The sequence below is a fragment of the Stenotrophomonas sp. NY11291 genome (genome assembly GCF_023277365.1).
GTDB lineage: Bacteria > Pseudomonadota > Gammaproteobacteria > Xanthomonadales > Xanthomonadaceae > Stenotrophomonas > Stenotrophomonas geniculata.
Genome location: NZ_CP096975.1, coordinates 4,795,850 through 4,851,775 on the forward strand (window position 1 = coordinate 4,795,850; position 55,926 = coordinate 4,851,775).

At 66.7% G+C, this 55,926-nt stretch carries 56 protein-coding genes (2 of these 56 only partly in view); 15 read left to right on the top strand and 41 right to left on the bottom strand.

Going from position 1 to position 55,926, the window contains the following annotated elements:
- The 16 genes from M1L61_RS22395 to M1L61_RS22470 all read right to left on the bottom strand — a co-directional run.
- Nucleotides 1-653, bottom strand: the 5' portion of a protein-coding gene (locus M1L61_RS22395; protein WP_248854144.1) for an AMP-binding protein. The gene continues 1,033 nt to the left of window position 1, outside the view; 653 of the gene's 1,686 nt are visible here — the first part of the coding sequence; it begins with the start codon at nt 651-653; its stop codon lies beyond the left edge, outside the window.
- The gene (locus M1L61_RS22400; protein WP_248854145.1) at nt 646-1,197 is read right to left on the bottom strand and encodes a hypothetical protein; all 552 of its coding nucleotides are present in this window, start codon (nt 1,195-1,197) and stop codon (nt 646-648) included. Before M1L61_RS22400 ends, M1L61_RS22395 begins: the two co-directional genes overlap by 8 nt.
- 22 nt (nt 1,198-1,219) lie before the next feature.
- Nucleotides 1,220-1,477, bottom strand: coding sequence for an acyl carrier protein (locus M1L61_RS22405; RefSeq protein ID WP_006402206.1), 258 nt, complete (start codon nt 1,475-1,477; stop codon nt 1,220-1,222).
- A 17-nt stretch (nt 1,478-1,494) separates the two neighbouring features.
- A complete protein-coding gene (locus tag M1L61_RS22410) occupies nt 1,495-1,752 on the bottom strand; it encodes a phosphopantetheine-binding protein (RefSeq protein ID WP_005411610.1) in 258 nt (85 codons plus the stop codon).
- Nucleotides 1,739-2,536, bottom strand: coding sequence for a lysophospholipid acyltransferase family protein (locus M1L61_RS22415; protein WP_010482327.1), 798 nt, complete (start codon nt 2,534-2,536; stop codon nt 1,739-1,741). The genes M1L61_RS22410 and M1L61_RS22415 overlap by 14 nt, the downstream gene beginning before the upstream one ends.
- Nucleotides 2,529-3,272, bottom strand: a complete 744-nt coding sequence (locus tag M1L61_RS22420; protein ID WP_197654423.1) for a beta-ketoacyl synthase chain length factor — start codon at nt 3,270-3,272, stop codon at nt 2,529-2,531. Before M1L61_RS22420 ends, M1L61_RS22415 begins: the two co-directional genes overlap by 8 nt.
- A gap of 217 nt (nt 3,273-3,489) precedes the next feature.
- Nucleotides 3,490-4,503, bottom strand: coding sequence for a cytochrome d ubiquinol oxidase subunit II (cydB, locus tag M1L61_RS22425; protein WP_010482330.1), 1,014 nt, complete (start codon nt 4,501-4,503; stop codon nt 3,490-3,492).
- Between the two features lies 1 nt (nt 4,504).
- Nucleotides 4,505-5,902: a cytochrome ubiquinol oxidase subunit I gene (locus M1L61_RS22430; protein ID WP_049413148.1), complete on the bottom strand. Its 1,398-nt coding sequence runs from the start codon at nt 5,900-5,902 to the stop codon at nt 4,505-4,507.
- Nucleotides 5,903-6,031: 129 nt separating this feature from the next.
- Entirely contained in the window at nt 6,032-7,231 is a 1,200-nt protein-coding gene (locus M1L61_RS22435; protein ID WP_126560443.1) for an ABC transporter permease, read from the bottom strand.
- Between the two features lies 1 nt (nt 7,232).
- Complete coding sequence (locus M1L61_RS22440) at nt 7,233-8,531, bottom strand: FtsX-like permease family protein (protein ID WP_053443723.1); 1,299 nt, start codon at nt 8,529-8,531, stop codon at nt 7,233-7,235.
- Nucleotides 8,532-8,558: 27 nt separating this feature from the next.
- Complete coding sequence (locus M1L61_RS22445; RefSeq protein ID WP_053443724.1) at nt 8,559-9,383, bottom strand: hypothetical protein; 825 nt, start codon at nt 9,381-9,383, stop codon at nt 8,559-8,561.
- Complete coding sequence (locus tag M1L61_RS22450) at nt 9,380-10,597, bottom strand: hypothetical protein (RefSeq protein ID WP_053443725.1); 1,218 nt, start codon at nt 10,595-10,597, stop codon at nt 9,380-9,382. Before M1L61_RS22450 ends, M1L61_RS22445 begins: the two co-directional genes overlap by 4 nt.
- A gap of 51 nt (nt 10,598-10,648) precedes the next feature.
- Nucleotides 10,649-10,957, bottom strand: a complete 309-nt coding sequence (locus tag M1L61_RS22455; protein WP_053443726.1) for a hypothetical protein — start codon at nt 10,955-10,957, stop codon at nt 10,649-10,651.
- A 325-nt stretch (nt 10,958-11,282) separates the two neighbouring features.
- On the bottom strand, nt 11,283-11,498 hold the full coding sequence (locus M1L61_RS22460; RefSeq protein ID WP_019337910.1) for a hypothetical protein: 216 nt from the start codon (nt 11,496-11,498) through the stop codon (nt 11,283-11,285).
- Complete coding sequence (locus tag M1L61_RS22465; RefSeq protein WP_248854146.1) at nt 11,495-12,148, bottom strand: sigma-70 family RNA polymerase sigma factor; 654 nt, start codon at nt 12,146-12,148, stop codon at nt 11,495-11,497. The genes M1L61_RS22460 and M1L61_RS22465 overlap by 4 nt, the downstream gene beginning before the upstream one ends.
- Nucleotides 12,149-12,185: 37 nt before the next feature.
- Complete coding sequence (locus tag M1L61_RS22470) at nt 12,186-12,515, bottom strand: hypothetical protein (RefSeq protein WP_010482336.1); 330 nt, start codon at nt 12,513-12,515, stop codon at nt 12,186-12,188.
- Between the two features lie 167 nt (nt 12,516-12,682).
- On the opposite strand from M1L61_RS22470, the gene M1L61_RS22475 reads away from it, so the two are divergent.
- From M1L61_RS22475 to M1L61_RS22505, 7 genes are all read left to right on the top strand, one after another.
- The gene (locus M1L61_RS22475) at nt 12,683-15,052 is read left to right on the top strand and encodes a S9 family peptidase (protein ID WP_053443729.1); all 2,370 of its coding nucleotides are present in this window, start codon (nt 12,683-12,685) and stop codon (nt 15,050-15,052) included.
- Nucleotides 15,049-15,468: an NUDIX domain-containing protein gene (locus M1L61_RS22480; RefSeq protein ID WP_053443730.1), complete on the top strand. Its 420-nt coding sequence runs from the start codon at nt 15,049-15,051 to the stop codon at nt 15,466-15,468. The genes M1L61_RS22475 and M1L61_RS22480 overlap by 4 nt, the downstream gene beginning before the upstream one ends.
- 204 nt (nt 15,469-15,672) lie before the next feature.
- Entirely contained in the window at nt 15,673-16,056 is a 384-nt protein-coding gene (locus M1L61_RS22485; protein ID WP_148563107.1) for a hypothetical protein, read from the top strand.
- A gap of 32 nt (nt 16,057-16,088) precedes the next feature.
- The gene (locus M1L61_RS22490) at nt 16,089-17,207 is read left to right on the top strand and encodes a hypothetical protein (RefSeq protein WP_053443731.1); all 1,119 of its coding nucleotides are present in this window, start codon (nt 16,089-16,091) and stop codon (nt 17,205-17,207) included.
- Between the two features lie 37 nt (nt 17,208-17,244).
- Entirely contained in the window at nt 17,245-18,861 is a 1,617-nt protein-coding gene (locus tag M1L61_RS22495; protein ID WP_053443732.1) for a hypothetical protein, read from the top strand.
- Between the two features lie 54 nt (nt 18,862-18,915).
- Nucleotides 18,916-19,812 carry an oxygen-dependent coproporphyrinogen oxidase gene (gene hemF / locus M1L61_RS22500; protein ID WP_010482345.1) on the top strand — a complete coding sequence of 299 codons (897 nt, stop codon included), beginning with the start codon at nt 18,916-18,918 and terminating at the stop codon, nt 19,810-19,812.
- A 95-nt stretch (nt 19,813-19,907) separates the two neighbouring features.
- Nucleotides 19,908-21,428, top strand: a complete 1,521-nt coding sequence (locus tag M1L61_RS22505) for a hypothetical protein (protein WP_159360744.1) — start codon at nt 19,908-19,910, stop codon at nt 21,426-21,428.
- A gap of 78 nt (nt 21,429-21,506) precedes the next feature.
- Here M1L61_RS22505 and M1L61_RS22510 read toward each other — a convergent pair whose 3' ends face one another.
- Nucleotides 21,507-21,986, bottom strand: coding sequence for a YetF domain-containing protein (locus M1L61_RS22510; RefSeq protein WP_248854147.1), 480 nt, complete (start codon nt 21,984-21,986; stop codon nt 21,507-21,509).
- A 328-nt stretch (nt 21,987-22,314) separates the two neighbouring features.
- Nucleotides 22,315-25,089 carry a DNA polymerase I gene (gene polA, locus M1L61_RS22515; RefSeq protein WP_248854148.1) on the bottom strand — a complete coding sequence of 925 codons (2,775 nt, stop codon included), beginning with the start codon at nt 25,087-25,089 and terminating at the stop codon, nt 22,315-22,317.
- Nucleotides 25,090-25,187: 98 nt separating this feature from the next.
- Between polA and M1L61_RS22520 the strand changes: the two genes are divergently transcribed.
- The gene (locus tag M1L61_RS22520; RefSeq protein WP_005411628.1) at nt 25,188-25,472 is read left to right on the top strand and encodes a DUF2782 domain-containing protein; all 285 of its coding nucleotides are present in this window, start codon (nt 25,188-25,190) and stop codon (nt 25,470-25,472) included.
- A 131-nt stretch (nt 25,473-25,603) separates the two neighbouring features.
- Here the strand turns inward: M1L61_RS22520 and M1L61_RS22525 are convergent, their stop codons facing one another.
- A complete protein-coding gene (locus tag M1L61_RS22525) occupies nt 25,604-26,050 on the bottom strand; it encodes a universal stress protein (protein WP_005411629.1) in 447 nt (148 codons plus the stop codon).
- A 183-nt stretch (nt 26,051-26,233) separates the two neighbouring features.
- Here M1L61_RS22525 and M1L61_RS22530 point away from each other — a divergent pair, with 183 nt between their 5' ends.
- Nucleotides 26,234-26,380, top strand: coding sequence for a hypothetical protein (locus M1L61_RS22530; protein ID WP_019337920.1), 147 nt, complete (start codon nt 26,234-26,236; stop codon nt 26,378-26,380).
- An 88-nt stretch (nt 26,381-26,468) separates the two neighbouring features.
- Here M1L61_RS22530 and M1L61_RS22535 read toward each other — a convergent pair whose 3' ends face one another.
- From M1L61_RS22535 to M1L61_RS22575, 9 genes are all read right to left on the bottom strand, one after another.
- Nucleotides 26,469-27,023 carry a hypothetical protein gene (locus tag M1L61_RS22535; protein ID WP_053443736.1) on the bottom strand — a complete coding sequence of 185 codons (555 nt, stop codon included), beginning with the start codon at nt 27,021-27,023 and terminating at the stop codon, nt 26,469-26,471.
- 105 nt (nt 27,024-27,128) lie between these two features.
- On the bottom strand, nt 27,129-27,455 hold the full coding sequence (locus M1L61_RS22540; protein WP_248854149.1) for a low molecular weight protein tyrosine phosphatase family protein: 327 nt from the start codon (nt 27,453-27,455) through the stop codon (nt 27,129-27,131).
- 104 nt (nt 27,456-27,559) lie between these two features.
- Complete coding sequence (gene uvrD, locus M1L61_RS22545; RefSeq protein ID WP_043399604.1) at nt 27,560-29,752, bottom strand: DNA helicase II; 2,193 nt, start codon at nt 29,750-29,752, stop codon at nt 27,560-27,562.
- Between the two features lie 9 nt (nt 29,753-29,761).
- Complete coding sequence (locus tag M1L61_RS22550) at nt 29,762-31,183, bottom strand: FAD/NAD(P)-binding protein (RefSeq protein ID WP_197654430.1); 1,422 nt, start codon at nt 31,181-31,183, stop codon at nt 29,762-29,764.
- Between the two features lie 45 nt (nt 31,184-31,228).
- Nucleotides 31,229-32,647 carry a cardiolipin synthase gene (cls, locus tag M1L61_RS22555; protein WP_010482360.1) on the bottom strand — a complete coding sequence of 473 codons (1,419 nt, stop codon included), beginning with the start codon at nt 32,645-32,647 and terminating at the stop codon, nt 31,229-31,231.
- Nucleotides 32,648-32,921: 274 nt separating this feature from the next.
- On the bottom strand, nt 32,922-33,089 hold the full coding sequence (rpmG, locus tag M1L61_RS22560; RefSeq protein WP_169411268.1) for a 50S ribosomal protein L33: 168 nt from the start codon (nt 33,087-33,089) through the stop codon (nt 32,922-32,924).
- A gap of 10 nt (nt 33,090-33,099) precedes the next feature.
- Entirely contained in the window at nt 33,100-33,336 is a 237-nt protein-coding gene (rpmB, locus tag M1L61_RS22565; RefSeq protein ID WP_005411638.1) for a 50S ribosomal protein L28, read from the bottom strand.
- Nucleotides 33,337-33,585: 249 nt separating this feature from the next.
- Nucleotides 33,586-34,095 carry a DNA polymerase III subunit epsilon gene (dnaQ, locus tag M1L61_RS22570; RefSeq protein ID WP_227199973.1) on the bottom strand — a complete coding sequence of 170 codons (510 nt, stop codon included), beginning with the start codon at nt 34,093-34,095 and terminating at the stop codon, nt 33,586-33,588.
- 55 nt (nt 34,096-34,150) lie between these two features.
- Nucleotides 34,151-35,044 (bottom strand): LysR family transcriptional regulator, encoded by an 894-nt coding sequence (locus M1L61_RS22575; RefSeq protein WP_171954841.1) that lies wholly within the window; start codon nt 35,042-35,044, stop codon nt 34,151-34,153.
- Nucleotides 35,045-35,152: 108 nt separating this feature from the next.
- Here M1L61_RS22575 and M1L61_RS22580 point away from each other — a divergent pair, with 108 nt between their 5' ends.
- The 5 genes from M1L61_RS22580 (at nt 35,153) to M1L61_RS22600 (ending at nt 41,834) form a co-directional block, all read left to right on the top strand.
- Nucleotides 35,153-35,542 carry a RidA family protein gene (locus tag M1L61_RS22580; protein WP_053443741.1) on the top strand — a complete coding sequence of 130 codons (390 nt, stop codon included), beginning with the start codon at nt 35,153-35,155 and terminating at the stop codon, nt 35,540-35,542.
- 227 nt (nt 35,543-35,769) lie between these two features.
- Nucleotides 35,770-36,102, top strand: coding sequence for a hypothetical protein (locus M1L61_RS22585; protein WP_019337929.1), 333 nt, complete (start codon nt 35,770-35,772; stop codon nt 36,100-36,102).
- Nucleotides 36,103-36,158: 56 nt separating this feature from the next.
- The gene (locus M1L61_RS22590) at nt 36,159-37,412 is read left to right on the top strand and encodes a TolC family protein (RefSeq protein ID WP_010482369.1); all 1,254 of its coding nucleotides are present in this window, start codon (nt 36,159-36,161) and stop codon (nt 37,410-37,412) included.
- Entirely contained in the window at nt 37,409-38,614 is a 1,206-nt protein-coding gene (locus M1L61_RS22595) for an efflux RND transporter periplasmic adaptor subunit (RefSeq protein ID WP_049454203.1), read from the top strand. The genes M1L61_RS22590 and M1L61_RS22595 overlap by 4 nt, the downstream gene beginning before the upstream one ends.
- A 10-nt stretch (nt 38,615-38,624) precedes the next feature.
- Entirely contained in the window at nt 38,625-41,834 is a 3,210-nt protein-coding gene (locus M1L61_RS22600) for a CusA/CzcA family heavy metal efflux RND transporter (RefSeq protein ID WP_241885607.1), read from the top strand.
- 59 nt (nt 41,835-41,893) lie between these two features.
- On the opposite strand, the gene M1L61_RS22605 is transcribed toward M1L61_RS22600, so the two are convergent.
- From M1L61_RS22605 to M1L61_RS22645, 9 genes are all read right to left on the bottom strand, one after another.
- Nucleotides 41,894-43,666 carry a DUF885 family protein gene (locus tag M1L61_RS22605; protein WP_197654876.1) on the bottom strand — a complete coding sequence of 591 codons (1,773 nt, stop codon included), beginning with the start codon at nt 43,664-43,666 and terminating at the stop codon, nt 41,894-41,896.
- 160 nt (nt 43,667-43,826) lie between these two features.
- A complete protein-coding gene (locus M1L61_RS22610) occupies nt 43,827-44,174 on the bottom strand; it encodes a lipid-A-disaccharide synthase N-terminal domain-containing protein (protein ID WP_008267433.1) in 348 nt (115 codons plus the stop codon).
- Complete coding sequence (locus tag M1L61_RS22615; RefSeq protein ID WP_043399632.1) at nt 44,174-44,896, bottom strand: glycosyltransferase family 2 protein; 723 nt, start codon at nt 44,894-44,896, stop codon at nt 44,174-44,176. Before M1L61_RS22615 ends, M1L61_RS22610 begins: the two co-directional genes overlap by 1 nt.
- A gap of 90 nt (nt 44,897-44,986) precedes the next feature.
- The gene (locus tag M1L61_RS22620; RefSeq protein WP_005411650.1) at nt 44,987-45,952 is read right to left on the bottom strand and encodes an NAD-dependent epimerase/dehydratase family protein; all 966 of its coding nucleotides are present in this window, start codon (nt 45,950-45,952) and stop codon (nt 44,987-44,989) included.
- Between the two features lie 51 nt (nt 45,953-46,003).
- Nucleotides 46,004-46,735 carry a suppressor of fused domain protein gene (locus M1L61_RS22625; RefSeq protein WP_049480334.1) on the bottom strand — a complete coding sequence of 244 codons (732 nt, stop codon included), beginning with the start codon at nt 46,733-46,735 and terminating at the stop codon, nt 46,004-46,006.
- Nucleotides 46,736-46,861: 126 nt separating this feature from the next.
- A complete protein-coding gene (locus M1L61_RS22630) occupies nt 46,862-47,785 on the bottom strand; it encodes a ParB/RepB/Spo0J family partition protein (RefSeq protein ID WP_159360749.1) in 924 nt (307 codons plus the stop codon).
- Nucleotides 47,785-48,582 carry a ParA family protein gene (locus M1L61_RS22635; RefSeq protein WP_248854150.1) on the bottom strand — a complete coding sequence of 266 codons (798 nt, stop codon included), beginning with the start codon at nt 48,580-48,582 and terminating at the stop codon, nt 47,785-47,787. Before M1L61_RS22635 ends, M1L61_RS22630 begins: the two co-directional genes overlap by 1 nt.
- Before the next feature lie 112 nt (nt 48,583-48,694).
- Nucleotides 48,695-49,333 (bottom strand): 16S rRNA (guanine(527)-N(7))-methyltransferase RsmG, encoded by a 639-nt coding sequence (rsmG, locus tag M1L61_RS22640; RefSeq protein ID WP_049436024.1) that lies wholly within the window; start codon nt 49,331-49,333, stop codon nt 48,695-48,697.
- Nucleotides 49,334-49,372: 39 nt separating this feature from the next.
- Complete coding sequence (locus M1L61_RS22645) at nt 49,373-49,972, bottom strand: 4'-phosphopantetheinyl transferase superfamily protein (RefSeq protein ID WP_049454213.1); 600 nt, start codon at nt 49,970-49,972, stop codon at nt 49,373-49,375.
- An 84-nt stretch (nt 49,973-50,056) separates the two neighbouring features.
- Here M1L61_RS22645 and M1L61_RS22650 point away from each other — a divergent pair, with 84 nt between their 5' ends.
- Complete coding sequence (locus M1L61_RS22650) at nt 50,057-50,308, top strand: GlsB/YeaQ/YmgE family stress response membrane protein (RefSeq protein WP_005411656.1); 252 nt, start codon at nt 50,057-50,059, stop codon at nt 50,306-50,308.
- A gap of 82 nt (nt 50,309-50,390) precedes the next feature.
- Here M1L61_RS22650 and xth read toward each other — a convergent pair whose 3' ends face one another.
- From xth to M1L61_RS22670, 4 genes are all read right to left on the bottom strand, one after another.
- Nucleotides 50,391-51,158, bottom strand: coding sequence for an exodeoxyribonuclease III (gene xth / locus M1L61_RS22655; protein WP_049413190.1), 768 nt, complete (start codon nt 51,156-51,158; stop codon nt 50,391-50,393).
- Nucleotides 51,159-51,311: 153 nt separating this feature from the next.
- Nucleotides 51,312-52,721: a coniferyl aldehyde dehydrogenase gene (locus M1L61_RS22660; protein WP_143994943.1), complete on the bottom strand. Its 1,410-nt coding sequence runs from the start codon at nt 52,719-52,721 to the stop codon at nt 51,312-51,314.
- A gap of 235 nt (nt 52,722-52,956) precedes the next feature.
- Nucleotides 52,957-54,618, bottom strand: coding sequence for an MFS transporter (locus tag M1L61_RS22665; protein ID WP_019337934.1), 1,662 nt, complete (start codon nt 54,616-54,618; stop codon nt 52,957-52,959).
- Nucleotides 54,619-54,728: 110 nt separating this feature from the next.
- On the bottom strand, nt 54,729-55,926 hold the 3' portion of the coding sequence (locus M1L61_RS22670) for a DcaP family trimeric outer membrane transporter (RefSeq protein WP_197654879.1). Its footprint extends 230 nt past the window's final position; 1,198 of the gene's 1,428 nt are visible here — the last part of the coding sequence; the start codon falls outside the window, past its right edge; the stop codon is at nt 54,729-54,731.

The window sequence follows — 55,926 nt, forward strand, 5'->3', positions numbered from 1 at the left end:
ACCAGCACCGTGTCGGTACCGGCCAGCGCGCCCACCAGGTCTTCATGGAAGAACCGGCGTGGATGGATCAGGCGGCCGGCGGCCAGTGGCCACAGCACGCGGAACAGCAGGCCGTAGATGTGCTGGTGGGACACCGTGCCATGTACCTGCACGCCTTCCAGCTGCGCGCCGAACGCGGCCTGCAGCGCATCCACCTCGCGCGCCAGCTGGTCCATGCGCTTGCTGATCGCGCTCGGCTGGCCGGTGCTGCCGGAGGTGAACACGCACAGTTCGCAGGCGCGCTCGTCCAGCGCCTGCAGTTCGTCGTCCAGCGCGGCGTCCAGCGCCGCCAGCGGGCGGTAATCGGCGGACACGTCGCCTGCGAAACCGCTCACCTGCGGCTGCAGCGCCTGCAGCGTGGCCGGCAGGTTGTCGGCGGCCAGGAACACCCGCTTGCCGGCATGCCAGGCGCCGAACAGCGCCGCAGCAAAGGCCACGGCATCGTCGAAATACAGGGCCCAGTCACGGCCTTCGGCGGCCGCAAAGGCCGCGCGCCAGGCCAGCACGCGCTGGCGGAAGCGAGCGTGGTCGATCACCTCGCCATCGCAGACGCCAACATTGCGCTGCGGCCGCGCCTCCAGCAGCAGCCGGTCCAGGGCAATCCACTCAGCCATGCGCGTGCGCCGCCTTCACCCGCCGCCGCACCAGCCACTCACCTGCGAACAACACGCCCATCATCACGTACGCCAACAATCCGTTGTAGAGCATCCAGACCCGGTCCGACGCGTACAGCGCGGTCAGCAGGGCCAGGCTGCCGTTGAGAACGAAGAAGCCACACCACACCTGGGTGACGCGGCGGGTATAGGCCACTGCGAACGCTGGCAGGTCCGGTTCCTGCAGCCGTGCCAGGCGTTCCACCAGCGGCGGGCCGAAACGCAGGCTGGTGCCAAACACCGCCAGCATCACTGCATTGACCAGCGCCGGGTACAGCTTCAGCGGCAGGGCCTGGTTGAGTACCGTGGCCAGCACCGCCAGCAGGCCGGTGCCCACGGCCGCGGCCCACCACAGCGGCTGGCGCGTACTCAGCGCGCGCAGCAGGGCCAGGGTGAACAGCAGCAGCGACAGCCAGCGTGGCTCGAAACGGCCCATCGCCAGGTACACCAGTACCGGGTAGGCCAGCGAGATCGCAGCCACCACGACCGTGCGTGCGCGTGCCATGGTGGAGCCGTCGGCGCTGCGGTCAGGCGGCTGCCTGGTCCGGCAGCAGCCTGTGCACCACATCAACGATGTCCTGCACGGTACGCACGGCCTTGAACGCTTCCGGCTGCAGATTGCGGCCGAGCAGCGGCTTGAGCTGCACGATCAGGTCCACCGCATCGATGCTGTCGATGTCCAGGTCGTCGTACAGGCGGGCCTCGGGCGTGATCCGGGCGGTTTCGATCTCGAAGCTGTCGGTCAGGATGCTGACGATGCGTTCGAACAGTTCATTCTTGGTCATGGCAGGTCCTGGCACCGTTACGACTGGCGGGCGGCGACGAACTCGCCGAGCGCGCGCACGCTGGAGAAATGGCGACGGGTTTCTTCCGAATCGGCCGAGAGGCTCACACCGTACTTCTTCTGCAGCGCCAGGCCCAGCTCCAGCGCGTCGATCGAATCCAGGCCAAGGCCCTCGACGAACAGCGGCGCGGTCGGATCGATGTCCTCCGGCGTGATGTCCTCCAGCGAAAGGGAGGAAATGATCAATTCCTTGATCTCGTGCTCAAGTGCTTGCACGGTTCGGATCTCCAGACAGGTCGAAATAACGAGAAAGGTGCTCGGTGACGCGACGGGCTGCCAAGGCATCCCCCCTTGGCGAGTCGTCTTCGGCCAGAAATGGCGCGATCGGGATATCTTCGCCGATCTGCAGCCGAACGTGAAAGCGACGTGAGGGGACACGATACCACTTCTGCCCCTTGGTCAGCGTTGGCGGGCTGCAGGTGATCCGCACCGGGGTGATGTCCAGGCGGCCGCGCACGGCGATGTTGGCCGCGCCCCGCTGCAGCCGCGGCGGCTGTCCGGGCACGCTGCGGGTGCCCTCCGGGAAGATGACCAGGGTGCCTCCAGCGCGCACTGCGGCCACACAGTCATCGACCAGGCCGGCACCATCGTCATTGGCGATGTAGCCGGCGGCCCGTACCGGACCGCGCATGAACGGGTTGCAGGCCACGGCCCGCTTGACCACGCAGTCGGCGTTGGGAAGCAGCGAGATCAGGCAGACCACGTCGATCAGGGTGGGGTGGTTGGCCAGCACCAGCAGGCCGTCGCGCTGCAGGCGCTCACCGCCCTCGATCTCGTAGGTCATCACCCCCAGCCCGCGCATCAGCCGCAGGTGGCTGGCGAACGCGACCTGGACCACGCGCCGGGCGCGGCGGCGGCGCGCCACCGGGTCACGCATCAGCAGCAGTACCGGCATCACCAGAACGCCGAGCAGCAGCCCGCCCAGGCCAAACGCGACGAAGCTGAGGCCGGTGCCAAACACACGCCAGGCATGGTCGAGGCGGCGCAGCAGCTCAGCCACGGCGGCTCCAGCACCAGCGCTGGCCGTGGGCCACGTGTTCCAGTGCCGGCGCGCCGGACAACAGGAACCGGTGCAGGTCCAGCGCATGCGGCAGCAGGCCGGGCGCAGTGCTGGCCTGGCCGTCGGCCGACTGCCACTGCAGCGACAGCGTCGGCCGGCCCTCTGCCGGAGCGGTCAAACGCCAGCACCACGCAAAGAACGGATCGGGTTCGTCGGCGAACGTCGCGTATATTTCAGGAAGTGGCGACTCGTAGACCACTACCCGTACCTCGCGGGCGCCATCGGCCAGCAGGCCGACGGCCTCCAGGCAGGCCGTCTCCACCGTGGCCTGGCCCGCCGCCAGCGCCAGGTAGTTGCCGCGGTGACCGCGGGCGATCGAATACAGCGCGGCGATCGCGTTGTGCACGGACAGGCCGAATCCGGTCGGCGACAACGGCTGGTCGCCGACCAGCGCGCCCAGCAGGTCCATCGAACGGGCCACGTCGCCGTGGCGGCTGGCGAACACCAGCGGGACGTCACTGTCGGCGCCCTGCCCGTCCTCGCACCAGCACGCGGCCTGGATCGCCATACGACCCAGCCGCTCGATGCGACGGCGCTGCATCGCCGGCACTTCGGCCAGCGCCGGCGTGTCCCCGCCATGCGGCAGGTACGGCGTATCGGCCCAGCCCAGCCACTGGCTGCGCTCACTCAGGCCGGGCGCCCAGGCGGCCCAGTCGACGATGGAAAATTCGATCATTTGGCGATGGTGCTTCAACGGGAGAACGATAGGCACGAGCCATTACGGCGACGCGCGGCGGCCCCCCGTTCCTGCAGCCGTGCGTCCGTCCAGGACGTCGCCGGCTGCCCCCCTGGCCGCCGGAAAGGAGCGCACGCTAGCACGTCCCGCGCGGGGTGTGCAGGTTTCACATTCCCCAACACGGGGCCCGGCAAGCGCAGGCCCCGTCTTCAATCGATCAGTGGTAACCGGTGTCGGCGTGCACCTTGCCGCGGAATACCCGGTACGACCATGCCGTGTAGCCGAGGATGACCGGCAGCAGAATGACCAGCCCGACCAGGGTGAAGCCCAGCGAGGAGGCCGGCGCGGCGGCCTGCCACAGCGTCATCGACGGCGGCAGAAGGTAGGGCCACATGCCCAGCACCAGGCCGAGGAAGCCGAGCACGAACAGGGCCAGGCTGAGCAGGAACGGCGGCAGGTCACGGCGCGGGTGGGTGGCACTGCGCCACAGCGCGGCGGCTACCGCCAGGGTCAGCAGCGGCACCGGCGACAGCCACCAGAAGTTGCCGTCGCTGAACCAGCGATCCATCAACCGCGAATCGAGGAACGGCAGCCAGCTGCTGACCAGGCCCATCGCCGCGATCACCGCCACCACCAGCGGCCGGGTCATCTGCCGCGCCAGCGCCTGCACGCGCCCTTCGGTCTTCAGGATCAGCCAGGTGCTGCCCAGCAGCGCGTAGCCGGCGACCAGCGCAGCGCCGGTCAGCATCGCGAACGGGCTGAACCAAGCGAACGGCCCGCCCTGATAGACACCGTCCACCAGCGGGATGCCCTGCACCAGGGTGCCGAGGATCACGCCTTGGGCGAAGGTCGCCAGCAGCGAACCGAGGCCGAACGCCACGCTCCACAGCCGGCGCGAACGATGCGCCTTGAAGCGGAACTCGAACGCCACGCCGCGGAACACCAGCGCCACCACCAGCAGCAGCACCGGCAGGTACAGCGCCGACAGCAGCACCGCATACGCCTTCGGGAACGCCGCCAGCAGGCCGGCGCCACCGAGCACCAGCCAGGTCTCGTTGCCGTCCCAGATCGGCGCGGCGGTGTTCATCATCAGGTCCAGCTGTTCCTCGTCCTCGGCGAACGGGGCGAGGATGCCGATGCCGAGCACGAAGCCGTCCAGCACCACGTACATCAGCACGCCGAAGCCGATCACCGCGAACCATGCCACCGGCAGCCAGGTCATCAGGTCCATGTCAGCGTTCCTCCAGCGGTTCGTCGGCGGCCGACAGCGGGCGTGCCGGGGTATGGCTGCCGTGGTCCAGCGACGGCCCCTCGGCGTACGGCTGCGGCCCATGGCGCAGGATCTTCACCAGGTACCAGATGCCCCAGCCAAACACGAAGGCATAGCCAACAACGTAGACGCCCAGCGACAGCGCGGTCATCCACGCGCTCTGCGGGCCCACTGCATCAGCGGTGCGCAGCACGCCATACACCACCCACGGCTGGCGCCCCATCTCGGTAACGAACCAACCCGACAGCAGCGCGATGAAGCCACTGGGCAGCATCCAGTTCCAGCCGCGCAGCAGCCACGGCGAATCCAGCAGCTTCTTCCGCCACAACTGGAAGGCCGATACCCAGGCCAGCAACAGCATCAGCGTGCCCAGCCCGACCATGATGCGGAAGGCGAAGAACACCGGCGTCACCGGCGGCCGCTCGCTGGCGGGTACCGAGGTGAGAGGATCGAAGGTACCGTCCAGGCTGTGGGTGAGGATCACGCTGCCCAGCTTCGGGATGGCAACTTCGAAATCGTTGCGCTCTTCCTTCTCGTTCGGCAACGCGAAGACCACCAGCGGCACGCCCTCGCCTTCCTTGGTTTCATGCCAGTGCGCTTCCATCGCCGCGATCTTCATCGGCTGATGCTTGAGCGTGTTCAGGCCATGCATGTCGCCGACGAAGATCTGCACCGGCACGGTCAGTGCTGCGAACCCCACCGCCGCGATCAGCATGCGTCGGCCCGCTTCCACGTGCGTTCCCTTTCGCAGGTACCACGCACCCACGCCACCGATCACGAAACAGGTGGTGATGAACGAGCCCAGCGCCATGTGCGCCAGGCGATAGGGGAACGAGGGGTTGAACACCACTTGCCACCAATCGACTGGATGCACGATGCCGTTGACCATCTCGTAGCCGGCCGGTGTATGCAGCCAGCTGTTGGACGACAGGATCCAGAACGTGGAGAACAGCGTGCCCAGCGCGACCATGCAGGTGGACAGGAAATGCAGGCGCGGCGAGACCCGGCCCCAGCCGAACATCATCACGCCGAGGAAGCTGGCTTCCAGGAAGAACGCGGTCAGCACCTCGTAGGTCAGCAGCGGGCCGATGACCGTGCCAGCCACCTCGCTCAGCCGCGGCCAGTTGGTACCGAACTGGAAGGCCATGACGATGCCGCTGACCACGCCCATGCCGAACGACACCGCGAAGATCTTCTGCCAGAAGAAATACAGCTCGCGCCACACGGGCAACTTCGTGCGCAGCCAGCGCCATTCGATGAAGGCCAGCCAGCTGGCCGTGCCAATGGTGAAGGCGGGGAACAGCACGTGGAAACTGATGACGAATCCGAACTGGATCCGGGACAACAACAACGCGTCCAAGGGACGCCTCCTGCCTGTGACCGGTGGGATACCGGACCACTTTAGGAGGATTTCGTTAAGGTGGGATGCGACCGGGTGACGCGCTGCTTCACTTTGTCGCAGGTAGAGCTGGGCTCACGGGCGAACGAATCAGAACGGCTTCAACAACGCCAATGGCTCCTCCCGCACCGTTCGCCATGCACGGGGCAGCAGGGCGGCAAGACTCGACACCATCACCAGCATGAACGCCATCAACCCTGTCAGCCACGACGATATCGAGCTTCGGTCCTCGGGCGACCAGAACAGGTACAGCGAACACGCGCCCAGCACGGCGCCAGGAATGGTGAAAATGCTGACTTCGAAGATGATCTCCGTGAAGATCACCGATGCGCGCGCACCCAACGTTCGACGGATACCGATGGAGCGCCGCCTACGCTCCAGCCATGCGCCTACCACGCCGGACACGCCGGCCATCAGCACACCCAGGACCACCGCTGCCATGAAAGCGAGCATGGCCGTCGTGAAGCGGTCTGCACGAAGGTAGGCATCGCGATATCCGGCCAACGTGTCAACGCCTGTCGGATTCACGACGCGATAGGGCTGCCGCAGCGCCTCAACGGTGCGGTCAAGCAACACGCGATCCACCTCCGCGTGGGATTCGATCAGGTAATAGCGGCTCGCACCGGTTGGAAAACCGGGAAACAGCGCCCACTGCGAGTCCCGATCGTTTCCACCTGGCGCAGGCCCGACGATGGACGAGAACACACCCACGATCACCCTGCTGCTTCCCGGCCCGAAGTACAGCTGACGACCCACGGCGCTCTCCGAGCCAAACAGATGGACGGCCAATGCCTCGCTGATCAGCACGACCGGCGCGCCGTCGGTCGCCTCATGGTCTGCCGGCAAACGCCCCTTCACCACCTGTGCCCCCAGCATCGTCAACAGGCCTGGGCTGGCGGTTATCACGGGAATGCGATCACAGCCTGCCACGTCGCTGCTGCCAGCCGCCATGGCGTGTGCCATGGCTGCATCACTGGTGCATGCACCGTAATGATGAGCCCTGCCTCCGAACGGAACCGAATCGCTGGCGACCGCCTGCCGGACGCCAGGGAGCTGGATGGCGGAGAGGTCCGATCGCACCAACGAAGGCGCCACCCTCTCTTCGATATCGGAGACCCGGATGACACCGATCGCCTGTGCTCCCTCGATGCCCCGCGTGTTCAATCGTGAGAAACCATCTGCGGCAGACTGCAGGGCAAAGGCGCAGGCCAGGCTGGCCAGTGCGGCCTGTACAAACAGCAGCGACGCGCGGCCCAGGTGGTTGCGGACTTCCTGCATTGAATCCAGCATTTCACGCCGCTCCCTTTGCAAACAACCGCGACAGCGATCCGCTCCGGCAGACTTCCAGCGCGGGGATGAACGCGCACAACAGCGCTGTCGCGAACCCAACCCCGGCTGCCATCAGTACGGACGCGGGGTCCAGCGTAGTGATGGCCGACGGAAGCACCTCCCCTGTCGCCACCAGCCGCATGCCCACCGCATACGCAATGGCCGCCAATGCAGCACTGGCCAATCCCGACGATGCGCATTCCCACATGAGCTGGGCAAAAACATCCCTCCGCCGGGCACCCAGCGCGCGACGTATCGCAAGCTCGCGACGGCGCGCGCCCAGGCTGAATCCCAGCAGCGCGGCTGCATTGACGATGCAGACCACCAGCAGAAGCAGTGCCAGATGAAGCTGTGTCCGGGTGCGTTCAGGGACCAGCCCCTGTCGGTCCAGCCACGCCATCAGCGGCCAGAGCCCGACCTGATCGCTGTCCGGGTCAACCTGCAGATCCCGGGCTTGCGCGTACGCGTTCAGCATCGCGCGGTATCCAGACACGTCATCCACTGTCGGTAACCATGTCCACAGTTGCAGCCAGGACGCCTGCGGGCCAGCAAGGTCCACTCCCTCCCCACCGCCCCAGACCGCCACGCCGTCGACCACGGTCAATCCGTCCGCAATGGCAGTTTCAACCGGTAGATAGATCTGATCGGGTTCCACGAAAGGACGACGGGTCACGTCTCCCTGGAACATCGGCACCGGATGCCAGTCCTCCGCCACGCCGACAACCGTGTATGTGCGCCCGCTCAGCTCCAGCGGATGACCGATGCATCCGGCCGGGCACTCGACCGCTGCGAGTGCCCGTGACAGCACAGCGATCCGACTTCCAGCCTGCCCTTCCTCCGCCGTCCACGATCGCCCTTGCACCAGAGTGATCCCGAGCACGCCGAACACTCCTGACGTTGCGTATCTGGCACGCAGCCGGGCGCTTGATTGCCCCGGTTTCAGCAGGGTCACGGCACCACCGGCCATGGCCGCCTGATTCCAGGCATACCCTTGGTCCAGCAGGGCTTTGGCATCAGGCCAGGTCAACCCCTGCCCAGGATCAGGTGCCGCCGCGTGCTGTGCTCCCGGGCGCACGTCCAGGTGTGGACGGAAGAGCGACCCGCTGCGTCCCGGGACCGGATCGGAGGATGCCTGCAGCACAATGGACAGCATCACCATGGCGGTTCCCACTCCCGCACCGAGCATGAGAGCGACGGCAATGTGCGTCCGGAGGCGCTGCCGAAAGCGCTTAAGCGACAGAGAAACGTAATAGAAGATCATACACCCTCCATGGAGTTGACCCTGTGCCTAGACAGACGCGATCGGCATCCCACGCAGAAGCAGATCCCTGCTTCTCACTGGATCGCCAAGGGTGGCCAGATACGGGCTGAATGCACAGAAAGTGATTGTCGTCCCTTGGACGTAAAATAAGATCTCGCCAATTCTGCTATCGAACGTTTCGCGACATGCAGCTACTAGCGATCTGATAACACCCGCGCCGATCGATACCGCGTCTCGTGGAAATTCCAGGTCAACCGCATCGCCGTGATAGCTGCAGACTACGGGCACACCCTCAGGCCGTTCAACGAAGAAGGGATGCCACTGCTCCTCTCCCTCTTCTACATCCGACGTCCCATCCCACTTGAAGTAGGACCATACGGATTTCTGTACAGGATCCTTGAGATGAGAAGTGTCTGGCATCCTGTGGCCAAAGCCAAACGCGAATGGTGGAACTCTGATGTCCGAAACAAGGCCAGAAATCAGCATCCACTGAACATTCAGCGGAAGAAGTGATTTACTCACCCCGCGAGTACCGATTCCATGCGCCAGTGTTGCGGCACCCACCAGGAGAGAGCCCAGTGCAGCATGTGCCCAATTCTCATGTAGTCCACACTTGCGGAGCTTCATGCCGATATCGCAACGAGAGATATCAAACACCCGGTTGATTACGTAGCCTGCATGCAGCATTGGCTTCCGACCAAGGGGCGCGGCAACGATCGGCGTCGCTTCCCGGATCGTCCACAGGCTGGTCAGCTGATCCAGATGAATCACGGTTACTTCCCTGACGTCGCGCAGAGCGACCGCGACTGCGTCCTGCTCATCCGAGTGAAGAACGACAATGGAATTTTTCATGCCACCGCCTCCGCGACCACAGCGCCTTCAGGAGATCTGTAAACTCTCTTGATTTCACTCTGCATTTCGTCGACCAGTTCCGTGAGCTTTTCTGAAGGCGCTTCTTCCAACACAAAAAGCGTCGATACTCTCCTCTCGATGAAGAACCCCCCATCGATATGCATCAGCCTTCGCCTCACTCTTCTGATTGCTGCATGGTCGAAGTCCACGAAGAATTCCAAGGCACGAGCGAGCAACTGATGAATGGCGTAGTAGACGAACACAGCGTGAACCAGCGAGTGATTGGGAATGAAATTTCCCGACCAGGGGGAGACCGGCCGAACGCGGATTGCGCTGGACATGAACTTCCCGTAGACATCCTCATATGCTGAAAGAAACGAATGCACAGATTCATGCAGGATCGCTTCTGCGCAAAGATCCACCGTCATTTCTTCCCTATGGACATTCAGCACGCGAATGCAGCCCGCGTGAGTTGGCCGATACTCCGATCCAAGGTTGAGCTGGGCTACGCTGTCACCAACGCCAATGGATTTTCTGACAAGAACACGCCTTGTGAATGTTCGAATCAACAAGCCGAGATGCGGAACTGACTCGTCCACCATACGAATGGCCGCTTCAAGCTTGTTCCTTATTACTTGAATCTCGTGCTGTGGGATATCCAATGATGGTTGGCAGAACGTTCCGCTCTCGGGTTCGTACCTCTGCGAAAGCCGGCTGTCCACATCAAGGACAATCACTCCACCAATCCTGGGTCTGTCCATCCTTTCAGCGATGTCGCCCTCACTCGTTGTCACCCAGTCGCCCAGAGCGCTTTCGAGCGGGCTCGCGACAGCAGGCCGCTTCGGCTCGATGGTGTGGGTGCGCTGTTGAGCCGGGCACTCGGCGATAGCCGCAAACCAAAGAGCATCGAGAGTCGAAACCGGCTCACCATGCTGATCTTCATATGCGATGCCCGCCGACTCGTCCAGGAATGCGGATACCCAAGGCGAGGCAAGAAGCCTCCGTCTTCCGGCAGCGTCAAGGCGATGAATTGCACGCTCTATCGCGTCGACCCGGCCCTGAATCCCAGCCCCTTCACCTCGCTTGACTGAAAGCGCAACTCCCAAGCGTTGCCCAGTAATCTCGATCCACGATTTCATCAACGCCACGCACACATCGGCCGTGCGTCCGGGCTCATCTATCGCCCCCTTCAGATCTTCAAAGCACAGCTCCATCAATCGCTCCTTGATGGCGGGCGATCACCTTTACAGCGATCGCCCGTTCTGTCAGATAATGAATTTCCGGACTTCAGGAACTGCGTGCGCGAACCTGAAACTCTCCTTCTGCTGATCTCCGGTGGAGTAGTGTCCGCAATGGGTACCGCCACTCGAGTAGCTCGTGCACTGCGTACCTGCGATTTCATGATCGCCAGGCAGTTCGTGCGTAGACATCCCACTATCGATGCTGATTTCTGGAATCGAGAGGCTCTGAACCAGTGGCGACGCATCCGACTGCGCTGCAGCTGCAATGCCGGACAGGCCAAGCAGTGCTACGAGAGTAGGGGGAAGCAGCACAGACTTGTCGATCTTCGACATGACTCATCTCCGTTGAAGTTGATGGAACGCGAACAGGTCCAAGCCTCCCCGGCTATGACCTGCGTCAGCGATTGCCGACGACCGAGAGTTCCCTAGGACGCACATGAACCTCAATAGCGGAATGGAACTCTGCAACTATCCTCAAGATGGTTGAGAGCTCAGAATCATTGTCGGCAACATCAGCCTACGATTGGCGGCGCGATCACGACTCGTCATGGCGCTAATCACCACATCTTGATGAAGCTCGTGAGTTTCACGAGTCCTCATTCCAGGTCATTGGTCTTGCAGACCACGCAGAATGCGTCTAACGCACCACCACGTCCTGTCAGCGCCAGAAGTACCAGACAGCCCCTGCCACCAACGCCCCCAGCAACACCACCTGCACCACCACATACCCCACGCCACTGTCGCGCGACTCAGCGGCGATGCGCTTCTGCAGCGCCTCGCTCACATCCGGTGTCTGTTCCTGCTGCGCCTGCTCACGCAACGCCTGCGCCAGCGCGCGCTTTTCCGCATCGCGAGGGTCGGTCGGTGGATTCACAGCAGTTCTCCGGCGGTGGCATGCCGCGTCAGTTCCTGCTTCAGGACCTGGCGCGCACGGTGAAGGTGGCTCTTGATGGTACCGCGTGCCAGTCCAGTCACCTGCTCGATCTCGGCCAGATCGAAATCCTCCAGGTAATGCAGGCCGACGATCAGCCGCTGCGGTGCACTCAGCCGTTCCAGCGCCGCGCCAAGATGGCGACCAGCCTGCAGCGCCTCGCTCAGTTCAGCCGGCCCCGGCCCTTCATCGCCAATACCCAGTTCCTCGGGTACTTCCACCGCCACCATCCATTGCGCCTCCAGCCGTCGCCGGCGCAGGTGTTGCAATGCCGTGGTGTAAGCCACCCGTGAAACCCAGGTGCGCAGCGAGGATTCAAAGCGGAACCGGTGCAGCTGGCGGAACACGGCCAGGAAGGTTTCCTGCAGCAGGTCGGCCACCTGATCACGGTCGCCCACCATGCGCCCGATCACATGCGCGCAGGTGCGCTGGTGGGTCTCCACCAGCTTCGCGAAGGCCGCCTGCGAGCCGTCGATGATGGCCCGCACCAAGGCTTGGTCCGCATCCAGCGGTTCGATGGGTGCCGCCGTCGCCGCCGTATCGTGGCGGCGATGGCCCCGCAGTGCCGACAATGCTTCGCCGAGCAGGCTCATCTATGGAGCGCCCCCTGTGCCCATGGCATGGGCCGGCTCAGCCCTTGCGTGCGGCAGGACGGGTGAAGTGCCAGGCCAGCAGCTGGCCGAGGCCGGCACTGCCGACCATCGCGGCGGCGGCGCCGAAGGTCAGTTCGCGTGCACCGATCGCCTCCAGCAGGCCCATTGCCACGGCCAGGCTGACCAGGCTGATGCCCCAGCGCAGCGCGCCCTGGCGGCGGCGTTCTTCTTCCAGTACCGCCAGCGAGCGGATAACTTCCTCCGGCACGTGCGGAGCCACCAGCTTGCTGCGGGCGCGGGCATCGGCAATGGCATGGATCGCGTAGGCGATGCAGATGAAGAGGGTGATCGGGATCAGTTCCTGCATGGTCGGACTCCTGTTCGGTGGATGATGCGGGTTCAGGAGAATGGATGCGCGACCACGGCAACCGGTTGCACCACTTTGCCAATCTCGCTGCCATGACCTGTGGCCCCTGTCCCGGGCCGGGGCGGCTGGTACCCTTGGCCGGTTTCCTCTTCTGGTGCCGTCCGCCCATGTCCCGAGTGCTGCCCCTGTCCCTCCTGCTGTCGGCCGTGCTGGCCGCACCGGCTGCGCATGCCGCGCCGACGCCGATCACCATCGAACAGGCCATGGCCGACCCGGACTGGATCGGTCCGCCGGTCGAGAAGGCCTGGTGGTCGTGGAACAGCCAGCAGGTGGAATACCAGCTCAAGCGTAGCGGCAGCCCGGTGCGCGATACCTTCCGCCAGCCGCTGGCCGGTGGCGTGGCCGCGCAGGTGGCCGATGACCAGCGCGGCACCCTGGACGTGGCCGAGCCGGTCTACGACCGCAGCCGCAGCCGCAGCGCCTTCGTCCGCAATGGCGATGTGTTCGTGCGCGACCTGCGCAGCGGCGCGCTAACCCAGCTGACCCGCAGTAACGAGCGCGCGGGCAACGTGAACTTCGCCGCCGACAACGGCGTGATCTGGCGCGTCGGCCAGAACTGGTTCCACTGGACCGCCGCCAGCGGCGTGCAGCAGGTGGCCAGCCTGAAGGCCGAGAAGGATCCGCGTACGGCACCGAAGGCCGATGTGCTGCGCGACCAGCAGCTGCGCACGCTGGAAACCCTGCGCCGCGACCGTGACCAGCGCGAAGCACTGAAGGACCAGGACCAGCGCTGGCGCCAGGCCGACCCGACCCGCGCACCGGGCCCGGTGTACCTGGGCGCCGACGTGGAGATCGCCGACAGCGTGCTGTCGCCGGACCTGACCCACCTGATCGTGGTGACCAAGCCGAAGGACTTCGATGACGGCCGTGGCGGCAAGATGCCGCTATACGTGACCGAATCGGGCTACGAGGAAACCGAAGACACCCGCACCCGCGTCGGCCGCAACGGCTTCGAACCGCATACCCTGTGGTACGTGGACGTGCGCACCGGCAAGGCCGAGAAGGTTTCGCTGGCTGGCCTGCCGGGCATCGGCACCGATCCGCTGGCCGAGCTGCGCCGCAAGGCCGGCAAGGACGCGCTGAAGGGCGAGCGCAGCCTGCAGGTGATGAGCGACTTCATGGGCGGTGGCATCCGCTGGAGCGCCGACGGCCAGCAAGCTGCGGTGATGCTGCGTGCCAACGACAACAAGGACCGCTGGATCATCAGCGTCAACGCTGCCGACGGCCGCGTGCAGAACCGCCACCGCCTGACCGACAACGCCTGGATCAACTGGGGCTTCAACGATTTCGGCTGGATGGCCGATGGCCGCACGCTGTGGCTGCTGTCGGAGGAATCGGGCTTCTCGCACCTGTACACCCAGGCCGGTACCGCAAAGCCGCAGGCGCTGACCAGCGGCAAGTGGGAAACCTCGGCGCCGGTGCCGTCGGCCGATGGCAAGGGCTTCTACTTCCTGTGCAACCAGCAGGCGCCACATGACTACGAAGTCTGCGCGGTCGACACCGGCAGCCGCCAGGTGCGCGAGCTGACCAGCCTCAACGGCGTGGAAGACTTCTCGCTGTCGCCGGACGGCCAGCAGCTGCTGGTGCGCTACTCCGGCGCCTACCTGCCGCCGCAGCTGGCCGTACTGCCCAGTGCCGGTGGCCAGACACGCGTGCTGACCGACACCCGCACCGCCGACTACAAGGCGCGCCAGTGGATCCAGCCGAAGCTGGTGGCAGTGCCGTCCAAGCATGGTGCCGGCGTGGTCTGGGCCAAGTACTACGAACCGGAAAACAAGGAACCGGGGAAGAAGTACCCGATCGTGATGTTCGTGCACGGCGCCGGCTACCTGCAGAACGTGCACCAGCGCTACCCGGCCTACTTCCGCGAGCAGATGTTCCACAACCTGCTGGTGCAGAAGGGCTACATCGTGCTGGATATGGATTACCGCGGCAGCGAGGGCTACGGCCGCGACTGGCGCACGGCGATCTACCGCAACATGGGCCACCCGGAACTGGAAGACTACAAGGACGGCCTGGACTGGCTGGTCGACACCCAGCAGGGTGACCGCGACCACGCCGGCATCTACGGTGGTTCCTATGGCGGCTTCATGACCTTCATGGCGCTGTTCCGCTCGCCGGGCACCTTCAAGGCCGGCGCCGCGCTGCGCCCGGTGGTGGACTGGCACCAGTACAACCACGGCTACACCAGCAACATCCTCAACACCCCGGACATCGATCCGGAGGCGTACCGCGTGTCCTCGCCGATCGAGTACGCGCAGAACCTGCAGGACAACCTGCTGATCGCCCACGGCATGATGGATGACAACGTGTTCTTCCAGGACTCGGTGAACCTCACCCAGCGCCTGATCGAACTGCACAAGGACAACTGGTCGATCGCACCGTACCCGCTGGAACGCCACGGCTACACCCGTGCCGATTCCTGGCTGGACCAGTACAAGCGCATCCTCAAGCTGTTCGAGCAGAACCTGAAGTGAGCAACGCCGCGGCCACGATCCACATCGTGGCCGCGGTCATCCTGGATGACCGCGGCCAGGCGCTGGTGGTGCGCAAGCAGGGCGCCAGCCGCTTCATCCAGCCGGGCGGCAAGCCCGAACCCGGCGAGGCGCCTCTGCAGGCGCTGGCCCGCGAACTGGATGAAGAAATTGGTGTGAAGCTGCGCGCCGGGACCGCCATCGCGCTGGGCACGTTCGAGGACTGGGCGGTGAATGAGCCTGGCCACCGCGTACAGGCACAGGCCTGGTGGGTGCAGGTGCACGGCACGCCACAGGCGCGCGCCGAGATCGCCGAACTGGCCTGGGTGCCGCTGCAACCACCGCATGGCCTGCCCTTGGCACCGTTGAGCGAACACCATATCCTGCCGGCCGTCGCCACCCGGATGACGGCCCGCTGATTACCCCACTGCTGCCCAGGACATCGGATGTCGCTTCAATCGCCCCAAGGCCGTCCTCCCAGCGCAGTCGCCGCCCAGGATTTCATCCGACCGCTGGGCTTGGCTTCCCTACTGGTCTGCGTAGGATTCATCGTACTCATTGCACTTCAAGCAGTGTTGCTTTGGCAGCTGGCTGACAGTCCGCTCTGGCAGAGAATGATCATGATGGCCACTGAGCAGGGTTTCCCCCACAGCGTGCAGTGGATGCTGAAGGACCCGGTCGCCGCCACATTATGGCTGTCGCTACCCGGCATACCTGCCGTGCTTTCAAGCTGGGGCTTCTACCGGCAGCGTCGCTGGGGACTCTGGAGCTACGTGGCGTTGCTGTGGTTGTCCGCGGTGGCGAATTTCGCAGTCGTCTGGTGGCTGGACAGCATCTTCGCTGACCTCATGACGCATATCGTCGATCCACATACGCTGCGCGAAGCCCAGGTCCAACGAATCCTGGTGTCACTGACCTTGTCCGGAGGCGCCGTGGCCATACTCGTTGCACAGGGCTGGCTGGCCTGGCGCCTGCTGCGGCCGGACATCCGCTCACGTTTCCACTGAGCCCCCCTTTTCCGCACGACAAGGACCGTCGCATGCGCTTGCAGGCTCTTCTCCCCGCACTGCTGCTGTTCGCCGCGCTGCCAGCCGGCGCCGACGCGTTGCAGTGTGGCGAATACCGCAGCGCCGATGGCGGCATGGCGCTGGTGTTCACCACCCCCAGCAGCGGCTACCACCACGATGACGGCAGCGAGCCGCAGCCGCTGTGGGTTGATCGCAGTGCGGCGCAGACACGCCTGGTCATGCTCGACGATGGCGTGGCGGAGCCGATCCGGATCAGTGCCGATGGCCAGCGCATCGAGGACGAGGGCGTCGTGGTCTATACCCTGCGCCAGCCCCGCACCTGCGCCACCGAGCCCAGCGCGACGGACGGCAGCTGCCGCGCCGCCGGCAGCCACTGCATTGCGCAGCTGCCCGCCGCCTCTCCCGGCCAGGCCCAGCGCGCGTGCCGCGAGGGCGTTGGCGCGGGCTGCTCGGCGCTGTTGCGACAACTGCGCGATGGCAATGCCGCAGCCGCTGGTGACACCGGCGCCGCCCTCTTCGAGCGCCCGTCCGCCTGCCGCGAACACACGCCCGAGCATGACCCGCAGGCCTGCGAGGCGCTGACCGGTGATGCGCTGGCCACCGCGATGCAGCGGATGGTTGAACGCCTGCAACAGGAAGACGAAGACGCACTGGATTCACCGCTTCCGGCCGCTGCACGCGATCGTCTGCAGCAGCTGTGCCTGCAGCACCGCAGTGGTCGCTTCTGCGTCGAAGTGGCCGAACAGCAGTTGATCGCGCTGGAACCCGCGTTGGCGGTGCAGGCCCTGCAGGTGGTCTGCGATGCAGGCCGCATCAGTGCCTGCGAACGCATCGCACCGCTGCGCGATCTCGGCACGGACCTGCGCCTCGTCCCGGCCCAGCGGGTGCCGTGCGGCCGCTATCAGGCCGACGGTGGCGTGATCGACAGGCTCGACTTCGGCGATGGCGCGCGTGGCCGTCTGCATGACGGCGCGATCCACCTGCAGCAGAACGGCGAAGCCCTTTTGCTGCGTCAGCTCGGCAATGGCGACCTGCTCGGTATGGATGCGCAGACGGGATATCAGCGTTACCAGCCGGTGCCCGGCACGGCACAATGCACGCCCCCGCGCGAGGGCCGTGGTTCGCCGTAGCGCCTGGAGTTTTCCGTTCGATCGTCAAGGAGACGACATGCATTCACCCGCACCGCGCCGCCGCTGGCTGGCCTGGGCGCTGCTGCTGGCCGCGCCGATGGCCGCCGCACAGTCACCGCAATGCGGCATGTTCAAGGCCGACGAAGGCAGCGGTACGCTGCGCATCAGCTCGCCAAACCGCGGCGAGCAGAAACACTTCGGCAGTGCGCCCTCTCCGGTCGCGTTCCAGCAGATCGACGGAAAGCTGCAACTGGTGAACCTGGAGTACGGCCTGCCCAGCGCGCTGCAGGTGCGCGATCGTGGCCGGACGGTCGAGGTGGATGGCACGGTCTACATCCTGCAGGCCCCTGCACAGTGCGCCGCAGCCGCCGCGCCGGCTGAAGGCAGCTGCCTGGCCGATGCGGCGGCGTGCCTGGACAACCGCCGTGAAGCTAGCCCGACCGCGCTGGAGGCAGGGTGCCGGGAAGGCGTGCCCGGCATGTGCCTGCAACTGGCTGATCGTTGGCACGAGGACGCCAAACCCACGGTCGCGGCCGATCCTGCCCTGGCAAAGGCAGCGCTCGACGCCGCCCTGTCCGGCATCGAACTCCCCGCCGCCTGTGACGACGGTGGCTTCGAACAGGGAACCCCGGCGTGTGCCGCCGCACTCGAGGCCGCCCCCGCAGTGCAGGAGCAGCTGGTCAAGGCGGCGATGACGGCAGCCATGACCGAAGCCGTGGTGACGATGGCAGCGCCGACCGCGCCGGTGATCATTCCGGCCGAGCGGCGCCAGCAGCTGTTGCAGCTGTGCCGCGAGGTATCCCATGGCGGCTTCTGCACCCGCGTGGCTGAACTGTCCTGGGAGGCAGGAGACCACTTGCAGGCGGTGCAGGCCCTGGCTGCGGCCTGCACACCCGGCAACGACACCGCCAGCTGCGAACGCCTGCCTGCGCTGCAGGCGGTGGGTGCATCGTTGCGACCGCAGCCGGCAACGGCCCTGCCCTGTGGCAACTACCGGGCCGACGGCGGCCTGATGGACACGCTGGACTTCGGTGACAACGGCCTGGTCGGCGTTGGCTGGAGCAGCCATCTTCGCGCGCGCGTCGAAGCGGGCGACATCCGCATCCGCCACGACCGGGATGGCGACTTCGTGCTGCGCCCGCTGCCGGGCGGCCAGTTGCTGGGCCTGGATAACTGGACCCGCTTCCAGGTGTTCGTTCCCACCGGGAAGGGCCCGACCCGCTGCAGTGCACCGAAGCAGTTCAAGGTGCTGCCACTGCCGCAGGATTGCCCGCTGGCGCTGGCCAACGAGGACGGTGCCGACGCCTGCTGCGCACAGGGCAAGCTGCAGGGCTGCAACATTCTCGGCAGCCGTCTTGCGCTGTCCGGGCACTGGCTGCAGGCCGTCGAGCACTACACAACGGTCTGCCATGCCGGTGTCCGCGAGGGTTGCGAGAATCTGGTCACCGCACAAGGCAACGGTGCGGAGGTGGACGCGCGTCGAATCCTGGAACAGCTGTGCAAGGCCGACCGCAGCGGCCTGCATGTGGCCTGCGACGTGCTCGAAACCCAGAACTGGGAGCTGATCACGCTGGGCGGTGCCCTGCAGAAGGCGGGTGACGAGGCGGCGGTGGACGACCTTCCGGTACCGCGCAACCCCAACCGCAAGCGCTGAGCCGGCCAGGGCCTGTCCGCAGCTTCGGCCGGGCCCTGCGGTAAAGTACGCGCCATGAACGAATTCGAGCGCGTGCGCGCCTACCTCACCGACCTGCAGGACCGCATCTGTGCGGCGATCGAGGCCGTCGACGGCCAGGCCCGCTTCCAGGAAGACCTGTGGCAGCGGGCCGAGGGCGGTGGCGGGCGCACCCGCGTGCTGCGCGACGGTGCGGTGTTCGAGCAGGCCGGCATCGGCTTCTCCGACGTGGCCGGCAGCCGCCTGCCGCCGTCGGCCTCGGCCAACCGCCCGGAACTGGCCGGCGCCTCCTGGCGCGCCACCGGCGTGTCGCTAGTATTCCACCCGCTCAACCCCTACGTGCCGACCACCCACGCGAATGTGCGCTTCTTCCAGGCGCAGCGCGACGGTGAAGTGGTGGCCAGCTGGTTCGGTGGCGGCTTCGACCTGACGCCGTTCTATCCGTTCGACGAAGACGTGCAGCACTGGCACCGGGTCGCACGCGACCTGTGTGCGCCGTTCGGCGAGGAACGCTATGCCGCGCACAAGCGCTGGTGCGATGAGTATTTCTTCCTGCGCCACCGCAATGAAACGCGTGGCGTTGGCGGCCTGTTCTTCGACGACCTGCACGGCGACTTCGAGCGCGATTTCGATTACCTGCGTGCGGTCGGCGATGGCTTCCTTCAGGCCTACCTGCCGATCGTGCAGCAGCGCAAGGACACCGCGCATGGCGAACGCGAGCGCGAGTTCCAGCTGTACCGTCGCGGCCGCTATGTGGAATTCAACCTGGTCTATGACCGCGGCACGCTGTTCGGTCTGCAGAGCGGTGGCCGCAGCGAGAGCATCCTGATGAGCCTGCCGCCGCGGGTGCGCTGGGAATACGGCTTCAGCCCGGAGGCCGGCAGCGCCGAGGCGCGCCTGGCCGACTACCTGGTGCCGCGCGACTGGCTCTGATCTTCCGGCGCCACGCCTGACGCGTGGTGCCTTCCCCGCCTGCGGTGCGCCCCGCACCGGACAGGCCCTGCCCCACTTCTTTCAAGGATGACCCCATGCCTGCTGCTGTTTCCCTTCGCCCCCGCGCTGCGGGCTGGCGCTCCCTGCTGTTGCTTGCATTGGCCTCGGCCAGCCTGCCGGCCGCTGCGCAGTCGATGGCCTGCGGCACCTACAAGGACAGCAGCGGCAACACCACGCTGACCCTCGAGAGCGAAGGCCACGGCTTCCTGTCCGGCCCCTACCAGGCGACAGAGGAGCTGCGCATCGCCCGCCAGGGGGACGTGCTGGGTACCGGCAACCTGTCCACGGGCCAGCTGGAAAATTGGTACTTCTCGGACAACGACCGCACGATCAGCACGCCCTATCGCGAGTTCACCCGTGAGCACGCCGCCGCCTGCAAGACGATGCCGGAGCCCATCGAAGACGGTTGCGTGATGAACACCTCCGAGTGCCTGGAAGCGCTGCCGGAGGCCGCACCCGTGAAACTGCACGCCTGGTGTGCCGAGGGCGTGGGCGCAGCCTGCATGCGGTTGCTGGAGACCTACCAGCAGCGGGCCAAGGACGCAGCCCCCGCGCCTGCACGAGCCGAGCCGCCGAAACCGGAGATCTGCAAGGAGGATTCCGCATCCTTCAACGCCGAGGGCTGCCGGGCGATCGCCGAGGTGATCGGGCTGGAGATGATCGGCAAGTCCCTGCTCGGGCTGCAGCATGCGGTCGACCCTGCGTTGCCGTCGGCGCAGCTCGATGAGCTGGCCGCACTGTGCCGGCAGCAGCACGGCGAGACCTTCTGCGCCGACGTTGCCGAGGTGCTGTGGAGTGGTGGACGCCTTTCACAGGCCCACGAAGCACTGCAGCTGTCGTGCGCGCAGCGCGCGGACGGCGTGGCCTGCGGCCGCGCCAAGGCACTTGCCGGCCTGGCCACCGCACCGGCCGCTGCACTGGCCCCGGTGCCGGCCACCGCACTGCCCTGTGGCAGCTTTGAAGCCGAATACGGCGTGCTCTCGCAGCTGCGCTTCCTTGATGGCGGCCTGGTTGAGGCCGAGGGTCGCGACCAGCGCATGCGCGCGCGCCTGCAGGACGGCCGTATCTTCATCCGTCGCGATGTCGGCAGCGACTTCGTACTGCAGCCGCTGAAGAACGGAAACCTGGCCAGCGTCGACGGCGGCAACCGCTTCGCCTATTACGAGCGCAAGCCCGCCACAGGCAATGCCACCTGCACGCCGCCGGTGGCCTTCGTGGAGATCCCGCTGCCGCTGGATTGCCCGACCCTGGCCCGCAAGGACGGCGCCCAGGCGTGCTGTGCCGAGGGCAAACTACTCGGCTGCAAGGTGGCCGGCGAAGCGCTGTTCGAGTCCGAAAAATGGGCCGCGTCGCTGCCCTACTTCGAGACGCTGTGCGGCGCGGGTGTGCGCGAAGGGTGCCTGGCATTGGCAGCGGTGTATTCGCACACCGCAGACCCGAAGATCCCGCAAGCCATGGCTGCGATCTGCGCGAAGGATGGCAAAGGCACGCACGTGGCCTGTGATGTGGACGCCACCCGTAACTGGCCGGCGCTTAAGGCCGAAGCCGCGCCCTGAGGCTCATGCACCTGTAGAGCCGAGCCCACGCTCGGCTCCGGACGCAAGGCAGCCGAGCATGGGCTCGGCTCTACAAGGTCAGGTGCTCTTCCTCGGAATGATGGTGATGTGCCCGTTGATCTCCAGCAGGGCCAGCTCGACATCCTCCACGCCCAGGCAGCCCTGCTGGCGCATGGCGGCGTCGAAATCGGCACGCGTGACCTGCTCCCGGCGCAGAACGGCGTCGAACAGGCGCCCATCACGCGCGATCACCACCGGTTCTCCTTCAACCAGGCGCTCGATCCGCCGGCTGCGGGTGCTCACCCAGCCCACCTCGTAGTTGAGCAGGATCAGGGTGGCCGCCAGCAACAGGCCGCCGCCCAGCGAGGTGTCGGTGCCCAGCAGCGCGTTCTGCACCGCGTTGCCCAGCAGGACCACCAGCAGCACGTCGAACGGGGTGATCTGCCCCAGCGGGCGCTTGCCGCTGAGCCGGACCATGCCCAGCACCACGACATAGACCACCACCGCGCGCAGGATGAACTCCCACCACGGCATTGCCAGTGCGAACAGGTCGGGCATGGTCTTCCCCTGCGGAGCGGTGGCCCAGCGTGGCGCAGGCCATGGCGTCTGGCAACGGCGCAAATAAAAAGCCCCGCTGACCAGGGGGAGGTCAACGGGGCCGGGGAACGGGCACTTGGGGAGGAGTCCCCGTTCCGAGATCTGCTCCAGGGGATGGGAGAGATCCACAACAGGCGTTGCGCCTGTCGAGAGTTATAGAAGCACTCCGAACACTAACGGTTCGTGAAGGGGCCCAATTTAATGAACCTCGATCAGGGCAACATTCATGATCGAGTCAGAAACCTCTGACGAATGAACGAATTCACGTCGTTTTCGGCCTGAAACACCCTCAGTGTGCTTCGTCCCAGTTGTTGCCGATGCCGGTATCGACCACCAGCGGCACCCGCAGTTTGGCCGCTTGCGACATGCGCTCCACCACCTGCAAACGCAAGTCTTCAACGAAACTACTTTCGGTTTCGAAGACCAGTTCATCGTGCACCTGCAGGATCATCCGTGCTGGTGCCCCGCTGTCACGCAGCCACCGGTCCACGTCCACCATCGCGCGCTTGATGATGTCGGCGGCGGTGCCCTGCATCGGCGCGTTGATCGCAGCACGCTCGGCACCGGCGCGCAGGCCCTGGTTACGTGCATGAATGTCGTTCAGGTACAGGCGGCGGCCGAACAGGGTCTCCACATAGCCCTGGTCGCGGGCCTGCTGGCGCATCCGCTCCATGAAGTCACGCACGCCCGGGTAGCGGCTGAAGTACAGCGCCACATAGTCCTGTGCCTGGCCACGGTCGATGCCCAGGTTGCGGGCCAGTCCGAAGGCGCTCATGCCGTACATCAGGCCGAAGTTGATCGCCTTGGCGGCACGGCGCTCGTTCGGGGTCACCTCCTCCAGCGTGCGCCCGAACACCTCGGCGGCGGTGGCACGGTGCACGTCGGCGCCCTGCTCGAAGGCACGCACCAGACCCGGGTCCTCGGACAGGTGGGCCATGATCCGCAGCTCGATCTGCGAGTAGTCGGCGGCCAGCAGCTGGAAGCCCTCCGGGGCGATGAACGCGCGGCGGATGCGGCGGCCGTCCTCGGTGCGGATCGGGATGTTCTGCAGGTTGGGGTCCGACGAGGACAGGCGGCCGGTGGCGGCGCCGGACTGGTGGTAGCTGGTATGCACGCGGCCGGTGTCCGGGTTGACCATCTCCGGCAGCTTGTCGGTGTAGGTGCTGCGCAGCTTGGCCAGCCCGCGGTACTCCAGGATCACGCGTGGAAGCTCGTGCTGGTCGGCAATCGCCTCCAGTGCCTCTTCATTGGTGCTGGGCTGGCCCTTCGGGGTCTTCACCACCGCCGGCAGCTTCAGCTCGTCGAACAGCACCGCCTGCAGCTGCTTGGGCGAATCCAGGTTGAAGCTGCGCCCAGCCAGTTCGGTGGCCTTCTGCTGCGCCGCCAGCATGCGCGAGGACAGGTCCTGGCTCTGCCGGCGCAGTTCGTCGGTGTCGACCCGCACGCCGTTGGCTTCGATGCTGGTCAGCACCGGCACCAGCGGCATCTCGATGTCGCGGTACACGCTGTCCAGTGCCGGTTCGGCCAGCAGCTGCGGCTGCAGCGCGCGGTGCAGGCGCAAGGTGATGTCGGCATCCTCGGCCGCATAGCGGCTGGCTTCGTCGATGCCCACCTGCGAGAACGGAATCTGCTTGGCGCCCTTGCCGGCCACGTCCTCGAACTTGATGGTGCTGTAGCCCAGGTAACGCAGGGCCAGCGAATCCATGTCGTGGCGGGTGGCGGTGGAATTGAGCACGAAGCTCTCGAGCATGGTGTCGTCGTGGTAGCCCTGCACGTCCACGCCGTGACGGCGCAGCACGTGCAGGTCGTACTTGCCGTGCTGGCCCAGCTTCTTCTTCGCCGGGTCCTGCAGCATCGGGCGCAGCGCATCCAGCACCTGCTGCATCGGCAGCTGGGCCGGCGCACCCGGGTAATCGTGGCCGACCGGAATGTAGGCGGCCTTGCCCGGCTCGACCGCCAGACTGACGCCGACCAGGCGCGCACGCATCGCGTCCAGCGCATCGGTTTCGGTATCGAAGCTGATCAGGTCCGCCTGCTGCAGGCGCTCGACCCAGGCCTGCAGCTGCTCGGCGGTCAGCACGGTCTCGTATTCACCTGGCGCGGCCAGCGCCGGATCCAGCGTGCCCGCTGCCGGTGCCTCGGCGCTGCCGCGGGCAAAGCCTGCTGCCGTACCGCGCAGGCTCGGCGTTGCTTCGCTGGCGGCCGTCGGCGCCGGCAGCGGTGCACCCAGCTCCTTCAGCGCCTGGGTGAAGCCGTAGCGCGCATACAGCTCGGTCAACTCCGGCACGTCCTGCTCGCGCAGGGCCAGCATGGTCGGGCTGGCGTCCAGCTCCACGTCGGTGCGGATGGTCACCAGCTCGCGGTTCAGCGGCAGCCGCTCCAGCGCCGCCCGCAGGTTCTCGCCGATCTTGCCCTTCATGGTCGGCGCGGCCGCCATCACCCCATCCAGGTGCTGATACTCGGCCAGCCACTTGGCGGCGGTCTTCGGCCCGCACTTCTCTACGCCCGGCACGTTGTCGACGGTATCGCCCATCAGCGCCAGCAGGTCGATGATCTGGTCGGCGCGCACGCCGAACTTCTCCATCACCGCCGCGTCCGAATCCATGCGGCTGCCGGTCATGGTGTTGACCAGCTCGATGCCCGGGCGCACCAGCTGGGCGAAGTCCTTGTCGCCGGTGGAGATGGTCACCTTCAGGTCCTGCGCCACGCCCTGCAGGGCCAGCGTGCCGATCACATCGTCGGCTTCCACGCCGGGGATGCGCAGGATGCTGATGCCCAGCGCCTCGACGATGCGGCACATCGGCTCGACCTGGCTGCGCAGCTCATCGGGCATCGGCGGGCGGTTGGCCTTGTACTGGTCGTACAGGTCATCGCGGAAGGTCTTGCCGGGCGCATCGACCACGAACGCCACGTAGGCTGGGCGCTCCTTCAGTGTCGAGCGCAGCATGTTGACCACGCCGAACAGCGCACCGGTGGGTTCGCCCTGTGCATTGGACAGGGGCGGCAGCGCGTGGAACGCGCGGTACAGGTAACTGGACCCGTCGATCAGGACTAATCTGCTCATGGGTCGATTCTACGCGCCCGTGCCTGCATCGCGGCGACACGGCAGGCGCCCGGCGATGGGGCATAATCAAGGCTCTTTCCAGGCAAAGGCCCCCGCCGATGAAGACCCTGATGCTGGCTTCCCTGCTCCTGCTCGCTGGCTGCGCCAGCATGGGTGGCGCAGGCGCTCCCCCGGTGGACGTCAAGGGCGCGGACGTGTCCAAGCGCACCATGGACAACGGCGATGTCATCGAGGAATACCGCGTGTCCGGCCAGCTGCGCATGGTCAAGGTGACTCCGTCGCGCGGTGCTCCGTTCTACATGTACGACAAGAACGGCGACGGCCGTTTCGACAACGACAAGGATGGCGTGTCGCCGGTGTACTGGAAGCTGTACAGCTGGTGAGGTGCCCGGGGTCGGATCCCTGCGATCCAGTGGATCCACGCCATGCGTGGATTCACCCCCGGCCCCACAAAAAACAACGCCGGCGCGCATCCTGCGGCCGGCGTCGGGTCCCCTCCCCGGGAACGCTTGAATCAGCGGATGACCAGCACCGGCAACGTGCTGCGTGCCAGCACCTCAGCGGTCTGGCTGCCCAGCAGCACGCGGGTCACGCCACGGCGGCCATGCGAGGTCATCACGATCAAATCACTGTTGCGCTCGCCCGCCGTCTCGATGATGCCGTCGGCCGCGTAGCGGTCCAGCACATGCACCGGATTGGCGGTAATGCCCTGCTCGGCGGCCTTGGCCAGCGCCGGCTGCAGCACCTTCTGCGCGCCTTCCTCGCGGTCGGCCTTGTACTCCGGGCTGTTCATGTAGCCCACGCTCCAGCCCATGGCGTCGTACATGCCGACGGCCCACGGCTCGGACACAGTCACGATATCGACCTCGGCATTGAGGTCCTTGGCCAGCTCCAGGCCCTTGGCCAGGCCCTTGTCGGCCAGCTCGGACCCGTCGGTGGCAATCAGGATGCGCTTGTACATGGTGGGGCTCCGTGGCGATCTGCCAGATGGGAACGACACCATTACACACCGGATGTGCAGGCTGCGCCTTGAGCAGGATCAATCCGGCGCCGCGCAGCGGCGTGTGCGCACCGTCCGCTTGCGTACCCGATCACTGCGGCGCAAGCTGGGTAGGCGGCGCCGCGCCGCCTTGGGAGAACCCGCATGCAGGACGGCAAACCGACATCACGCTCCCCGCTCAGGGTCATCCTGTGCAGCCTCATCGCCGCCTTCGTGCTGTTCTGCGGCGGTTATTACCTGGGCAAAGATCTTGCCCAGCGCGACAACGCCCGGCAGTCGGCCGGCCGATAGCCGGCTTCTGTAGAGCCGAGCCCATGCTCGGCTGCTACTGGCGGGAAAAGCAGCCGAGCATGGGCTCGGCTCTACATCAGGCCCGCCTTCAGGCGATCTGCACCACGCGTGCGTTCTGGCACAGCGGATAGCTGGCCACGAATTCGGCAATCGCATCACGCATCGCCTCGAACGATTCGCCATACATGTACAGCGCGGTTTCGGTCGGGCCCTGCCACCAGCTGCAGATCTCGCCCAGGCCGTCGATGTTCTCCGACAGTTGTTCGAACACGTGGTTGGAATCGCACTGTTCGTAGACTTCGTCTGGCAGGTTCAGGCCATCCAGGTAGATGCCGAGGCCCTCGGTCACGCCGAAGCTGCGATCAGCCTCGCCAGCCCCCTGCAGCTGCGAACCCTTCGGCGCGCCCAGCTGTTCCAGCAGGTCGATCAGCTTCGGCACGCCATCCGCACCGACCAGTGCCACTTCGATGTCGCCGTATTCGACCTCACCCAGATCGGACATCGCAGTGCCGCCGCCCGTCAGCTCGCCCACCTGAGCCGCCTGCAGCAACGCGTCAAGCGGATCCTCGAACAGTTCGTGGCGATGCTCCGGCTGCAGCCGGGCGTTCAACTTCACAGTGACGTGCAGCGTGGGTTCGGTCATGGGGCGTTCCTGGAAGATGTGGAGCCTATTGTAGAGCTGAGCCATGCTCAGCTGCTTCTGGTGGGAAAGAGCAGCCGAGCATGGGCTCGGCTCTACAACAGCCCATCAGCGCAGGAACGGCGTCACCTTGCGCTTCAGCAACTCCACCAGCACCGGGGCCATGTACTCGTAGTCATCGGGAATATCCAGGCAGATCACCCGCTTGCCGTTGATCCACGCCTTGTAGCGGCTGGACAGCCGATTGCGGTGGGCGCGTTCCATCACGAACACCAGGTCGGCCCACTGCAGCAGCTCGGGGCTGAGCACTTCCTCGGCGTCGGCCAGCAGCCCGGCCGAGGCGGTCTCGATGCCCGGCCAATCGGCGAATACCTGCTCGGCCGTCGGGCTGCGCAGGCGATTCTGGCTGCAGAGGAAGAGCACGTTGCGGGTCATGCGTACTCACCTTGGTAGAGCCGAGCGATGCTCGGCTGGTTTTCTCCGCCAAAAGCAGCCGAGCATGGCTCGGCTCTACAGGAGTTCCCGCCCCTCGACGGTGATCAGATCACCGTCAGATTCGCGTAGGCCATCACCAGCCACTTGCTGCCGGCGTCGGCAAACTCGACCTGCACGCGGGCGTGGGCGCCGCTGCCTTCGTAGTCGGTCACCATGCCTTCGCCAAACTTGGGATGGGTAACCAGCGCGCCGAGCTTGACCGGCGGTGCCTCGATCGAGGCATGGCCCATCACCCGGCTGGCGCCCATCGAGGCCGGCCGCGAGACCTGCACCTTCGGGCGCACTTCGTGCAGCAGCTCGCGCGGAATCTCGCGCAGGAAGCGCGAGGGCAGGCTGTAGTTGTCCTGGCCGTGGATGCGACGCGATTCGGCATAGCTCAGCACCAGCTTCTGGCGCGCGCGGGTGATGCCGACGTAGGCCAGGCGGCGCTCTTCTTCCAGCCGCCCGCTTTCCTCCAGGGAACGTGCGCTGGGGAACAGGCCTTCTTCCAGGCCGGCCAGGAACACCAGCGGGAACTCCAGGCCCTTGGCCGAATGCAGGGTCATCAACTGCACACCGTCCTCGCCGGCCTGCGCCTGGCCTTCACCGGCCTCCAGCGCGGCATAGGCCAGGAACGCGACCAGCTCGTCCATGTCCTCGCCCACTTCCTCGACGTCGTCGGCGCGGCGCACGAAGCGCGACGCCACCGAGACCAGTTCGTCGAGGTTGTCGGTACGCGATTCCGAATCCAGCGAATTGCGGCTTTCCTTGCTCCAGTGCTCGCGCAGCTGCGAGCGGGCCAGCACGTGGTCCACGCGCTCGGCCAGGGTCATGTGCACGGTCTGGGCCTGCAGCTCGTTGACCAGCCCCAGGAAGCCGGCCAGCGCATTGCGCGCGCGTGCGGCCAGCGCGTTGCCCTGGGTGACCAGCATGGTCGCTTCCCACAACGAGATGCCCTGTGAGCGCGCCTCGCGGCGCACTTCGTCGAGCGTGCGGTCGCCGATGCCCCGGGTGGGCGTGTTGACCGCGCGCTCGAAGGCGGCGTCATCGTTGCGGTTGGACAGCAGGCGCAGGTAAGCCAGCGCATCCTTGATTTCGGCACGCTCGAAGAAGCGCATGCCGCCATACACCCGGTACGGCACCTGTTCGCTCAGCAGCGCTTCTTCCAGCGCGCGCGACTGCGCGTTGCTGCGGTAGAGCACGGCCACTTCGGTGTAACTGCCACCGTCGCGCACCCATTGGCGGGCACGCTCAACGATGTAGCGCGCCTCGTCCATCTCGTTGTACGCCGCGTACAGATCGATCGGCTCGCCGTCACCGCTGTCGGTCCACAGCTGCTTGCCGATGCGGTCGGGATTGTGCGCGATCACCGCGTTGGCGGCACCGAGGATGTTGGCGGTGGAGCGGTAGTTCTGCTCCAGGCGGATGGTCTGCGCACCCGGGAAGTCGCGCAGGAAGCCCTGCACGTTCTCGACCTTGGCACCGCGCCAGCCATAGATGGCCTGGTCATCGTCGCCGACCACGAACACGTGGCCGGAATCGCCGGCCAGCACGCGCACGAAGGCGTACTGGATGGCGTTGGTGTCCTGGAACTCGTCCACCAGGATCTCGCGGAAGCGGGCGCGGTAATGCGACAGCAGCGCCGGGTTGTCGCGCAGCAGTTCGTGCGCGCGCAGCAGCAGCTCGGCGAAGTCGACCAGGCCGGCGCGGTCGCAGCGCGCCTGGTACTCGATGTAGGCCTGGCGCATGGTTTCCAGCCACGCATCGTGCGGCTCGGGCTGGATGTGCTGCGGGCGACGGCCCTCGTCCTTCTGTGCGTTGATCCACCACGCGATCTGCTTGGCCGGGTACTTGCCGTCGTCCAGTTCCAGCGCCTGCACCACGCGCTTGACCAGCCGCAGCTGGTCGTCCGAATCCATCACCTGGAAGCCTTCGGGCAGCTTCGCGTCCTGCCAGTGCAGGCGCAGCAGGCGGTTGGCCAGGCCGTGGAAGGTGCCGATCCACATGCCGCGGCTGCCATGGGGCAGCTGGGCGTCGATGCGGTGGCGCATCTCGCCGGCCGCCTTGTTGGTGAAAGTCACCGCGAAAATGCCGTGGGTCGGCACGCCATTGACTTCATGCAGCCAGGCGATGCGATGGGTGAGTACGCGGGTCTTGCCGGAACCGGCACCGGCCAGCACCAGGTGGTGGCCGGGGGGAGCGGAGACGGCTTCGCGCTGGGCCGGGTTCAGGCCATCAAGCAGGTGGGAGACATCCATGCCCCCATTTTACGGCATCGCCGTCGCGGCTCCTGCGATCACTTCGGTGGCGAGCGCCTGCGCCTGCTGACGCAGTTCAGGCACCGCCAGGCTTTCCCACAGGCTGCCGATGCGCAGGCTGCCGAGCACGCCCAGCCGCGCCTGTGGCTGGCCACCGGCGGCGCGCAGGCGGCCGCCCGGCACCGTGCTGTCCAGGCCCAGCCCATGCGGGCCGGGGCGGGCCAGCCCATCGGCCTGCAGCTGCTGCAGCAACGGATTGCGCAGCGCACTGGCGCGGGTTTCGACGCCGGTGGCGTTGATCACACCGCTGATCGTCCACTGCTGTTCATTGCCGGAGGCATCGCGGCCCGACAACTGCAGCGCATCGCCGTCGCGCCAGACGCGCTGCAGGCGCGACCGGTGGATACGCAGTTGGCCGCTGTCCTGCAGGGCCTGCAGCTGCGCGTCCACCTCTTCGGCGATGCGGTGGCGATGCACGTCCCAGTAGCGCACCACATGGCGCAGGAAACGACGCTGGTCGGCCTCATCGAGGCTGCACCACAGCGCCTGCCCGTGCGGACGGATACGGTCCATCACGCTCTGCCATGGCAAGCCGTCGGCCTGCGCCTGACGCGCGAACCCACGTAGCGCGCGCAGGCGCTGGCGCAGGTTCATCGGCAGCAGCATCGCCGGATCGAAGCTGGGCAGCCCGCCGTGCGCGTGTGGCAGCGGCAGCAGGCCATGACGCGAGATCACATGCAGCGGCCCGGTGTGACCGGCGGCGACCAGCGCCAGCACGGTGTCGGCCATGCTCAGGCCGGAGCCGACAATGGCCACGGCCTGTTCGCCGGCCAGGGTACGCACACCGTCGTAGTCCCAGGCCTCGATCACATCATCGGCAGGCAGCGCGTCGGCACCGGCCACGGGCAACGGGCGCATGCTGTTGCCGGTGGCCAGCACCGCCTGCGCAGCATGCAGCGTGCTGCCATCGCCGAGTGTCAGCTGGTAGCCATGGTCATCCGGCTGCAGGCCCAGCACCGGCTGCGCGATCACCTGCAGCTGCGCCGGGCTGGCCGCAGCGGCCTCCTGCAGGCGCTGCTGCAGGTAGGCCGCAAAGTAGTGGCGGCATACATAGCGCTCGCCCAGCACCTCGCGCGCCTCGCCCGGGTAGGCGTTGGCGGCCATCAGGTAGTCGAGGAAATCACCGGGCTGGTCGGCAAACGCACTCATCTTTGCCGCCGGTACGTTCAGCAGGTGCTCCGGCCATGGTGTGGCATAGGCGATGCCCTGGGCCAGCTGCGAGGCGGGTTCGAAGATGGCCAGCGCCAGCGGCGCGTGGGCCTGGCGCAGTACCTGGATCGCCACCAGCACCCCGGCTGCACCACCGCCGATGATCGCCAGGTCCAGTTCGCCATTACGCGGTGAATCAGTCATGTGCCGATTGTAGGCCATCGGCGATGACAGGCCGGATTGCCGGAATGGGCGGCCGGCATTGCCTTACATCAACGCATCGGCCAAGCGTGCGATGCCCTCGCGGCTGCGCCGCCAGGCAGGACGCTTGCGCCATTGCTGCAGATCCAGCTGCCGCGATTCACGCAGGTAGCCGTCCTCGATCCCGCACAACTGCTTCACCAGCGCGTGGTCGTAGCAGATCAGGCCGATCTCGGCATTCAGCGCGAACGAACGGATATCCATGTTGATCGAGCCGAGTACGGCGATGTCCTCGTCCACGCTCATGTGCTTGGCGTGCAGGAACTGCGGTTCGTACAGCGCGATGCGCACGCCACAGCGCAGCAGCTCGTCGTAGTAGGCCTCCTGCGCCCACGAGGTCAGCCGCTGGTTGTTGCTGGCCGACAGGATCAGCTGCACCTGCACGCCGGACAATGCGGCGATACGCAGCGCGCTCAACGTGGCCTCGTCGGGCACGAAATACGGGGTCACCATCACCAGCCGGCGCCGCGCCAGATGAATCAGCGCCGCAACCGCATCGCGCGCGTTGCTGTACGGGTAGGCCGGGCCGCTGGGCAGCAGCTGGGTGGCGATGTCGTCGCCGCATTCGGGAACATCGGTGATCACATCCAGGCGCTGGCCGGTTTCCATGTACCAGTCGCTGGCGAACACCGCTTCCAGATGCGCGACCGCCGGGCCGCGCACGCGCGCCACCAGCTCGCGGTTCGGGTGGCCAGGCACGAACTGCGGGCCGGCCAGATTCTGCGAACCGACATAGGCCACTTCGTTGTCGATCACCGCGATCTTGCGGTGGTTGCGCAGGTCCATGCGGCCGCTGCGGCGCCAGCGCAGGCCACCGGGCAGCATCGCACGCACTTCGATATCGCGAGCTTCCAGGCGTTTGCGATAGGCGCGCAGGCCACGCTTGGCACCCACCGCGTCGAGCAGCACACGGCACTGCACGCCCCGTGCAGCCGCACGCTGCAGGGCCTCGACGATAGCCTCGCCCACCGCGTCGTCGAACATCAGGTAGTACAGCAGGTGCACCCGGTCTTCGGCCTGGTCGATGTCGGCGATCAGCGTGTGCAGCGATTCGTCGTAGTCGGTCAGCAGATCGACGGCGTTGCCGTGCACCGGCATGAAATCGCCCTGGCGCTGCACCAGCGGCACGATCTCGGCGCTTGCGGTATCCGGCTGCGGGGTCCAGCGCAGGCGGTGCTGCAGCGCCTGTTCCTCGCGGATGACCTGCGAGGCCTCGGCCTGGCGGCGGATGCGTTCGCGTGACAGCCACGGGTGGCCAAACAGCAGATACAGCGGCAGGCCCAGCAGCGGCACGAAGCCGACCAGCAGCAGCCAGCTGCGCGCCGCACCCGGCGTGGTGCGGGTGGGAATCCAGCACAGCGCGACCAGCCGGATCAGCCAGTCGATCAGCAGCAGATACGAACCCAGCAGCCACTCGAACAGCATCGCGTCGCCCGTCGGGAGGTGATGGGCCATTCTGCCCAGCAGGGTGTGTAGAGTCGAGCCGCGCTCGACTGCTTTGAACCAGCGTGTTGGCCAAGGTCGACACCTACCAGGCGCGGGGACAGTGCGCCGGCCAAGGTTGGCGGCCGCCGGGTATGGGAACAGCGTGCCGACCAACGGTCGGCACCCACCATGGGAACACCGGGCGTGGATACCGGGCATGAAAAAACCCGCCACAAGGGCGGGTTTCTTCGCGGGGATCAGCAATCCTTGCGGATTACTTGATCTTGCCTTCCTTGTACAGGACGTGCTTGCGCACGACCGGATCGTACTTCAGGAATTCCATCTTCCCCGGGGTGTTCTTCTTGTTCTTGTCGGTCGTGTAGAAGTGGCCGGTACCGGCCGAGGAAATCATACGGACCTTATCGCGCTTGCCTGCCATGATGCTTTACTCCTCAGACCTTTTCGCCGCGCGCACGCAGCTCAGCCAGAACGGAATCAATGCCGTTCTTGTCGATGGTGCGCAGTGCATGCGCGGAAACACGAAGCTTGACCCAGCGGTTCTCGCTGGCCACCCAGAAACGGCGCTCGTGCAGATTCGGCAGGAAACGACGACGGGTCTTGTTGTTGGCGTGCGAGACGTTGTTACCCGTCTGCACTCGCTTGCCGGAAACCTGGCATACGCGGGACATTGCGCACCTCGATAGTAGTAGTTGTCAGCCCGTAGCCCGGGAGACGGCGGCCTCGATGGTTGCCCACCACACGTCAAGAGAATCAAAGGGTTACGCTGGCGTTGGGCGGCCGGGGACGTGCTCCCGGGGGCGCCGCCCGGTAGAAAACCGGACACAGCGAGCCGCGCATTATGCACGGGTTCAAGCACTTGCGCAAGTTACCCACAGGCCGGGGCTGAACACGACGGCCCCCTGTAGAGCCGGGCCGGCTTAACGCAGGTGCGGAATCACCTGGGCCAGCAGATGGGCGTCCTTCAGTGCGCCATGCAGGCCACGCGTCCCTGGAATGCGCAGGCGCTGCAGCACGTCGTCCAGCTTGTTGCCCTGACCGGGCCAGCGCCCACGCGCCAGCTTCAGGCTGCAGGTGATGCGGCAATGCTGGGCCAGCGTGCCGGGAATGCCAGCCAGGCGCAGCTCGTTGTCCAGGAAGCCCACGTCGAAGGTGGCGTTGTGCGCGACCATCTCGCTGCCGCGCAGGAAATCCAGCAGTTCGGCGGCCTTGCTGGAAAACAGTGGCTTGTCCACCAGCATCGCATCGCTGATGCCATGCACGCGCTGTGCGCCCCAATCGACCCTGCGCTGCGGCTGCAGGTAGGTGTGGAACTGGCGACCGGTGAGCTGGCCATCGATCAGTTCGACGGCACCGATTTCGATCACCCGGTGCCCCAGGCGGTGGGAGATGCCGGTGGTTTCGGTATCCAGTGCGACGATGCGACTCATGCGTGAGGCTGTTTCCTGTTGCGTGCTGTGGTGATTTTCGCACGCCCGGTGTGTGTCACCCCAACGCTTCCACCACCCAATCGATGAACACCCGCAGCCGCTGGCTCATGTGCCGGTTCGGCGGGAACATCACGTGCATCGGCATCGGTGGCAGCTGCCAGTCCTGCAGCAGCGGCAGCAGTTCGCCACGCGCCACGTGCGGCGCGGCCATGTAGCTGGGCAGCGCGACCACGCCAAGCCCCGCCAACGCAGCGGCCAGATAGGCATTGCCGTCATCGAAGCCAACCGTATAGCGGCCCTGCACTTCTACGCGCTCCTCGCCGCGCTGCGCGCTGAACACTCTCGCCCGGCCACTACGCGGGCTGAGGAAGCCGACCATGTGATGATCAGGCCCTTCCAGCGCGCGCGGGTCGGTCGGCAGGCCGAAGCGCTGCACATAGCCTGGACTGGCGTGGAAGCCGATCGGCAGTGCAGTCAGCGGCCGCGCCACCAGCGCCGGGTCGGCCGGCGTGCCACCACGGATCACGCAATCGACGTTGTCGGCGATGACATCGACCTCGCGATCACTCACGCCGACGTCGAGCTGGATCTCCGGGTAGCGCGCCTGGAAATCCGGCAGCACCGGTACCAGCCGCAGCCGCGCGTAGGGCCCTGGCACATCCACGCGCAGGCGGCCACGCGGCTGGGCGGCCGCGTCGCCCAGCCCGCCTTCGACCTCGTCCAGTTCGGCCAGCAGGCGGGCGATGCGCGGGTAATAGGCCGCGCCGTCGGCGGTGACGCTGACCCGCCGGGTGGTGCGGTTGAGCAGGCGCAGCCTTAGGTGCGCCTCCAGCTGCTGCACCAGCTGGGTAACCGTGGTGCGGCTGATCTGCAGGGTGTGCGCGGCGCGGGTGAAGCTGCCGGTTTCCACTACCCGGGCAAAGGCCCGCATCGCCTCGAAACGGTCCATTTCCGGCGGTTATTGTTTGGGATTGGCAATCAATCTAAGCCGATCGTCGCGGTTTATCCAGACAGCGCTCGCGAGGAGGATGGCGTTCTCTCCCACGGGATCTTCCCCATGTCACAGCGTGATGTCGTTTTCCCCGCCGGGCGCCAGGCCCTGTACGAGCGCAACCGCTACTCGCCGGCGATCCGGTCCGATGGCTTCCTGTTCGTTTCCGGCCAGGTCGGCAGCCGCGAGGACGGTTCGCCCGAGCCGGACTTCGAAACCCAGGTGCGCCGCGCCTTCGAGAATCTCAATGCGGTGTTGGCTGCCGCCGGCTGCACCTTCGATGACGTGATCGACGTGACCGTGTTCCTGGTCGATCCGGAGAAGAACTTCGAGAAGGCCTGGGCGATCGTGCCCGAGTACTGGGGCGAGGCGCCGCACCCGACCCTGACCGGTATCGGCGTGACCTGGCTGTATGGGTTCCAGTTCGAGATCAAGGTGATCGCGAAGCTGCCGTGACCGAGCCCATGCTCGGCTGGTCGTGCGAAAGCAGCCGAGCGTAGGCTCGGCTCTACAGACGCGCAGCCCGGTGTCCGACCCCACGGGCCGAAAAGCGTGCCGGCCAAGGTCGGCACCCGCCAGGGCAGAAGTCCCCAGGCCGCCCACCTGAACGGGAGATTCCGACGAATTCCCGAAGCGGCCATTGATATTGTATCCGGCGAAAACCGCTTGCTAGCCTCCCCTTCATGCGCTGGATCACCCGCCACCTCCGTTCGACCCTGCTGATGCTGCTGATGGCGGCATTCGTGGTCGTGCCGGTGGCCGATGCCCTGGCGTGCACGGTGGAACCGCATGCCAGCACGGTGCATGTGGAATCCGCACCGGATGCCGATGGCGATACCGACGGCAAGCATGTCGGTGCCTGTGGCCACAACCACTGCCACCACTCCAACCTGAGCCTGCCGGCGCACACGATCGCCGCCTTCGGGGCGCCACTGCCGGCGCGCTGGATGAGTGCGGGCGATGCGGCGACCTATGCGGTCGCCCAGGATGAATTGACGCGTCCACCCCGGGCGTGAGTTGAGCGCGTCCCGCGATTGCGGGCTCCCGTTTCACTCACAACCGGAATCCCCCTATGTCGATCCTGACACCTCGGTCGCCGCGTGCGGCCGGGCTGGTCGTCGCCGTGTTGCTGGGCCTGGCCCCGGCGGCATCGGTGATGGCGCAAGCCGCCCCCTCCTACGACACCCTGCTTGAACGCCTGGACCAGCTGCCCGGCACTCGTGTGGGCACGGCACTGGCCGAGGCCGCCGATGCGCGCGCCGACCAGGCCCGTGCGCTACCCAATCCCTCCCTTTCCTGGTCGGCCGAAAACGCCTGGGGCTCCGGCACCTACCGCGGCATGGGCAAGGCCGACACCGTACTCACCCTGTCCCAGCCGCTGGAGGTCTGGGGCCAGCGTGGCGCGCGCGTTCGTGCCGCCCGTGCCGAGGCCCAGGCGGCCAACCTGCGTGGCGCGCAGAGTCGCAGCGACGTGGCCAGCCAGCTGGCGGTGGTCTATGCACAGGCGGAAAGTGCACTGCGCCGCTACACCCTGGCCGAGGAAGCACTGTCACTGACCCGCGATGACGCCAACGCCGTCAACGCCATGGTCAAGCAGGGCCGCGAACCACAGCTGCGCGCGGTGCAAGCGCAGAGCGAAGTAGCCAATGCCATGGCGTCGCTGGATGAAGCACAGGCGTTCCGCGATGCCGCGCTGGCCCGCCTGGCCGGCACCGCGCTGCTGGATGCGCCGGTGCAGTCGATCGACAACAGCCTGCTCGACCGCGCACCGCCGCTGCCGCGCGGTGCCACCGATACCGCACTGGCAGTGCGCATTGCCGAAGCCGAAGCCGATGCGGCGGGCAAGCTGGTCGACGTGGAGCGCAAGCGCGCCCTGCCCGACCTCAGCGTCACCGCCGCACAGACCCGCTTCCGCGAAGGCGGCGAGCGTGCCTACAACCTCGGGCTCAGCCTCAGCATCCCGCTGTTCGACCGTAACCGCGGTGGCATCCGCGCCGCCAATGCCGACCAGCGCGCGGCCGAGGCACGCCTGGACCAGCAGCGCCGCGACAGCGAGGCCGCACGCCTGTCCGCCGTGGCCGGGCTGAAGGCGGCCGGCAGCCGCACCCGTGCCGCCGATGAAAGCGTGGTCGCCGCCGAAGAGGCCTACCGCCTTGCACGCATCGGCTTCGACGCCGGACGCATCTCGCAGCTGGAACTGCGCAGCACGCGCAGCGCCCTCATCGCCGCCCGCGGCGCCGCCGTGGATGCGCGCCTGTCGCGCGTCGGCGCGGAAATCGATCTTGCCCGCCTTGAAGGGCGCGCACCTTTTGTGGAGGCCCCATGACTCTCTCCCGTACCTTCCCGCTGATCGGCGGCGTGCTGCTGACCGTGCTGCTGGCCGGCTGCGCAGGCAATGCGCAGACACCTGCAAATGAAGACCCCGCCGCGGCCAAGGCGGGCACCGACGATGGCCATGGCCACGCGACCGACAGCAAGGAAGCCAAGGCGGAAGCCGCCAAGGCGCCGGCTGACGCCGATGAAGGCGTGGTGCCGCTGACCCCGGAGCAGATCAAGGCGTCCGGTATCGAGGTGGTCGCCATCGGCCGCGGTGGCGGTGGCTCGACGCGCCTGTCCGGCCGCGTCGAGCCGTCGGTGGGCGCACGTGCCTCGGTGGCGTCGACCGTGACCGGCCGCGTCGAACGCGTGCTGGTCGCACCGGGCACCGCAGTGAAGCAGAACCAGGCCCTGGCCATCGTGGTCAGTGGCGAAGCGGCGGTGTTCCGTGCCAATGCGCTGGCCGCCTCGGCCGAAGCCGAGGCTGCGCGCCTGGCCTATGGCCGCGACAAGGCGCTGGTCGACCAGGGCGTGGTCGCCCGCCAGGAAATGGAAGCCTCGCGCGCACGCTCGCTCGCGGCACAGGCCCAGGCCGCCGCCGCGCAAGCGCAGGCCGCCGCCAACGGTGCGCCCGATGCCAGTGGCCGCGTGCGCATCACCAGCCCGGTGGCCGGCATCGTCGGCAACGTGCAGGTCACCCCGGGTGGTGTGGTCGCTGCCGGCAGCGCAGTCGCCGATGTCGCCGACCCGTCGATGAACGAGCTGGTGTTCACCGCACCGCCGGCGCTGGCCGCGCAGGTCACGCCGGGCATGAAGCTGGAAGTGAGTGTGCCGGGGGGCAGCTTCACCGCCACCGTCACCGGCTCGGCCGCCGATGTCCGCCAGCAGGGCGGCGTCGCGGTGATCCGCGCCACGCCGGTGGATGCTTCGCTGCCGCCGGCCGGTTCGCCGGTGTCGGCCGTGGTGGTCACCGAAGGTCAGGACGGCTCGCTCAGCGTGCCCGCCGATGCGGTGCAGAACGTCGATGGCAGCAGTGTGGTGTTCGTCGCCGTCGAAGGCGGCTTCAAGGCGCAGCCGGTACTGGCCGGGCGTCGCGCCGGCGACCGTATCGAGATCCTCGGGGGCCTGACCGGCAACGAGCGCATCGTCGGTGCCAACGCCTTCCTGCTCAAGGCCGAACTGGCCAAGGGCGAAGCCGAGCACGGCCACTGAGGAGGCGACCATGTTCAAGCTGATCATTGAAACAGCGGTGCGCCACCGCTGGCTGGTGGTGTTCATGGCCGCGCTGATCGCCGCCGTGGGCCTGTTCCAGCTCGGCAAGCTGCCGATCGACGCGGTGCCGGACATCACCAACCGCCAGGTACAGATCAACACGGTGGCGCCGGCGCTGACCCCGGAGCAGATCGAGCGGCAGGTGACCTACCCGCTGGAAACCGCGCTGGCCGGCATTCCCGGCCTGACCACGACGCGTTCGCTGTCGCGCAATGGCTTCTCGCAGGTCACCGCGATCTTCACCGATGCCACGGACATCTACTTCGCCCGCCAGCAGGTAGCCGAGCGCATGCGCGAAGCGTCGGAAGACCTGCCCGATGGTGCATCACCGATGCTGTCGCCGGTCACCACCGGCCTCGGTGAAGTGCTGATGTGGACGGTGGACTTCACCACGTTCGACCCAGCCAAGCTGGCCAAGCCCGGTGAAGCCGGCTGGCAGGCCGGTGAGGTCTACCGCACACCGGAAGGCAACCTGCTGCGCACGCCGGAGGAACGCGCGACCTACCTGCGCACCGTGCAGGACTGGATCATCGCGCCGCAGATGCGTTCCAGTCCGGGGCTGGCCGGCGTCGATACGGTTGGCGGCTACGTCAAGGAGTACGGCGTGCATCCGGACAGCGCCAAGCTGGCCGCGCACGGCCTCGGCCTGGCCGACCTGGTCACTGCCCTGCAGCGTTCCAACGTGCAGGCCGGTGCCGGTTTCGTGCAGCGTGCCGGCGAGGGCCTGGTGGTACGTGCCGACGGCCTGGCGCTGACCACCGACGACCTGGCGCAGGCGCCGGTGGCCACCCGCAATGGCGTGGTGGTGCGCGTGGCCGATGTGGCCGACGTCGACCTGAGCCGCGCGCCGCGCCTGGGTGCGGCCAGCCGCAATGGCCATGAAGCCGTGCTGGGTACCGCGCTGATGATCGCCGGTGGCAACAGCCGCACCGTGGCGCAGGCAGCTGCGGCGCGCCTGGAACAGGTGAACAAATCGCTGCCGGCCGACATCGTGGCGGCACCGGTGCTGGACCGCAGCGTGCTGGTCAATTCCACCATCAAGACCGTGGCCAGGAACCTCACCGAGGGCGCACTGCTGGTGGTGGTGGTGCTGTTCCTGCTGCTGGGCAACCTGCGTGCGGCGACGATCACCGCGCTGGTGATCCCGCTGTCGTTCCTGTTCGCAGTGATCGGCATGAACCGCTTCGGCATCAGCGGCAACCTGATGAGCCTGGGTGCGCTGGACTTCGGCATCCTGGTGGACGGTGCGGTGATCGTGGTCGAGTCGACCCTGCTGATGCTGGGCCAGCGCCGCGCCGAACTGGGCCGTGCGCTGACCGCGATGGAACGCCTGCGCGTGGCCGCCGATTCGGCGCTGAAGATGGCGCGCCCGGCGGCGTTCGGCCAGCTGATCATCCTGCTGGTGTTCGCGCCGATCCTCACCCTGGAAGGCGTGGAGGGCAAGACGTTCCACCCGATGGCGGCGACCTTCATGCTGGCCCTGGTCGGTGCCTTCCTCTTCTCTTTCACCTTCGTGCCGGCGATGGCCGCACTGCTGGTGCGCGAGCCGAAGCTGAAGGACGGCGAGGCACACAGCGATGATGGCGAGCACGAAACCAGGCTGATCCGTGTACTGCGTGCGCGCATCGAGCCGGTGATCCGCAAGGCCGTGGCGCATCCGCGCACGGTGGTGGCCGGTGCGGTGATGATGGTGGTGGTGGGCATCGGCTCGTTCTCGCTGCTGGGCCGTGAGTTCATGCCGACGCTGGACGAAGGCAACGTGGCGATGCAGGCCCTGCGCGTGCCATCGACGTCGCTGGAGCAGTCACTGGCCATGCAACTGGCGTTGGAGAAGGTGATTGCCAAGCAGCCGGAAGTGGAGACGGTGTTCTCGCGTACCGGTACCGCCGAGGCGGCGATCGATCCGATGCCGACCAATATCTCCGACAGCGTGATCGTGCTGAAGCCGCGCAAGGACTGGCCCGATCCGAAGCTGGACAAGGAAGCACTGGTGGCACGCTTCGAGAAACTGGCCGGGCAGCAGCTGGGCAACAGCTTCGAGTTCAGCCAGCCGATCGAACTGCGCTTCAACGAGCTGATCTCCGGCGTGCGTACCGACCTGGCGGTGATGATCTTCGGCGATGACTTCAGCCAGCTGCAGAAGGTGGCCGACCAGGTGGCGCTGAAGCTGCGTGCGGTGAACGGCGCGGCCGACGTGCGGGTGGAACAGATCTCCGGCCTGCCTACGCTCAACGTGGCGATCGACCACGTGGCGGCGGCTCAGTACGGCCTGACCGCTGCGGACGTGAGTGATGCACTGTCCACCGGCATTGGCGGCACTGCGGCCGGCAAGATCTTCGAAGGTGATCGCCGCTTCAACGTAGTGGTGCGCCTGGACGATGCCTCGCGCAACGATCCGGACCAGCTGGCCTCGCTGCCGATCGCCACGCCGTCAGGGCTGGTGATTCCGCTGTCGTCGGTCGCGCGCATCACGGTCAGCGAAGGACCGAACCAGATCAGCCGCAACAACGGCAGCCGCCGCGTGGTGGTGCAGGCCAACGTGCGCGGTCGCGATCTGGGCGGCTTCGTCGGCGAGGCGCAGTCAGCGGTGGCCGACGTGGCACTGCCGCCGGGTGCCTACCTGACCTGGGGCGGTCAGTTCGAGAACCTGCAGCGCGCGGAGAAGCGGCTGGCGACGGTGGTACCGGTGGTGTTCCTGCTGATCGGTAGCCTGCTGTTCATGGCGCTGCGCAGCGGCAAGGAAGCCATTCTGGTGTTCAGCTGCGTGCCGTTGGCGCTGGTCGGCGGCATCCTCGCGCTGCTGCTGCGTGGCATGCCGTTCTCGGTATCGGCGGCGGTCGGCTTCATCGCCGTCTCCGGCGTGGCCACGTTGAACGGCCTGGTGTTGATGCAGGCGATCCGCGAACGCCTGGATGCCGGCGACCTGCCGCTGCAGGCGGCGATCAACGGTGCCTCCAGCCGCATCCGCGCGGTGCTGACCACGGCGCTGGTGGCGATCGTCGGCTTCATTCCGATGGCGATTGCCAGCGGTTCCGGCGCGGAGGTGCAGAAGCCGCTGGCGACGGTGGTGATCGGTGGCCTGATCACCGCCACCGTGCTGACCCTGCTGGTGCTGCCGACGTTTGCCGCGCGCGTGGCCAAGCCGCGGGCGGTGGGGTGAGGTGAGAGGGGGTCGGAGCCCCGCCCTTCGGGCGGGGCTCTGACCCGATCACACGACGGTCAGGCCTTCTTGCGTTCGGCGATGTAGGCCTGGATCTGCTGTTCCAGCACCGGCAGCGGCACCGAGCCCTGCTTGAGCAGGGTGTCGTGGAAACCCTTGATGTCGAACTTGTCGCCCAGCTCCTTCTCGGCCTGCGCACGCAGGCGCACGATGGCGATCTCGCCCAGCTTGTAGCTCAGCGCCTGGCCCGGCCAGGAAATGTAGCGGTCCACTTCGGTGGTCACTTCATGCTCGCTCAGCGCGGTGTGGTCACGCAGGTAGGCCAACGCCTGCTCGCGGGTCCAGCCCTTGCTGTGCACGCCGGTGTCGATCACCAGGCGCGCAGCACGCCACATCTCGTAGGTCAGGCGGCCGAAATCCTCGTACGGGGTTTCGTAGATGCCCATCTCCACGCCCAGCTTCTCGCAGTACAGCGCCCAGCCTTCGCCATAGGCGGAGATGTAGGCGTTGCGGCGGAACTCGGGCAGGTTCTTCTGCTCGGCGGCGATGGCGCCCTGCAACGCGTGGCCCGGATCGGACTCATGCAGGGTCAGTGCCGGCAGGTTGTACAGCGGGCGCGACGGCAGGTTGTAGGTGTTGAGCCAGTAGGTGCCCATGCCACCGCGGCCGGCGGTCCAGAACGGCGCAATGTCCGGCGGCACCGGCACGATGGTGAAGCGGGCGCGCGGCAGCGTCATGTACTTGCCAAGCTGGCCATCGGCGCGCTTGGAGATCCACGCGGCACGCGACAGCAGCTCTTCCGGCGTCTTGGCGTAGAACTGCGGGTCGGTACGCAGGAAGGTCAGGAATTCGGCGAAGCTGCCCTTGAACTTCACCTGCTTGATGATGTCGTTCATTTCCTTCTGGATGCGTGCGACTTCATCCAGGCCGATGCGGTGGATCTCGTCCGGCGACAGGTCCAGCGTGGTGTATTCGTGGATCTGCTGCTTGTAGTACGCCTTGCCGTCGGGCATCGCTTCGGCGGCCAGGGTGGTACGCGCCTGAGGCACGTATTCGTTGACGAAGAAGGTGCGCAGCTGCTGGAACGCGGGCACCACCTTGCCACTGATCGCTTCACGCGCCTGCGCCTGCAGTTTGGCCTGTTCGGCCGCCGGAACGGTGTTGGGCAGCTTCTTGAACGGTGCGTACAGCGGCGACTCGGTCGGGTCCTTCAGTTCGGCGACGGTGGCGATGGAGACCTCGCGGCCATCGAGCACGGCACGCGGCACGCTGAAGCCACGCTTCAGGCCAGCGCGCATGTTGTCGGTCTGCTGGCCGAAGTAGCGCGGCACATCGTTCAGCCGTGCGATGTAGTTCTGGTAGTCCTGCACGGTCTTCATCTCGCGCCGGGCCATGAAGGACAGGTTGGACCAGAACGAGGAGTCGGCGTTGAACGGCATCTCGTAGCCACGCAGGCGCGTCTCTTCGGCCAGGTTGAACACCTGGTCGTGGTAGATCGCGTAGTTGACCTGGTTGTCGGGCGACAGGGTCTTCGGATCGATCTTCTTCAGCGCGGCGAGGGTCTCGTCCCACACCTTCAGGCGCGCCTGCTGCGCGGCCGGGCCGACGTCGGGCATGCGGGTGGCGTTGGCCGGAGCGTCTTCGTCCTCGCTGGCCTCGCCGCCGCCATCCTGGCGCCACTTCCATTCCTTCTCGTACAGCGCGCGGAAGGCGGCATCGGCGGGCGATTCGGTGGCCACGCTGGCCGGTGCGGCGGTGGCGGGCGGCGCGGCCAGGGCCACGGCAGGGGCGGACAGGGCGATCAGCAGGGCAACGGCAAGACGGGTTTTCACGAGCACAGGTTCCCGGGAAGGCAGACCCCGATCATGGCACCGCTCACCGTCCGTGGCATGGGACGAAGGTCCTGCCTGCGCCGCGGACCGGGGCCCCGGTACCGCCAACCTTGGTTGGCCCCAAACCCAGCGCCGACCAAGGTCGGCATCTACCGGAGACCTAGTGGCTGGCCCTGTCCCGCTTCCAGCCCCGGTGCTTGATGTCCAGCTGCAGGCTGTACAGCGCGGTGAACGCCGGGAACAGGTTCTGCAGCACGCCCACCGAGTCCTGCTTGGCCGAGAACAGGAAGTAGCTCAGCGTCATCAGGCTGCCGACCACGCTCATGTACCAGAACAGCCGCGGGATCACCGGCTTGCCCGCACGCTTGGACGCGATGAACTGGACCAGCCAGCGGCCACCGAACATCAGCGCGCCGGTATAGCCGATCAGCTTCCAGCCGGTCACATGCAGGCCGGTCCAGTACAGCCAGGTCAGCGGCTGGTCGAGCCAGTGAAGTTCCAGCCCCATCACCGCTCTTCCACCGCAGTGCGCTTGCTGCGGGTGATCAGCCAGGCCACGCCGCGCAGATCACGAATGCCGACCAGCGCGCGGCCCAGATTGTTGTACTTGGACACGCCGGCGGTACGGTGGCGGTGGTTGACCGGCACGCTGGTGGTCTTCCAGCCGGCACGCTGCATCAGCGCCGGCAGGTAGCGGTGCATGTGGTCGAAGTACGGCAGGTCGAGGAACGCGCTGCGCTCGAACAGCTTGATGCCGCAGCCGGTATCGGGCGTATCGTCGCGCAGCATGCGTGCACGGATGGCGTTGGCCCACTTGCTGGCCCAGCGCTTGCTGCCGCTGTCCTGGCGGTTGACACGCCAGCCGGCGAACAGCTTCACCTGCGTCTCGGCGGCATCGCGCGCGGCCAGCAGTTTGGGAATATCGGCCGGATCGTTCTGGCCGTCACCATCGAGGGTGGCGATCCAGGGCGCCCGTGCGTGCTTGACGCCGGTGCGCACGGCGGTGCTCTGCCCGCTCTGGTTCACGTGGTGCAGCACCCGCAGTTCCGGCGTGGTCGCCTTCAGGCCCTGCAGCACCGACAGGGTGTCATCGCGCGAGTGATCGTCGATGTAGACGATCTCGAACGGCAGCCGCCCGCGCAGTGCAGCGGTGATTTCGGCAACCAGCGGGGCGACATTGTCGCGCTCGTTGAATACCGGGACGACAACGGAAAGCTCGGGTTGGCTCATAAGGCACTCGGCCAAAGGGGGACAAAGACCGCGCATTCTCCGAATGCCGAGGTTATCCGAAGATGAATCCGGCTGTGTGAGGATCCCTCCTCAGGCGCGATCACCAAAGTACTCGCGGCACCACTGCACGACGGGGGGCAACCCTTCTTCGATCGGGGTCACCGCATCGAAGCCGAATGCGTCATGGGCGCGCCGGGTGTCGGCCATCGTGCGTACCATGTCGCCGGGCTGCATGGGCTTGTAGACCTTCTGCGCGGGGCGGCCGGCCGCCTGCTCGATCACGCTGATGAAGCGCTCCAGCTCGACCGGCGTATGGTTGCCGAGGTTGAACACCCGGTGCGGTACCGGACCATCGGCCGGATGCGCGAGCGCGCCGAGAATACCCGACACGATGTCGGAGACATGTGTGAAATCGCGCTGCATGCGGCCTTCGTTGAACACGTCGATCGGCCGCCCCGCCAGCACCGCGCGCGAGAACAGCAGCGGCGCCATGTCCGGCCGGCCCCACGGGCCATACACGGTGAAGAAGCGCAGGCCGGTGGCATGCAGGCCGTAAAGCTGCGCGTAGGTGTAGGCCATCAGCTCGTTGGCCGCCTTGGTCGCCGCGTACAGCGAGCGCGGCTGGTCCACGCGCTGGTCCTCGGAGAACGGCGGCGTGGCTGAATCGCCGTAGACCGAACTGCTGGAGGCATAGACCAGGTGTTGCACGCCACGGTGGCGACACAGCTCGAGCATGTTGACGAAGCCGACCAGGTTGCTGTCGACGTAGGCATGCGGGTTTTCCAGCGAATAGCGCACGCCGGCCTGCGCGGCCAGATGGATCACCGCGGTCGGCTTCACTTCGTCGAACAGTGCCGCCAAGCCCTGCTGGTCGGTCAGGTCCAGGGTGCGCAGGTCCAGCGCCGGGCACAGCGCTGCCACGCGGTCGCGCTTGATCTGCGGGTCGTAGTAGTCGTTGAAGTTGTCCAGGCCGACCACCGGCTGGCCCGCCTCCAGCAGCGCGCGGGCGGTGTAGGCACCGATGAAGCCGGCAGCGCCGGTGAGCAGGATGGTCATGGCAGTTGCCTGGAAATCAATGAGTACAGGTGCAGAGGATACGCTGCGGGCTCAGAACAGCCCGAAACGCTTCTTGGCCACATTGGCGCGGCCGGGTTCGATCACGTCCTGGATCTTCTTCGCATCGAAGCGGTCGAGCAGCGCCTCGGCGCCCTTCTTCAGCTTCAGATCCATCTCTTCCGGATACAGCGGAACCAGGGCCATGAAGCTGATGGTCTTGCCGTCGTCCAGTTCCAGCGTGGCGAAGTCCTCCGGGGTCGTCACCGGCGGCAGCACGATGGCACCGTCGAAGCCCACGCCCGGCGCGTAGGGCTCGCTGGGATGGCCGTTGGGAATGGTGTGGCCGAAGCCCAGCCAGGTGTCGTACTCGTGCGGCAGCCGCGCCATGCCCTTCAGCAGGCGCACCGGCCAGTAATTGCGTTCGTCCTCGAAGGCATCCTGCGAGATCGGCCAGTCAGCCGGCAGGGTCACCATCAGTTCCATGTAGCGGGGCACGTCCGCGTCCACCTCGGCGGGCACGGTCATCGGCAGGTCGCTCATGCCGGAGGTGACCAGGCGCAGGTACGGACACTGGTCAGTGGCCGGTACCACGTGCACGTCGATGTGCACCAGGTCGGAGATGATCTCGTGGAAGACACCGGACACCGGACCCAGATGGCGCTCGATGTGCGCGCCGATCGCCTCGATGTGTTCTTCGCCCTGTGGCGGGGTGAAGTCCTTCTGGCGGCTGTGCACCATGATCGGGCTGCCGCCCGGGCTGACGTCGTCGAATGTGTTGCTCATGTCCTGCTCCCTGGATGAGGCCACGGACCGGAGAGCGATGCATCCCCCGGCGCGCGCGGCGGTGCGTTCCCTGTCACCTGCAGGACGCGGCAGGAACAGGCCGCATCCCCTGGCGCTGCGCCGGGCTCAGTCCTGGCGCGTACGCAGCTTTTCCAGCACGCCGTCCAGGGTATCCAGGTCGGTGTAGTGGATGATCAGCTTGCCCTTGCCACCCCGGCCGTGGCTGATCGCCACCTTGGCGCCCAGCGTTTCGGACAGTTCGGTTTCCAGCGAGGCGATGTCGGCCTGCTGCACCTTCGGCGTGGCGACCGGGCGATTGCTCGGCACCTTGCCGGCGGCGAAGGCCTGCGCACGGCGCTCGACCTCGCGCACCGACCAGCCTTCATCGGCCGCTTCCTGCGCCAGCTTGCCGGCCAGCTCGGGGGCCAGGGTCAGCAGCGCGCGGGCGTGGCCCATTTCCAGGCGGCGGGTTTCCAGCAGCAGGCGGATCGCCACCGGCAGCTCCAGCAGGCGCAACAGGTTGGACACCGCCGCGCGCGAGCGGCCGACGGCCTCGGCGGCCTCGGCATGGGTCAGGGTGAATTCGCTGATCAGGCGCTGCAGCGCCTCGGCTTCTTCCAGCGGGTTGAGGTCTTCGCGCTGGATGTTCTCGATCAGCGCCATCGCGATGACGGTGCGGTCTTCCAGCTCGCGCACCACCACCGGCACTTCGTCCAGCCCGGCCAGCTGCGAGGCGCGCCAGCGGCGCTCACCGGCAACGATTTCGTAGTTGCCCGCCGGCAGCTGGCGCACCAGGATCGGCTGGATCACACCCTGCGACTTGATCGAGTCGGCCAGCTCGGACAGCTTGCCCTCGTCCATCTCGCGGCGCGGCTGGTACTTGCCCGGCTGCAGCTGGCCCACGGCCAGCTTGCGCAGCACTTCGCCCGGCAGCGGCTCGATCACCGCGGTGGTGGCCTGCACCTGGCTGACCGCCCCCTTGGGACCCAGCAGCGCATCCAGGCCACGGCCGAGGCCTCGCTTCTTGGCTGCCGGCTTGCTGCTGGTCATCAGACGGTCTCCACGGCCTTGACGGCCTTGTTGCGTTCGTTGTTGCGGCGGATGATCTCGCCGGCCAGGCCCAGGTAAGCCACGCCGCCGCGCGAGGCGCGGTCGTAGCCGACGATGCTCTGGCCATGGCTGGGCGCCTCGGCCAGGCGCACGTTGCGCGGCACGATGGTGCGGAACACGCGGTCGCCGAAGTGCTCGGTGAGCTCGGCCGAGACCGCGTTGGCCAGGTTGTTGCGCACGTCGAACATGGTGCGCAGCACGCCTTCGATCTCCAACGCCGGGTTCAGGTTGGCACGCAGCGCTTCGATGGTTTCCACCAGCGCGCTCAGGCCTTCCAGTGCGTAGTACTCGCACTGCATCGGCACGATCACCGAATCTGCGGCGGCCAGCGCGTTGAGCGTCAGCAGCGACAGCGCCGGCGGGCAGTCGATCAGGATGTAGTCGTACTCGTCGCGGATCGGTGCCAGCGCGCGCTTCAGCCGCTGCTCGCGCTCGCTCTGCGCCATCAGCTGGATCTCGGCCGCCGTCAGGTCGATGTTGCCGGGCAGCAGGTCATAGCCTTCGGCGGTCTGCACGCGTACATCGGCGGCGCTGGACTCGCCCAGCAGCAGATCGTAGGTGGAGGAGACCAGCTCACGCTTGTCCACGCCACTGCCCATGGTCGCGTTGCCCTGCGAATCCAGGTCGACCAACAGCACGCGCTTGGGTGCGTTGGCCAGGGAAGCGGCCAGGTTGACGGCGGTCGTGGTCTTGCCGACGCCACCCTTCTGGTTGGCGATGGCGATGATGCGGGCCATGCGGGTGTGCCTCGTCGACGTGTGCTGGGACCGGTCATTATGCGTACAACCGGCCCCTTGCGGAAATCGTGAATCGCCAACCCGTTGTTCCACAAAGGGCTGGCGGCGGGAATCAGGGACCTGTAACAGTGACCAGATGGCGTTCGCCGGCCAGGCCGGGCACGCTCAGCGGGGTCACCTCACGCACCTGCCAGCCAGCAGGCAGGTCCGCGATCTCCTCATGCGGGTAGACGCCCTTCATGGCCAGCAGCACGCCGCCGGGGCGCAGCAGGTGGCCACCGACGCGGACGATGCCGGCCAGGGTGTCCATCGCGCGCGCGGTCAGCTGGTCGTAGCGGCCGGCCTCGTCCAGCGCCTCGGCGCGCGATTCGGCCACGCGGGCATTGTCCAGGCCGAGCTGGCGCACGGCCTCGCGCATGAAGCGCGCCTTCTTGCCGTTGCTTTCCACCAGGGTGACCTGCAGGCCCGGGCAGGCGATCGCCAGCGGGATGCCGGGCAGCCCGGGGCCGGTACCGAGGTCGGCCAGGCTGCCATCGGCCACGAACGGCTGCATCGCCAGCGAGTCGAGCAGGTGGCGGGTGACCATCTCCTGCGGGTCGCGGATGGCGGTGAGGTTATAGGTGCCGTTCCAGCGGTGCAGCAGGGCCAGGTAGCGCAGCAGCGGCGGCGCCAGTGCGGCGTCCAGGCCCATGCTGGCCAGGCCCTGTTCCAGCGTGGCGGCCACGCTGGCGGGAAGTGGGTGTTCGCTCATGCCGGCATTATCGCCGGTTTTGCGCGCTGATTCCCCGCTTCAGTGCGGATACCAGGCCAACGCCGCACGGAACTGGCCGCTGGCCTGCCATTCGTGCAGGTGCCAGCGCGCGGCCTCGCCCAGTTCCGGGTCGCACCAGCGCAGGTGCAGGGCACCATCGGCCCCCGGCGCCAGCTGCAGGCGGTGCAGGCCGAACGAGATGCCCTGGCCGTGCGCCTTCAGGATGGCTTCCTTGGCGCACCACACGCGGAAGAACCAGTGCTCGCGGCCGGCCTGGTCCAGACTTTCCAGCCAGGCCACCTCCTCGGGGTGGAAGAAGCGCTGCACGATCTCCAGCAGGCGGGCCCGCGGCCGCAGCAGTTCCAGGTCCACACCCAGCCGCACGCCTTCGCCCAGCGCCACCAGCAGCACTTCGCCACTGTGGCTCCAGCCGGTGCCGTAGTGGGCCAGCGCGCCGCTCAGTTCCGGCCGGCCCTTGTCATCGCGGACCAGCGGCAGCGTCTCCGGGTCGGCACCCAATGCCTGTGCCAGCACCTGCCGCGCCTGCGGTTCACCGCGCTGGCCCGGCACGTGCGGACGCCGCCAGACCGTCACCGGACCGAAGCGCCACGGGCCATCGAGGGTGGCTGGCAGGCTCATCCGCACGCGCCCGTCACGCAATTGCACGACGGGTTCACAGCCCTGCGCGTCAACTGGTCACAGTTCCCCACCGGAGGTTCGATCATGGGCATCATCATCTGGCTGATCGTCGGCGGCATCGTAGGCTGGCTGGCCAGCATCATCATGAAGCGCGATGCCCAGCAGGGCATCATCCTCAACATCGTGGTCGGCATCGTCGGCGCGCTGATTTCCGGCTGGCTGTTCGGCGGTGGCATCAACGAAGCGATCACCATCCGCACCTTCCTGTTCTCGCTGATCGGTGCGGTGATCCTGCTGGCGATCGTCAACCTGTTCACCCGCAAGAGCATACGGTGATCTGGGGAGGTAGCGCCGGGCCATGCCCGGCGTCACCCTGCCGCCGCTGCGCTCGCCGGGCATTGCCCGGCGCTACCTCAACTCAACCCAACTGTACCCACGCCGGCGCATGGTCGCTCGGACGTTCCCAGGTGCGCGGCTCGCGGTCGATGCCCGAAGCCACCGCACCGCTCTTCAGCGCATCGGAGACCAGGGTCAGGTCGATGCGCAGGCCCAGGTTGCGACGGAAACCAGCGGCGCGGTAATCCCACCAGCTGAAGGTACCCGCCTCGTCGTTGTGCAGGCGGAAGCCGTCGTGCAGGCCCAGCTGCAGCAGCTTGTTCAATGCGCCGCGCTCGGCGGTGGAGGTCAGGATGTGGTTGTCGTTCCACACCTCCGGGTCGTGCACGTCGCGCGCGTCCGGGGCGATGTTGAAGTCGCCCATCACGATCAGCTTCGGGTGGCGCTGCAGCTCTTCGGCGATCCAGGCATGGACCGCTTCCAGCCAGCGCAGCTTGTAGTCGTACTTGTCGGTACCGATGTCCTGGCCGTTGACCACGTACAGGTTGATCACGCGCAGGTCGCCGAAGGTACCGGCGATGACGCGCTTCTGCTCGTCCTCGAAACCGGGAATGCCGATCTGCACGTCCTGCGCCGGCTCACGCGACAGCAGCGCCACGCCGTTGTAGGTCTTCTGGCCGGCGAACACGCTGCGGTAACCCGCGGCGATCAGCGCCGAATCGGGGAACTTGTGGTCCTCCAGCTTGGTTTCCTGGATACCGACGATGTCCGGGCCGAAATCCTTGAGCCACTGCTCCAGGTGCGGCAGGCGGACATTGAGCGAATTGACGTTCCACGAGGCGATCTTCATGGGCGCATTCTACCCGGGTAGGCCTGGGTTGCCTTGTAGAGCCGAGCCCACGCTCGGCTGCGTCTGCCTGGACCAGCCAAGGGCAGCCGAGCGTGGGCTCGGCTCTACAGAAGAATCGGGCGCTGATTCCGTAGAGCAACGCCATGCGTGGCTTCACCGCAGCAACAGCCTCAACAACCCCGCAATCTTCGAGTACGGCGGGCGCAGCCGGTCACTGGTCGCCCAGCGCGCCTGCCACAGCACGGGCAGGCGCTTGCTCATCGCGTCGAACCCGGCCCGGCCGTGGTATGCACCCATGCCGCTGGCGCCAACCCCGCCAAACGGCAGCCCATCAGCGGCGAAGTGCAGCAGGGTGTCATTCACGGTCACCCCGCCCGCCACCACCTGGCCGAGGATATGCTCCACCGTCGCCGTGTCGTGGCTGAAGGGATACAGCGCCAGCGGCCGGTCACGCGACAGCACGTCGGCCAATGCGGCATCCAGATCCGGATAGGCGCGCACCGGCAGGATCGGCCCGAAGATCTCCTCGCGCATCAGCTCCAGGTCATCCGGCGGGTCCAGCACCACGGTCGGCACCAGCAGGCGCTCGCGGTCGGCGCGCGCCTCATCCACCTGCGCCAGCGGGATGACCGGCACGCCGCGTTCGCGCGCCTGCGCCAAGTAGCCCTGCAGGCGCTGGTACTGGCCCTCGTTGATGATGCGCGTGTAGTCGTCGGCATTGCTGAAGTCGCCATAGCGCTCGCGCACCTGCTGCTGCAGCGCCTGTACGAACTCACGCTGGCGGACCGTATCGATCAGCACATAATCCGGCGCGATGCAGGTCTGGCCCGCGTTGAACCACTTGCCGGTGGCCAGCCGCGCGGCGGCTTTGTCCAGCGGGAAATCGCGACAGACGATGGCCGGCGACTTGCCGCCCAGCTCCAGCGTGACCGGCACCAGATGCTCGGCGGCGGCGGCCATCACCTTGCGGCCCACGGCGGTCGAGCCGGTGAACAGCAGATGGTCCAACGGCAGCGACGACACCGCTGCGGCCACGTCCGCCCCGCCCTGCACCACCGCCACCCGATCGGGCGGGAATACACTGGCCAGCAGATCGGCCAGGAACGCGCTGGTACGCGGCGTATGTTCCGAAGGCTTGAGCAGCACATGGTTGCCTGCGGCGATGGCGGTAGCCAACGGCACCAGTGCCAGCGTGACCGGGTAGTTCCAGGGCGAGATCACCCCGACCACACCCAACGGCGTCGGTCGCAGCTGCGCGCGCGCCGGCCACAGCTTCCAGCCGGCCGATGCGTGCTGCGGCTTCGACCAGCGCCGCAGGTGGCGGCGCAGGTGGTCGATGGCCGACAGCACGCTCATGCCATCGGCCAGCTTCGATTCAACGTGGGCGCGGTGGCCGAAGTCTTCGGCGATGGCCTGGGCCATTTCATCCAGGCGTGGCTTCAGCGCCTCGCGCAGGCGGCGCAGGTCGGCCTCGCGCTGGTCGAGCGTGGGGCGCTGCGACTGCCAGGCGCTGCGCAGGGTGTGCAGGAGGGCGGGGAGCTCGGCCGGCGGAATGGTGGTCATGCCGCGACTATACGGCGTGCGGCACGTCTCGATGGGCACGAGATGGCGTGTGGCTTCGGATGCTTGTCAACCGCGATGATGGCATTGAACGCTGCCTGTTCGCTTCTGCGGAATTTTGTGCCGCGCGTAGCGCGGTCGCCGAGCATCGCTCGGCGCTACAGGGAAACGAAAAGGCCGTGGTCTGCACCACGGCCCCTGAAACCCGGTGGGTGCCGACCGTTGGTCGGCACGCCGGTTATTGGGTGATATCCACGTCCTTGGTTTCGCGCAGGAACAGGCCGCCGATCACCACCGACATCAGCGCGATGATGATGGGGTACCACAGGCCGTAGTACAGGTTGCCGGTACCGGCCACCAGCGCGAACGAGATCGCCGGCAGGAAGCCACCGAACCAGCCGTTGCCGATGTGGTACGGCAGCGACATCGAGGTGTAGCGGATGCGGGTCGGGAACAGTTCCACCAGGTAGGCAGCGATCGGGCCGTAGACCATGGTCACGTACAGCACCAGCAGCCACAGCATGAACACCGTGCCGGCAATGTTGATGCGTGCACCATCGGCCTTGGCCGGGTAGCCGGCGGTGGTCAGGGCGGTCTTCAGTTCCGCACCGAACGCATCGGCCTTGGCCTTGCCGTCTTCCTTGGTCAGGCCGGCGGCCTCATACGAGGTGACGCTGGCGCTGCCCACGTTCACCATCGCCAGCGAACCGGCGGCGGCGGGCTGCACGTCGTACGGCACACCTGCCTTGGTCAGCGCGGCGGTGGCCACGTCGCAGGAGCTGGTGAACTTGCGCAGGCCCACCGGATCGAACTGGAACGAGCAGGTAGCCGGATCGGCCACGACCAGGGCCGGCGAGCTGCTGCGGGCTTCTTCGATGGCCGGGTTGGCGAAGTGGGTCAGGCCCTTGAAGATCGGGATGTAGGTGACGGCGGCCAGCAGGCAGCCGGCCAGGATGATCTTCTTGCGGCCGATACGGTCGGACAGCCAGCCGAAGAAGATGAAGAACGGTACGCCCAACGCCAGCGCGGCCGCGATCAGCAGGTAGGAGGTGGTGGCATCGACCTTCAGCATGCTGCTGAGGAAGAACAGCGCGTAGAACTGGCCGCCATACCAGACCACCGCCTGACCCGCCGCCGCACCGAGCAGGACCAGCAGCATCAGCTTCAGGTTGCCGCCCTTCAGGCTGTCACGGAACGGGGTCTTGGAACCCTTGCCCTCGGACTTCATCTGCTGGAACAGCGGCGACTCGCTCAGCTGCAGGCGGATCCACACTGAGACACCCAGCAGCAGGATCGAGACCAGGAACGGAATGCGCCAGCCCCAGGCTTCGAAGGCTTCATTGCCCAGGAAGTAACGGCAGGCCAGGATGATCAGCAGCGACATGAACAGGCCGAGCGTGGCCGTGCACTGGATGAAGCTGGTGTACAGACCGCGCTTGTCGTCCGGCGCGTGCTCGGCCACGTAGGTGGCGGCACCGCCGTACTCGCCGCCCATTGCCAGGCCCTGGGCCAGGCGCAGGATGATCAGGATCACCGGCGCGGCGAAACCGATCGAAGCGTAGTTGGGCAGCACGCCGACCAGGAAGGTCGAGATGCCCATGATCAGAATGGTGACCAGGAAGGTGTATTTGCGGCCGATGCGGTCGCCGAGGCTGCCGAAGAAGGCCGCGCCGAACGGACGCACGAAGAAGCCGGCGGCAAACGCCAGCAGGGCGAAGATCATGCCCGTGGTTTCATTGACGCCGCTGAAGAACTGCTTGGCGATGATGGCGGCGAGCGAGCCGTACAGGAAGAAGTCATACCACTCGAACACCGTGCCGAGGCTCGAGGCGAAGATGACCTTCTTGTGACCCTTGGTCAGGGTGCCCGCTTTGTGTGCGGTACTGGGTGTGCTGGACATGGGGCGTTTTCCCTCGGTAGATGCCGACCTTGGTCGGCACTCAATTCGGTAGGTGCCGGCCACTGGCCGGCACGCAATCTCTGTAGGTACCGACCTTGGTCGGCACTGCTTTAGAAGCTGTACTTCGTGGTGAACTGCAGCCGGGTGATGTCACCCTTGTTGCCGTTCTCCACTTCGCGACGGCCGTACATCAGCTCCGCACCGATATCGACCTTGGGCAGCGGCGAATAGAAGATGTTGCCGCGGATGCTCTGCACGCTCTTGGTTACCAGCGGGCCGAGGATGCTGTCGTTGTCGTAGTCGCTGCGCGCGTAGATCAGGTTGGTGCGCAACTTCGGCGAGAACGCATGCCGCCAGCCCACGTAGCCGGCAAGCACGCCGGTCGGGTTGAGTTCGTCGCGGGCCACGTCATAGGCACTGTCGGCGGTGATGCCCAGGCCGATGTAGCGGGCGATGCCTTCGCCGCCAGTCAGCTGGTAGTGCAGCGAATCGCTGTCACCCATCACCCACTTGCCGCCCAGGGTCAGGCCGCCGGCCACCTTGTCGGCCTTCGCGCCGGTCGCCTGGTTGTCGACCTTCAACTGGCGGACGATGCCGCCGACACCGAAGGTGCCCCAGTCGCCCTTCCAGCCATAGCGCAGGGTCAGGTCGGGCAGGCTGCCACGGTCGGAGTTGGCGCTGGCGTTGGTCCAGGCGCCGGTGATCGGGTTGCGGGTGCCGGTGAGGGTGGTGGTTTCCGGGTTTTCCAGCGCGACGCTGAAGCCGCCCTGGGTGTAACGCACCTGGGCCTGGCGCACGAAGATCACGCCGTCGGTGGGGCCGACGAAGTCGACCGCTTCCGGCAGTGCGGCCGCGTCCATGAAGTTGGACCAGGTCTGGCCGGCCAGCCAGTTGTTCCAGTACATGTAGGCGTGGCGCAGGGTCACGCCGTAGGTATTGGTGGCAGTCTGGTTGCCCAGCGAGTTGCCGAAGAAGTCCATCTCGAAGAACGCACCGGCCTTGTTGCCCGATTCGCTGACGTTGTCGATGCCCAGGTTGAAGCGCGAGAACTTGGCATGGGCGTTGAAATCGGTGCCCGAGCGCTTGCCGCTGCCGCCGGCGCCTTCCACCGGGGTCTGGCCCGGGAGGTACAGCGAACGGCCGGTGGCGTCGTCGGCCAGCTGGCCATCGCTGGTCTGGGTGGCCAGGAAGTCGGCCTTGATGAAGCCGCCGATCTTGACCGTGGTGCCCGGTGCCGCGCCCGGGGTGAGGGTGGTGACCTGGATCGGCTGCTTGCCGGCCGGCACCTGTGCAACCGGCTTCTGCCCG

Bases quoted from the DNA above. Each gene is read 5' to 3' on its own strand.
- M1L61_RS22575 (WP_171954841.1), bottom strand. From the start codon at position 35,044: ATGGACCGTTTCGAGGCGATGCGGGCCTTTGCCCGGGTAGTGGAAACC.
- dnaQ (WP_227199973.1), bottom strand. From the start codon at position 34,095: ATGAGTCGCATCGTCGCACTGGATACCGAAACCACCGGCATCTCCCAC.
- M1L61_RS22630 (WP_159360749.1), bottom strand. From the start codon at position 47,785: ATGACCAGCAGCAAGCCGGCAGCCAAGAAGCGAGGCCTCGGCCGTGGC.
- M1L61_RS22435 (WP_126560443.1), bottom strand. From the start codon at position 7,231: ATGCTGGATTCAATGCAGGAAGTCCGCAACCACCTGGGCCGCGCGTCG.
- M1L61_RS22530 (WP_019337920.1), top strand. From the start codon at position 26,234: ATGCAGGACGGCAAACCGACATCACGCTCCCCGCTCAGGGTCATCCTG.
- M1L61_RS22525 (WP_005411629.1), bottom strand. From the start codon at position 26,050: ATGTACAAGCGCATCCTGATTGCCACCGACGGGTCCGAGCTGGCCGAC.
- M1L61_RS22470 (WP_010482336.1), bottom strand. From the start codon at position 12,515: ATGCAGGAACTGATCCCGATCACCCTCTTCATCTGCATCGCCTACGCG.
- M1L61_RS22450 (WP_053443725.1), bottom strand. From the start codon at position 10,597: ATGGAGCTGTGCTTTGAAGATCTGAAGGGGGCGATAGATGAGCCCGGA.
- M1L61_RS22650 (WP_005411656.1), top strand. From the start codon at position 50,057: ATGGGCATCATCATCTGGCTGATCGTCGGCGGCATCGTAGGCTGGCTG.
- rpmB (WP_005411638.1), bottom strand. From the start codon at position 33,336: ATGTCCCGCGTATGCCAGGTTTCCGGCAAGCGAGTGCAGACGGGTAAC.
- M1L61_RS22485 (WP_148563107.1), top strand. From the start codon at position 15,673: ATGGCCACTGAGCAGGGTTTCCCCCACAGCGTGCAGTGGATGCTGAAG.
- M1L61_RS22645 (WP_049454213.1), bottom strand. From the start codon at position 49,972: ATGAGCCTGCCAGCCACCCTCGATGGCCCGTGGCGCTTCGGTCCGGTG.
- M1L61_RS22420 (WP_197654423.1), bottom strand. From the start codon at position 3,272: ATGATCGAATTTTCCATCGTCGACTGGGCCGCCTGGGCGCCCGGCCTG.
- M1L61_RS22540 (WP_248854149.1), bottom strand. From the start codon at position 27,455: ATGACCCGCAACGTGCTCTTCCTCTGCAGCCAGAATCGCCTGCGCAGC.
- M1L61_RS22455 (WP_053443726.1), bottom strand. From the start codon at position 10,957: ATGTCGAAGATCGACAAGTCTGTGCTGCTTCCCCCTACTCTCGTAGCA.
- M1L61_RS22475 (WP_053443729.1), top strand. From the start codon at position 12,683: ATGTCCCGAGTGCTGCCCCTGTCCCTCCTGCTGTCGGCCGTGCTGGCC.
- M1L61_RS22660 (WP_143994943.1), bottom strand. From the start codon at position 52,721: ATGACCACCATTCCGCCGGCCGAGCTCCCCGCCCTCCTGCACACCCTG.
- M1L61_RS22595 (WP_049454203.1), top strand. From the start codon at position 37,409: ATGACTCTCTCCCGTACCTTCCCGCTGATCGGCGGCGTGCTGCTGACC.
- M1L61_RS22495 (WP_053443732.1), top strand. From the start codon at position 17,245: ATGCATTCACCCGCACCGCGCCGCCGCTGGCTGGCCTGGGCGCTGCTG.
- M1L61_RS22665 (WP_019337934.1), bottom strand. From the start codon at position 54,618: ATGTCCAGCACACCCAGTACCGCACACAAAGCGGGCACCCTGACCAAG.
- rsmG (WP_049436024.1), bottom strand. From the start codon at position 49,333: ATGAGCGAACACCCACTTCCCGCCAGCGTGGCCGCCACGCTGGAACAG.
- M1L61_RS22600 (WP_241885607.1), top strand. From the start codon at position 38,625: ATGTTCAAGCTGATCATTGAAACAGCGGTGCGCCACCGCTGGCTGGTG.
- xth (WP_049413190.1), bottom strand. From the start codon at position 51,158: ATGAAGATCGCCTCGTGGAACGTCAATTCGCTCAATGTCCGCCTGCCG.
- M1L61_RS22635 (WP_248854150.1), bottom strand. From the start codon at position 48,582: ATGGCCCGCATCATCGCCATCGCCAACCAGAAGGGTGGCGTCGGCAAG.
- hemF (WP_010482345.1), top strand. From the start codon at position 18,916: ATGAACGAATTCGAGCGCGTGCGCGCCTACCTCACCGACCTGCAGGAC.
- M1L61_RS22510 (WP_248854147.1), bottom strand. From the start codon at position 21,986: ATGCCCGACCTGTTCGCACTGGCAATGCCGTGGTGGGAGTTCATCCTG.
- M1L61_RS22505 (WP_159360744.1), top strand. From the start codon at position 19,908: ATGCCTGCTGCTGTTTCCCTTCGCCCCCGCGCTGCGGGCTGGCGCTCC.
- M1L61_RS22445 (WP_053443724.1), bottom strand. From the start codon at position 9,383: ATGAAAAATTCCATTGTCGTTCTTCACTCGGATGAGCAGGACGCAGTC.
- uvrD (WP_043399604.1), bottom strand. From the start codon at position 29,752: ATGGATGTCTCCCACCTGCTTGATGGCCTGAACCCGGCCCAGCGCGAA.
- polA (WP_248854148.1), bottom strand. From the start codon at position 25,089: ATGAGCAGATTAGTCCTGATCGACGGGTCCAGTTACCTGTACCGCGCG.
- M1L61_RS22625 (WP_049480334.1), bottom strand. From the start codon at position 46,735: ATGAGCAACACATTCGACGACGTCAGCCCGGGCGGCAGCCCGATCATG.
- M1L61_RS22580 (WP_053443741.1), top strand. From the start codon at position 35,153: ATGTCACAGCGTGATGTCGTTTTCCCCGCCGGGCGCCAGGCCCTGTAC.
- M1L61_RS22585 (WP_019337929.1), top strand. From the start codon at position 35,770: ATGCGCTGGATCACCCGCCACCTCCGTTCGACCCTGCTGATGCTGCTG.
- M1L61_RS22620 (WP_005411650.1), bottom strand. From the start codon at position 45,952: ATGACCATCCTGCTCACCGGCGCTGCCGGCTTCATCGGTGCCTACACC.
- cls (WP_010482360.1), bottom strand. From the start codon at position 32,647: ATGCTGTTCGAGTGGCTGCTGGGTTCGTATCTGCTGCTGATCGACTGG.
- M1L61_RS22400 (WP_248854145.1), bottom strand. From the start codon at position 1,197: ATGGCACGCGCACGCACGGTCGTGGTGGCTGCGATCTCGCTGGCCTAC.
- M1L61_RS22610 (WP_008267433.1), bottom strand. From the start codon at position 44,174: ATGGGGCTGGAACTTCACTGGCTCGACCAGCCGCTGACCTGGCTGTAC.
- M1L61_RS22615 (WP_043399632.1), bottom strand. From the start codon at position 44,896: ATGAGCCAACCCGAGCTTTCCGTTGTCGTCCCGGTATTCAACGAGCGC.
- M1L61_RS22590 (WP_010482369.1), top strand. From the start codon at position 36,159: ATGTCGATCCTGACACCTCGGTCGCCGCGTGCGGCCGGGCTGGTCGTC.
- cydB (WP_010482330.1), bottom strand. From the start codon at position 4,503: ATGGACCTGATGACCTGGCTGCCGGTGGCATGGTTCGCGGTGATCGGC.
- M1L61_RS22440 (WP_053443723.1), bottom strand. From the start codon at position 8,531: ATGATCTTCTATTACGTTTCTCTGTCGCTTAAGCGCTTTCGGCAGCGC.
- M1L61_RS22405 (WP_006402206.1), bottom strand. From the start codon at position 1,477: ATGACCAAGAATGAACTGTTCGAACGCATCGTCAGCATCCTGACCGAC.
- M1L61_RS22550 (WP_197654430.1), bottom strand. From the start codon at position 31,183: ATGGCCTACAATCGGCACATGACTGATTCACCGCGTAATGGCGAACTG.
- M1L61_RS22490 (WP_053443731.1), top strand. From the start codon at position 16,089: ATGCGCTTGCAGGCTCTTCTCCCCGCACTGCTGCTGTTCGCCGCGCTG.
- M1L61_RS22535 (WP_053443736.1), bottom strand. From the start codon at position 27,023: ATGACCGAACCCACGCTGCACGTCACTGTGAAGTTGAACGCCCGGCTG.
- M1L61_RS22520 (WP_005411628.1), top strand. From the start codon at position 25,188: ATGAAGACCCTGATGCTGGCTTCCCTGCTCCTGCTCGCTGGCTGCGCC.
- M1L61_RS22465 (WP_248854146.1), bottom strand. From the start codon at position 12,148: ATGAGCCTGCTCGGCGAAGCATTGTCGGCACTGCGGGGCCATCGCCGC.